Origin of the sequence: Vibrio sp. WZ-1, assembly GCF_052037695.1 — a bacterium.
Taxonomy (GTDB): domain Bacteria; phylum Pseudomonadota; class Gammaproteobacteria; order Enterobacterales; family Vibrionaceae; genus Vibrio.
Genome location: NZ_JBQEQR010000085.1, coordinates 461,371 through 516,847, shown reverse-complemented (window position 1 = coordinate 516,847; position 55,477 = coordinate 461,371). Strand labels below are relative to the sequence as shown.

General features: G+C 43.9%; 58 protein-coding genes (1 of these 58 cut by a window edge). 25 read left to right on the top strand and 33 right to left on the bottom strand.

All coding sequences use genetic code 11. The features are described 5' to 3' along the window. Positions 1-251: 251 nt before the first annotated feature. The 3 genes from ACTS60_RS23075 to ACTS60_RS23065 form a co-directional block, all read right to left on the bottom strand. Positions 252-704, bottom strand: coding sequence for an NUDIX hydrolase (locus ACTS60_RS23075; RefSeq protein ID WP_440890148.1), 453 nt, complete (start codon positions 702-704; stop codon positions 252-254). Positions 705-878: 174 nt separating this feature from the next. Beyond that, positions 879-1,148, bottom strand: coding sequence for a Txe/YoeB family addiction module toxin (locus tag ACTS60_RS23070; protein ID WP_005464459.1), 270 nt, complete (start codon positions 1,146-1,148; stop codon positions 879-881). Next, positions 1,141-1,395, bottom strand: a complete 255-nt coding sequence (locus ACTS60_RS23065) for a type II toxin-antitoxin system Phd/YefM family antitoxin (protein ID WP_005526636.1) — start codon at positions 1,393-1,395, stop codon at positions 1,141-1,143. The genes ACTS60_RS23070 and ACTS60_RS23065 overlap by 8 nt, the downstream gene beginning before the upstream one ends. A 311-nt stretch (positions 1,396-1,706) precedes the next feature. On the opposite strand from ACTS60_RS23065, the gene ACTS60_RS23060 reads away from it, so the two are divergent. Continuing rightward, a complete protein-coding gene (locus ACTS60_RS23060) occupies positions 1,707-2,669 on the top strand; it encodes an integron integrase (protein ID WP_440890147.1) in 963 nt (320 codons plus the stop codon). A gap of 61 nt (positions 2,670-2,730) precedes the next feature. On the opposite strand, the gene ACTS60_RS23055 is transcribed toward ACTS60_RS23060, so the two are convergent. The 8 genes from ACTS60_RS23055 to ACTS60_RS23020 all read right to left on the bottom strand — a co-directional run bounded on the left by ACTS60_RS23055 (position 2,731) and on the right by ACTS60_RS23020 (position 10,549). Next, positions 2,731-3,204: a DUF2947 domain-containing protein gene (locus tag ACTS60_RS23055; protein WP_440890146.1), complete on the bottom strand. Its 474-nt coding sequence runs from the start codon at positions 3,202-3,204 to the stop codon at positions 2,731-2,733. A gap of 13 nt (positions 3,205-3,217) precedes the next feature. After that, positions 3,218-3,805 (bottom strand): HD domain-containing protein, encoded by a 588-nt coding sequence (locus tag ACTS60_RS23050; protein ID WP_440890145.1) that lies wholly within the window; start codon positions 3,803-3,805, stop codon positions 3,218-3,220. Beyond that, on the bottom strand, positions 3,806-4,390 hold the full coding sequence (gene rimJ, locus ACTS60_RS23045) for a ribosomal protein S5-alanine N-acetyltransferase (protein ID WP_440890144.1): 585 nt from the start codon (positions 4,388-4,390) through the stop codon (positions 3,806-3,808). Positions 4,391-4,455: 65 nt separating this feature from the next. Further along, positions 4,456-6,000 carry a transcriptional regulator TyrR gene (gene tyrR, locus ACTS60_RS23040; RefSeq protein ID WP_440890143.1) on the bottom strand — a complete coding sequence of 515 codons (1,545 nt, stop codon included), beginning with the start codon at positions 5,998-6,000 and terminating at the stop codon, positions 4,456-4,458. A gap of 100 nt (positions 6,001-6,100) precedes the next feature. Beyond that, positions 6,101-7,141 carry a YcjF family protein gene (locus ACTS60_RS23035; protein ID WP_440890142.1) on the bottom strand — a complete coding sequence of 347 codons (1,041 nt, stop codon included), beginning with the start codon at positions 7,139-7,141 and terminating at the stop codon, positions 6,101-6,103. Next, the gene (locus ACTS60_RS23030) at positions 7,138-8,514 is read right to left on the bottom strand and encodes a YcjX family protein (protein ID WP_440890141.1); all 1,377 of its coding nucleotides are present in this window, start codon (positions 8,512-8,514) and stop codon (positions 7,138-7,140) included. The genes ACTS60_RS23035 and ACTS60_RS23030 overlap by 4 nt, the downstream gene beginning before the upstream one ends. 156 nt (positions 8,515-8,670) lie before the next feature. Further along, positions 8,671-8,856 (bottom strand): hypothetical protein, encoded by a 186-nt coding sequence (locus ACTS60_RS23025; RefSeq protein WP_010448784.1) that lies wholly within the window; start codon positions 8,854-8,856, stop codon positions 8,671-8,673. 175 nt (positions 8,857-9,031) lie between these two features. Beyond that, complete coding sequence (locus tag ACTS60_RS23020; protein ID WP_409385516.1) at positions 9,032-10,549, bottom strand: fumarate hydratase; 1,518 nt, start codon at positions 10,547-10,549, stop codon at positions 9,032-9,034. 300 nt (positions 10,550-10,849) lie between these two features. Between ACTS60_RS23020 and pabB the strand changes: the two genes are divergently transcribed. Next, positions 10,850-12,220 (top strand): aminodeoxychorismate synthase component I, encoded by a 1,371-nt coding sequence (gene pabB / locus ACTS60_RS23015; protein ID WP_440890161.1) that lies wholly within the window; start codon positions 10,850-10,852, stop codon positions 12,218-12,220. Between the two features lie 84 nt (positions 12,221-12,304). Here the strand turns inward: pabB and ACTS60_RS23010 are convergent, their stop codons facing one another. Continuing rightward, the gene (locus ACTS60_RS23010) at positions 12,305-14,008 is read right to left on the bottom strand and encodes an ATP-binding protein (protein ID WP_440890140.1); all 1,704 of its coding nucleotides are present in this window, start codon (positions 14,006-14,008) and stop codon (positions 12,305-12,307) included. 6 nt (positions 14,009-14,014) lie between these two features. After that, a complete protein-coding gene (locus ACTS60_RS23005) occupies positions 14,015-14,554 on the bottom strand; it encodes a heme NO-binding domain-containing protein (RefSeq protein WP_071236237.1) in 540 nt (179 codons plus the stop codon). Positions 14,555-14,678: 124 nt separating this feature from the next. Here ACTS60_RS23005 and ACTS60_RS23000 point away from each other — a divergent pair, with 124 nt between their 5' ends. The 5 genes from ACTS60_RS23000 (at position 14,679) to ACTS60_RS22980 (ending at position 20,845) form a co-directional block, all read left to right on the top strand. Then, a complete protein-coding gene (locus tag ACTS60_RS23000) occupies positions 14,679-15,278 on the top strand; it encodes a CoA pyrophosphatase (protein WP_440890139.1) in 600 nt (199 codons plus the stop codon). Between the two features lie 346 nt (positions 15,279-15,624). Beyond that, a complete protein-coding gene (locus tag ACTS60_RS22995) occupies positions 15,625-16,878 on the top strand; it encodes an aromatic amino acid transport family protein (protein ID WP_440890138.1) in 1,254 nt (417 codons plus the stop codon). A 97-nt stretch (positions 16,879-16,975) separates the two neighbouring features. Beyond that, entirely contained in the window at positions 16,976-18,337 is a 1,362-nt protein-coding gene (locus ACTS60_RS22990) for an L-serine ammonia-lyase (protein WP_045393485.1), read from the top strand. A gap of 218 nt (positions 18,338-18,555) precedes the next feature. Then, the gene (tpdA, locus tag ACTS60_RS22985) at positions 18,556-20,271 is read left to right on the top strand and encodes a cyclic di-GMP phosphodiesterase TpdA (RefSeq protein ID WP_440890137.1); all 1,716 of its coding nucleotides are present in this window, start codon (positions 18,556-18,558) and stop codon (positions 20,269-20,271) included. A 106-nt stretch (positions 20,272-20,377) separates the two neighbouring features. Beyond that, positions 20,378-20,845, top strand: coding sequence for a GNAT family N-acetyltransferase (locus ACTS60_RS22980; protein WP_440890136.1), 468 nt, complete (start codon positions 20,378-20,380; stop codon positions 20,843-20,845). Between the two features lie 45 nt (positions 20,846-20,890). Here the strand turns inward: ACTS60_RS22980 and ACTS60_RS22975 are convergent, their stop codons facing one another. Continuing rightward, positions 20,891-21,028, bottom strand: a complete 138-nt coding sequence (locus tag ACTS60_RS22975) for a hypothetical protein (protein ID WP_440890135.1) — start codon at positions 21,026-21,028, stop codon at positions 20,891-20,893. 229 nt (positions 21,029-21,257) lie between these two features. Here ACTS60_RS22975 and ACTS60_RS22970 point away from each other — a divergent pair, with 229 nt between their 5' ends. Continuing rightward, complete coding sequence (locus ACTS60_RS22970; protein WP_440890134.1) at positions 21,258-22,046, top strand: response regulator transcription factor; 789 nt, start codon at positions 21,258-21,260, stop codon at positions 22,044-22,046. Between the two features lie 51 nt (positions 22,047-22,097). On the opposite strand, the gene ACTS60_RS22965 is transcribed toward ACTS60_RS22970, so the two are convergent. Then, positions 22,098-22,451, bottom strand: a complete 354-nt coding sequence (locus ACTS60_RS22965) for a DMT family transporter (RefSeq protein ID WP_440890133.1) — start codon at positions 22,449-22,451, stop codon at positions 22,098-22,100. 304 nt (positions 22,452-22,755) lie between these two features. Here ACTS60_RS22965 and metA point away from each other — a divergent pair, with 304 nt between their 5' ends. Continuing rightward, on the top strand, positions 22,756-23,697 hold the full coding sequence (gene metA / locus ACTS60_RS22960) for a homoserine O-succinyltransferase MetA (RefSeq protein ID WP_440890132.1): 942 nt from the start codon (positions 22,756-22,758) through the stop codon (positions 23,695-23,697). A gap of 141 nt (positions 23,698-23,838) precedes the next feature. Then, positions 23,839-24,555 (top strand): type IV pilus biogenesis/stability protein PilW, encoded by a 717-nt coding sequence (gene pilW / locus ACTS60_RS22955; protein WP_440890131.1) that lies wholly within the window; start codon positions 23,839-23,841, stop codon positions 24,553-24,555. On the opposite strand, the gene ACTS60_RS22950 is transcribed toward pilW, so the two are convergent. Next, the gene (locus ACTS60_RS22950) at positions 24,552-24,785 is read right to left on the bottom strand and encodes a hypothetical protein (RefSeq protein ID WP_440890130.1); all 234 of its coding nucleotides are present in this window, start codon (positions 24,783-24,785) and stop codon (positions 24,552-24,554) included. The two genes, pilW and ACTS60_RS22950, sit on opposite strands and share 4 nt — an antisense overlap. Positions 24,786-25,123: 338 nt before the next feature. Here ACTS60_RS22950 and ACTS60_RS22945 point away from each other — a divergent pair, with 338 nt between their 5' ends. After that, positions 25,124-26,710, top strand: coding sequence for a S41 family peptidase (locus tag ACTS60_RS22945; RefSeq protein ID WP_440890129.1), 1,587 nt, complete (start codon positions 25,124-25,126; stop codon positions 26,708-26,710). After that, positions 26,694-27,101 carry a hypothetical protein gene (locus tag ACTS60_RS22940; RefSeq protein ID WP_440890128.1) on the top strand — a complete coding sequence of 136 codons (408 nt, stop codon included), beginning with the start codon at positions 26,694-26,696 and terminating at the stop codon, positions 27,099-27,101. The genes ACTS60_RS22945 and ACTS60_RS22940 overlap by 17 nt, the downstream gene beginning before the upstream one ends. 53 nt (positions 27,102-27,154) lie before the next feature. Here the strand turns inward: ACTS60_RS22940 and rlmF are convergent, their stop codons facing one another. The 7 genes from rlmF to ACTS60_RS22905 form a co-directional block, all read right to left on the bottom strand. Then, on the bottom strand, positions 27,155-28,279 hold the full coding sequence (rlmF, locus tag ACTS60_RS22935; protein ID WP_440890127.1) for a 23S rRNA (adenine(1618)-N(6))-methyltransferase RlmF: 1,125 nt from the start codon (positions 28,277-28,279) through the stop codon (positions 27,155-27,157). Then, on the bottom strand, positions 28,266-28,781 hold the full coding sequence (locus ACTS60_RS22930) for a M48 metallopeptidase family protein (protein ID WP_440890126.1): 516 nt from the start codon (positions 28,779-28,781) through the stop codon (positions 28,266-28,268). The genes rlmF and ACTS60_RS22930 overlap by 14 nt, the downstream gene beginning before the upstream one ends. 119 nt (positions 28,782-28,900) lie before the next feature. Beyond that, positions 28,901-29,710: a LicD family protein gene (locus ACTS60_RS22925; protein WP_440890125.1), complete on the bottom strand. Its 810-nt coding sequence runs from the start codon at positions 29,708-29,710 to the stop codon at positions 28,901-28,903. Positions 29,711-29,715: 5 nt separating this feature from the next. Then, complete coding sequence (locus ACTS60_RS22920) at positions 29,716-30,750, bottom strand: NAD-dependent epimerase/dehydratase family protein (protein WP_440890124.1); 1,035 nt, start codon at positions 30,748-30,750, stop codon at positions 29,716-29,718. A gap of 4 nt (positions 30,751-30,754) precedes the next feature. Beyond that, positions 30,755-31,471 (bottom strand): IspD/TarI family cytidylyltransferase, encoded by a 717-nt coding sequence (locus ACTS60_RS22915; RefSeq protein WP_440890123.1) that lies wholly within the window; start codon positions 31,469-31,471, stop codon positions 30,755-30,757. Between the two features lie 9 nt (positions 31,472-31,480). Further along, positions 31,481-32,620 carry a polysaccharide pyruvyl transferase family protein gene (locus ACTS60_RS22910; protein ID WP_440890122.1) on the bottom strand — a complete coding sequence of 380 codons (1,140 nt, stop codon included), beginning with the start codon at positions 32,618-32,620 and terminating at the stop codon, positions 31,481-31,483. A gap of 4 nt (positions 32,621-32,624) precedes the next feature. Beyond that, on the bottom strand, positions 32,625-34,037 hold the full coding sequence (locus ACTS60_RS22905; RefSeq protein WP_440890121.1) for a hypothetical protein: 1,413 nt from the start codon (positions 34,035-34,037) through the stop codon (positions 32,625-32,627). A gap of 380 nt (positions 34,038-34,417) precedes the next feature. Between ACTS60_RS22905 and ACTS60_RS22900 the strand changes: the two genes are divergently transcribed. The 3 genes from ACTS60_RS22900 to ACTS60_RS22890 all read left to right on the top strand — a co-directional run bounded on the left by ACTS60_RS22900 (position 34,418) and on the right by ACTS60_RS22890 (position 36,980). Beyond that, positions 34,418-34,648 carry a glutaredoxin family protein gene (locus tag ACTS60_RS22900; protein WP_440890120.1) on the top strand — a complete coding sequence of 77 codons (231 nt, stop codon included), beginning with the start codon at positions 34,418-34,420 and terminating at the stop codon, positions 34,646-34,648. A 231-nt stretch (positions 34,649-34,879) separates the two neighbouring features. Next, positions 34,880-35,986, top strand: coding sequence for an HlyD family secretion protein (locus ACTS60_RS22895; protein WP_440890119.1), 1,107 nt, complete (start codon positions 34,880-34,882; stop codon positions 35,984-35,986). Next, positions 35,976-36,980, top strand: a complete 1,005-nt coding sequence (locus tag ACTS60_RS22890; protein WP_440890118.1) for a DUF2955 domain-containing protein — start codon at positions 35,976-35,978, stop codon at positions 36,978-36,980. The genes ACTS60_RS22895 and ACTS60_RS22890 overlap by 11 nt, the downstream gene beginning before the upstream one ends. 118 nt (positions 36,981-37,098) lie before the next feature. On the opposite strand, the gene ACTS60_RS22885 is transcribed toward ACTS60_RS22890, so the two are convergent. After that, complete coding sequence (locus tag ACTS60_RS22885; protein WP_440890117.1) at positions 37,099-37,968, bottom strand: LysR family transcriptional regulator; 870 nt, start codon at positions 37,966-37,968, stop codon at positions 37,099-37,101. 112 nt (positions 37,969-38,080) lie between these two features. Here ACTS60_RS22885 and ACTS60_RS22880 point away from each other — a divergent pair, with 112 nt between their 5' ends. The 4 genes from ACTS60_RS22880 to ACTS60_RS22865 all read left to right on the top strand — a co-directional run bounded on the left by ACTS60_RS22880 (position 38,081) and on the right by ACTS60_RS22865 (position 41,199). Further along, positions 38,081-39,292, top strand: coding sequence for an MFS transporter (locus tag ACTS60_RS22880; RefSeq protein ID WP_440890116.1), 1,212 nt, complete (start codon positions 38,081-38,083; stop codon positions 39,290-39,292). 82 nt (positions 39,293-39,374) lie between these two features. Next, the gene (locus ACTS60_RS22875; RefSeq protein WP_440890115.1) at positions 39,375-39,956 is read left to right on the top strand and encodes a DUF1415 domain-containing protein; all 582 of its coding nucleotides are present in this window, start codon (positions 39,375-39,377) and stop codon (positions 39,954-39,956) included. Positions 39,957-40,066: 110 nt separating this feature from the next. Further along, positions 40,067-40,642, top strand: a complete 576-nt coding sequence (locus ACTS60_RS22870) for a nucleoside triphosphate pyrophosphohydrolase family protein (protein ID WP_440890114.1) — start codon at positions 40,067-40,069, stop codon at positions 40,640-40,642. A 233-nt stretch (positions 40,643-40,875) separates the two neighbouring features. Next, on the top strand, positions 40,876-41,199 hold the full coding sequence (locus ACTS60_RS22865; RefSeq protein ID WP_440890113.1) for a hypothetical protein: 324 nt from the start codon (positions 40,876-40,878) through the stop codon (positions 41,197-41,199). A 54-nt stretch (positions 41,200-41,253) separates the two neighbouring features. On the opposite strand, the gene btuD is transcribed toward ACTS60_RS22865, so the two are convergent. The 9 genes from btuD to ACTS60_RS22820 form a co-directional block, all read right to left on the bottom strand. Further along, positions 41,254-42,021 (bottom strand): vitamin B12 ABC transporter ATP-binding protein BtuD, encoded by a 768-nt coding sequence (gene btuD, locus ACTS60_RS22860; protein ID WP_440890112.1) that lies wholly within the window; start codon positions 42,019-42,021, stop codon positions 41,254-41,256. Then, positions 42,008-43,003 carry a vitamin B12 ABC transporter permease BtuC gene (gene btuC / locus ACTS60_RS22855; protein ID WP_440890111.1) on the bottom strand — a complete coding sequence of 332 codons (996 nt, stop codon included), beginning with the start codon at positions 43,001-43,003 and terminating at the stop codon, positions 42,008-42,010. Before btuC ends, btuD begins: the two co-directional genes overlap by 14 nt. A gap of 91 nt (positions 43,004-43,094) precedes the next feature. Continuing rightward, on the bottom strand, positions 43,095-44,123 hold the full coding sequence (locus ACTS60_RS22850; RefSeq protein ID WP_440890110.1) for a succinylglutamate desuccinylase: 1,029 nt from the start codon (positions 44,121-44,123) through the stop codon (positions 43,095-43,097). 238 nt (positions 44,124-44,361) lie between these two features. After that, the gene (locus tag ACTS60_RS22845; protein ID WP_440890109.1) at positions 44,362-46,161 is read right to left on the bottom strand and encodes a M3 family oligoendopeptidase; all 1,800 of its coding nucleotides are present in this window, start codon (positions 46,159-46,161) and stop codon (positions 44,362-44,364) included. Between the two features lie 82 nt (positions 46,162-46,243). Beyond that, positions 46,244-46,858, bottom strand: a complete 615-nt coding sequence (gene cobC / locus ACTS60_RS22840; RefSeq protein WP_440890108.1) for an alpha-ribazole phosphatase — start codon at positions 46,856-46,858, stop codon at positions 46,244-46,246. Beyond that, complete coding sequence (gene cobU / locus ACTS60_RS22835; RefSeq protein ID WP_440890107.1) at positions 46,855-47,403, bottom strand: bifunctional adenosylcobinamide kinase/adenosylcobinamide-phosphate guanylyltransferase; 549 nt, start codon at positions 47,401-47,403, stop codon at positions 46,855-46,857. Before cobU ends, cobC begins: the two co-directional genes overlap by 4 nt. After that, positions 47,400-48,185, bottom strand: a complete 786-nt coding sequence (locus ACTS60_RS22830; protein ID WP_440890160.1) for an adenosylcobinamide-GDP ribazoletransferase — start codon at positions 48,183-48,185, stop codon at positions 47,400-47,402. Before ACTS60_RS22830 ends, cobU begins: the two co-directional genes overlap by 4 nt. Positions 48,186-48,205: 20 nt before the next feature. Beyond that, entirely contained in the window at positions 48,206-49,249 is a 1,044-nt protein-coding gene (cobT, locus tag ACTS60_RS22825) for a nicotinate-nucleotide--dimethylbenzimidazole phosphoribosyltransferase (protein WP_440890106.1), read from the bottom strand. 19 nt (positions 49,250-49,268) lie between these two features. Continuing rightward, positions 49,269-49,880, bottom strand: coding sequence for a flavin reductase family protein (locus ACTS60_RS22820; RefSeq protein ID WP_440890105.1), 612 nt, complete (start codon positions 49,878-49,880; stop codon positions 49,269-49,271). Positions 49,881-50,538: 658 nt separating this feature from the next. On the opposite strand from ACTS60_RS22820, the gene ACTS60_RS22815 reads away from it, so the two are divergent. The 6 genes from ACTS60_RS22815 to purT all read left to right on the top strand — a co-directional run. Then, positions 50,539-51,234 (top strand): NAD(P)H-binding protein, encoded by a 696-nt coding sequence (locus tag ACTS60_RS22815; protein ID WP_440890159.1) that lies wholly within the window; start codon positions 50,539-50,541, stop codon positions 51,232-51,234. Between the two features lie 130 nt (positions 51,235-51,364). Further along, complete coding sequence (gene sbcB / locus ACTS60_RS22810) at positions 51,365-52,786, top strand: exodeoxyribonuclease I (protein ID WP_440890104.1); 1,422 nt, start codon at positions 51,365-51,367, stop codon at positions 52,784-52,786. A 58-nt stretch (positions 52,787-52,844) separates the two neighbouring features. Continuing rightward, positions 52,845-53,219, top strand: a complete 375-nt coding sequence (locus tag ACTS60_RS22805; protein ID WP_440890103.1) for a CidA/LrgA family protein — start codon at positions 52,845-52,847, stop codon at positions 53,217-53,219. Position 53,220: 1 nt separating this feature from the next. Beyond that, the gene (locus tag ACTS60_RS22800; protein WP_440890102.1) at positions 53,221-53,898 is read left to right on the top strand and encodes an LrgB family protein; all 678 of its coding nucleotides are present in this window, start codon (positions 53,221-53,223) and stop codon (positions 53,896-53,898) included. A gap of 264 nt (positions 53,899-54,162) precedes the next feature. Beyond that, on the top strand, positions 54,163-55,050 hold the full coding sequence (cdd, locus tag ACTS60_RS22795; RefSeq protein ID WP_440890101.1) for a cytidine deaminase: 888 nt from the start codon (positions 54,163-54,165) through the stop codon (positions 55,048-55,050). Positions 55,051-55,197: 147 nt separating this feature from the next. Continuing rightward, positions 55,198-55,477, top strand: the start of a protein-coding gene (purT, locus tag ACTS60_RS22790; RefSeq protein ID WP_440890100.1) for a formate-dependent phosphoribosylglycinamide formyltransferase. The gene runs 896 nt beyond the window's last position; only the first 280 of its 1,176 coding nucleotides appear in the window; the start codon lies at positions 55,198-55,200; its stop codon lies beyond the right edge, outside the window.

The following is a 55,477-nucleotide window of genomic DNA, read 5'->3' as shown; positions in this document are numbered from 1 at the left end:
TTAATGAATGGAGTACTGTCTGCCCTGTAGGAACAATACTCACAGCAGCCTCAGCTAACCGATATAGCTTGTCTGAAGCAGGCTCAACATCTGGATTAACTTTAGTAAATTGTGTCACAAACTCTCCTTACTCATAACGCCCTGTTAAGGTGTGAGCAACGCAACGCCGAAGCCGCTGCATTCCACCTTAAACACAAAACGCAACGCATAGCAAAAATGCCAAGCGTTGCGAATCACTCTTAAACAGATTGTTAGCCGAGTTTTATACGACATAGCTCATTAATTGGCTTGTCTACAAAATACTCCCAAACGTGCTTGAATGCTGCATGTTGTGTTGGAAAAGGCGACAATTCTAGCGCTTTTTCTAAAGTGCACCATTTAAAGTCTGTGTGTTCGTGATTAAGAACGACTTCTTGATTCGCTTGGCACTTAACGACGAAGACTGGGATGACTTCAATAACGTTCGAATAAGACTCGTAAAACTGTTCTAAGAATTGACCATTGTACAGTTCTGTCACTTCAATCTGGGTTTCTTCCTGAAACTCTCGGACGATGGTTTGCCAAGGCAATTCACCTTCTTCCATTGAACCTGCGACATGGCACCAAAAACCACCTTTCACTCGCTTCATTAGAAGCATCTTTGTTTCACCATCAATTTCCGACAATGCCACACCGGAAACAATTGAATTATTTATTGGAATCATTTTTATACCTAGAAACTACGATAGTCGGCTAACGCCCAATTAAGGTGTGAGCAACGCTACCACGAAACGAAACCATTACACCTTAAACACAAAACCCAACGATGGAATGAAAAATGCCAAGCGTTGGGAATCACTCTTAAATTGTTTGTTAGATGCCAGAACGCTGAACCTAATTTAGTAGTGGTAACGACATGAAATTATCGTTATTGCTTGATCATCGACTGCGTAAACAAGCCTATTAGTATCATCAATACGGCGAGACCAAAAACCAGATAAGTTCTCTTTTAACGGCTCTGGTTTACCGATGCCCTCAAATGGGGAGCGCTTAACATCATTGATGAGTTTATTGATGCGCTTGAGTGTTTTCTTGTCTTGAGTTTGCCAATACAGGTAGTCATCCCAAGCATCATCAGTCCACGATAATAAACGTTGACTACTACTCATCAATTAACTCTCGTGCTGTTGTTTTACCAGCACGGTACTGTGCTATCGAACGGTTTAGGTGTTCAGCGTTTTGAGGAGAGCGTAGTAAGTGAACTGTTTCCATAAGGCTATTGTAGTAATCTAAAGACATAACCACAGCATCCTCAGAGTCACGACGTGTAATGACTGTTGTGTCTGCGTCGTTAACTACACCGTCTAAAACAGCTTTAAGACCATTTCTAGCTTCAGTAAAAGATACAATTCTCATAAGAACCTCTACATGTACATTTAATGGGACAAGTATAGTCTTCATCGCTCTACTTGTACAGTAAATTGAACATGAGACATTAATAAGGCAACTAACGCTTTCTATACGGCTTTTTACCGTCTTTTAGACACACTACCGCCTTCTTTCACTCTAAAAGAATCTATGCATGCTAGCACTTATCGTCATGAAACAAATAGAAAATATGGATGAATCTGTGTGCCCCGCCACGCAATTAGATGGATGATTGAAGCCTAATTATGAGATAGAGGCTAAGTTTATATAACTGTATAAACAACCAGCTCCAATCAATAATGAAAAGTCAGTTCCTAATTAGTGTAAAAGAGCATATGACCTCTAGGCATTATGCTCAAAAAACAATCGAAAGTTATATTTTCTGGATCCAGCGCTTTGTTATCCACCACAAAGGGGCTCACCCATCTACGTTATCTGAACCAGATGTTGAGCAGTTTCTATCAAATTTAGCCGTAGAAAAGAAAGTCTCGGTCAAAACACAAGCGCTAGCACTTAATGCCATTTCTTTCTTGTACCGAGAGTATTTTCATACGCCGTTATCACTTGACATGCGCTTTCAAAAATCCTTATCCGACAGAAAGTTGCCCGTTGTCCTGACTCGTGACGAAGTACGTAGATTTGTTCAACATATAGACCCTAAGTATAAACTTCAAATACAGCTTCTATATGGCTCAGGCTTACGGATTATGGAGTGCGTACGTCTCCGAATCCAAGATATCGATTTTGATTACGGAGCGATTAGAATATGGCAAGGAAAAGGCGGAAAGAATAGAACAGTAACTCTCGCTAAAGAGCTTCATGAACCAATCAGAGCGCAAATAGCGCGAGCTAGAGATTATTACTACAAGGATAAGCATGTTGCCGGATATATTGGTGTATACATATCAGATAGCTTGCAACGTAAATACCCAAATGCAGAGATGGATTTTAATTGGCACTATCTATTTCCTTCTGCACGTCTTTCTAGCGATCCTAACAACAACTTGTTACGCCGTCACCATACGAATGAGTCAGCAATTCAAAGGGCGGTAAAAAGGGCAGCGAATGATGCTGGTATAGAGAAGCGCGTAAGCTGTCATACCTTAAGACATAGCTTTGCTACTCACCTCTTGGAGTCCGGAGCAGATATTCGAACGGTCCAAGAACAACTTGGGCATAGTGATGTAAAAACGACTCAGATTTACACACACGTAATCGAACGTGGTGCAGGAGGAGTATTGAGTCCATTATCTAATCTATAGAAAAACAAAAGCCACCGAGTTATTTAAAATAACTTTTGGTGGCTTTAGCTTTGCTAGCGCTTTAGTGTCGTTCACCCAGTTTGACATTGCCCTCTGAATCAAACCAGAGAGCTTGAGCACGACGGCGACCGATTAAGATAGGGCCATCATCGTAGAACAAAAAGTTCTTCCAATACTTTTTGAATGTTGACCATTTCGTTTCGATGACATTGTACTTCTCATAACAGAAGTATACGGTTACATCATCTTGCCAATCGATGAACGCTGCGACTTCTTCAGGCAACTCAGATTCATCCGCTTCCCAAGCTGCCATCCAATCGACTTCTTCCGACCAGTTTGACTCTTTCATCGGCCAGTCTGAAGAGCTTAAACGATCCATATCTGGACTTTGTGCACTAATATTCTCTTTCCAGAATTGCGAGGCGCGAGCTTGACTCATCGGCTTAATAAACTCGAGGTCTTCTTGTGGCACGGGCATTGACTGGTGAGTAAAAATCCATTTTCTTTGGTATTCGTCCAAAGGCAAATAAGACATTCAGTCTCCTTTCTTACGACTTCAGCCAACCTTTCTCGGTGGCTTCTTCAATCAGTTCTTTAGCTTTATCCCATAACGTGACAGAGCCAAATTCAATTCTTTGGTTAATGGTTAACGCTTGCTCGCGCGTCACCCTATTTTCTTTCCAGCTTTGACCATCGTTGTGATAGTTAAGTAGCATTGGGATAAGACGGTCTAATGCTTTAGCGTATTTCGCATCATCACTTTGTGCTGCTTCAAATTCTTTCCACAAAGTGAAAAGCTCATCGCCTTGTTCTCTTGGTAACATGCCAAACAGACGCTCTGCAGCTTTCAACTCTTTCTGTTCTTGCTCTTTCGAAGCTGCTACATCATAAACAAAGGTGTCACCCGCGTCGATCTCTACAACATCATGGATAAGCAGCATTTTCATTACTCGAGCAATATCGACTGGTGCATTTGCATGTTCTTGCAACAAAATCGCCATCAAAGAGACATGCCAGCTATGCTCACCGCTGTTTTCTAAACGCCCTCCAGCGCTTTTTACGCGGGTGCGACGAAGTACGTTCTTCAGTTGGTCTAGCTCAATGACGAGTGCTAATTGCTTTTCCAGTCTTTCCATTTATTGAGCCTCAGCTTTCCAGTTAGGGTTAGTCAACGATGTCAGTACGTGATCTTGCCATTCAGCATTGATCAACAAATAGTCCTTTGCGTACCCTTCTCTCTCAAAGCCAACATGCTGCAACACCGCTTCGCTGCGCTTGTTATGTGGCATATAACCAGCTTGGATCCGATGGAGTTTTTGCACTTCAAACATGTAATCACAGGCCATTTTAAGCGCGCGGCGCATATAACCTCTTCCTTGTGCGTCTTGCGCAAGCGAGTATCCCACATTACAAGAATAAAAAGGAAAGCGGGTTAGGTTACTGAAAGAGAGCGTACCTAGCATTTTACCAGATTCAGCATGAACTAGCAGACAGTAATACCCAAGCCCTAGCCGATGTAGTTCATTCAGCTTAATCAACTTTTGAAGCCACCCGTTAACAGTGTAAAAGGCTTCTTCGCGTTTAGGTTCAAAAGGCTTGAGATAGTCGCGATTAGCTTGAAAATACGCCGCAATCATATCAGCGTCACCAATTTCTGCTGTACGTAGAAGCAAGTCGCCGTCCAACTTGTGAACGGCGATTGAGGAACTTTTATCTTCCATTATGAGTGACAACTTCCATTTTATTTTGGGTTAATTTTGCGGATCGCTCGGATTTTTCGCATACCCTAGCTTTTACGAATACCATAATCACGCAATTTATTGGCGATAGAGGTATGAGAGACATTCAATCGCTTGGCAAGCTTACGGCTTGATGGGAATGATTGATATAAACGCTCTAAAATTTGAGACTCGTAATCACGCATGATCTCGTCCAATGAACCATCGAGGTTCAATGTAGCACTACCTCCACCCATCGCTTGTGGCTGCGGTAGATTGAAGTTCTCTGCTTTGAGGATATGCCCATCCATCTCAGTAAGAGCACGTAATACCATGTTATCCAACTGGCGCATGTTACCTGGCCATTGATAATTCGCTAGCGCGTCAACCAATTCGTCATCAAGTTCTGGTTTGTCGAGACCAAGTTGCTGAGCATGTTTAGTAACAAACAAATCCAGCAGTGGTGCGACATCGTTAGAACGCTTACGTAAAGGTGGAATGTTCAATGTCAGCACGTTGAGGCGATAATACAAATCTTCACGGAACTTACCTGCTTCAGCAAGCTCGGCCAAGTTATGTTTAGTCGAAGCGATGATGCGTACGTCAACGTGCATTTCATCTTCAGCCCCCACGCGTCGGAAGTTACCATCTTGCAAAAAGCGCAATAGCTTGATTTGCAGATGCGAACTCATTTCGCCAATTTCATCGAGGAAAACCGTACCGCCGTTTGCCTGTTCAAAGATGCCCTTATGGCCTTGCTCGTGATTAAACGAACCTGGAGCGTGGCCAAACAGTTCGGTTTCAGCCACATCATCAGGCATTGATGCACAACTTAGCACTAAGAACGGTTTGCTCGCACGACCTGAGCGAGTATGGCACGCTTTCGCCAGCATCTCTTTACCAGTGCCAGTTTCACCTTCAATCAATAAAGGTTGATCAAGAACAGAGAGCTTTTTCGCTTGGTTCATCAATGCTCTGTGGCGGTTAGACAAACCGACAAAGTGCTCAAACCCCAATTGATTGTGTAAAGGTAATGTCTCTTCAACCTGTGAGCCTTGTTGGCTCGAGCGAATCGTCATTAGCGTACTGGCTAATGTCGAATTCTGCGCTTCATCTTTAATGTAAACAGGCATTAGCTCAAGAATGTAATCTAACCCATCAATCACTAAACTTTCACGAGTACGTGCGTTCACTCCTTCAGACCAACGAGAAAAGCGCACGCTAGGTAACAAAGTACCAATCTGCGTGCCAATAACATCTTGTTTATGCTGGCCAAGTAGGGATAGTGCCGCCATGTTTGCCATATCAATCGCACCTTTCAGGTCAATCGCAAACACAGGATCAGGAAGATTATCCACCAACGATAGCAGTTCTGTATTATGACGTTCCATTGGCATAAATTGGATTTTTCTAACGTCTTTAACGCCGGAAATACGGCGAATTTCAGCCATCAACTCGCTAAATGTATCAAAATCGATATCTGGGCAGTTTAGGTAGATAATGCCACTGATATCGATTTCGATACCACGTAAATCGATGCTTTTAGACGCTAAAATATCGAGCAGTTCTCGGGTAAGACCGAGTCTATCTTCACATAAGACTTCAAGACGCACTGAAAAAATCCCAATTCACAACTGTCAGGAAAAGTTGACAGTAGTTTCTCCTATGCGTGGTATGGCGTCAAGCAATCCTCTACGCTAAAGGTGACATTGCTTACGGTTTAACCGTGATTGATGCTACTTTCGCCACCACTTCCTTACGAATAGCGCCTAATTTAACCTGATGCTCTGGGTACCAAGGCAAAGGTCGAAGAAGAGCCATGGATTTCAAACCTAGGCGAGCAGTCAAAATCCCCACTCCAAGCCCCTGCCCCGCACGTGCAGAAATTTTCCCTGCAAGATCCATAGACATTAAATCCATGCCAGCATCAATAGCCAACTCACTAGCACCTGCCGCTGCCATGTTCACAAACACCGCTCGGAGTAGTTTGATGCGGGAAGCGTAGCCAAGCTCAACGCCATACACCTTAGAAAGGTTGTCGATCATTTTGAAATTGCGCCACGCCACCAGCAGCATATCAGCAGCAGCCAATGGACTCACCGCCACTAAAGCCGCAGACTCAGTTGCGTGCTGAGAAACAATTTTGGTTGCGAGTTTGTCTTGCTGGCTAACGACCATGGAGTCGTACATCTCTAGAATTTCAGCATCGCTGTGAGCAGGGTTCACACTGTTCTGCCAACGATCAAAACCTGGATTTTCTGCCAGAACCCCACTTTGTTCTGCAACCTTTTCACAAAACGCCTTACCTTTGCCAACACTTTGGCTATCGATAAGCGCTTCACTCTCTTCTTGCACACTAAAATGGTTGCGAAGTTTGCGCAGCTTCCATAGCTCTTTACCTAACGCGCCTAAGCCAAAGGACGCAATAGTTGTGATAAAGCCTGCCCACCCCAGAGCAAGCCAATCCGCGGTTTGAACCGCGGTGACAACTGAATCGACTGCTTGCCAACCGACTAGACCTGCAAAGGCAGCAAACAGACCAGTTGTCAGCCATCTACGCCCGGTTTTAGGGCGAATAACCTGTTCGAGTTGTAACTCTTGTTCGGTTTCTTCTTGCTGCTCTTCAATAGCAACCGGTACAAAAGTTTCTGTTTCCGAAAACGTCTTCTGGGCGGTCAGTTCTGGTGAGGCGCCCTCTTCATCGCTGTGTATGACTTTTTCTGAGAAGACTTGTTTTTGTTTTAGTTCGCTCATTTCAATTTGTCTCCCAATAGGAACTCTAATGCTTTATCGAGGCGGATGTGCTTCATTGGTTCATCCGTGTCTAAAGGCATCGGTCGGAAAGAAGTAAAATCGAAGCCGCTGTTTTGCCAATAAGCGGCATTTGGCAGTTTTTTTGGCACTTCGCCCGGGAACATTGTCAACGACTCACCTTCAAGCGTTATCCCTTTTAGGGCCGGTACCGTTTTATCACCAGAAGCAATAAAGCCCGACGTAGTGGCCTGAATCGATGCAATACTCATGCAGCTCATTTCAATGTTCTCATACGAAGCGGTTTGCCATGCAGGATGCACCATCTGTTGCAGCAGTGAGACCAAGTGAGGATGCTGATCCGGCGTCACGTGGTCCGCTTTCGTCGCGGCAAACAGTACTTTGTCGATTTTTGGCGAAAACAAACGGCGCAAGAAGCTGCTACGACCATAACGGAAGCTGTGCATGATCTGCTCAAGCGCTTGGCGCATATCGTAAAATGCTTCATCTCCTGCGTTTAACGGTTGTAAGCAATCCACCAGCACAATCTGGCGATCAAACGTTGCAAAGTGATGCTTGTAGAACGCCTTGACCACCTTTTGTTGATACTCGTGGTAGCGCGCCTCAAGCATCGCTAAGTTGCTACCTTTTTTGGCTTTCGCCTCTGTATCCAATCGACATGGGAAGAACTGTAATACTGGCGCACCTTCAAGCTCACCAGGCAGAACGAAACGACCAGGTTGAACCCAATGTAAGCCGCTTTCTTTGCATGCATGCAAATAGTCGGTGTAAGTTTTTGCGACTTTCTCAAGCTGCTTTTCATTCAGATCTGCATTCAAATCTAACGCTTCAAGTTCAGTCAACCAACTAGCGGCAAGTTCACTGCGCTGCCCTTTCAAGGCCTCAAACTGAGTCTGAGACCAAGTCGCAAAGTTCATATCAAGTAAAGGTAAGTCCAATAGCCATTCGCCCGGATAGTCGATGATATCGACGTTCAGTACGGCAGTTTTACTCAACAGCTTTTTGGTGGTTTTGTTTGGCTTGTATTTTAGCGCTAAGCGGATTTCACTGACATCGCGCGTAGGCACTGGCCACTGAGGTGGCATAGCATGAATTTGGCTCATCGCATCGTCGTAGGCAAAACGTGGCACCATCATGTTAGTTTGCGGCTCACGTTTCGCACCAATTAAGCGTTTGTCACGGGCGGCATTAAGTAGCGGCAAATTATCGTGAGTGGCGGTATGCAATAATTGATTAACCAGAGAAGTAATAAAAGCCGTCTTACCGGCACGCGATAGCCCCGTTACGGCGATGCGGACGTTTGCGTCCATACCACGATTGATAAAGTCATTCACTTCTTGCGTTATTCTTTTCATACTTTTTATCTATCTCATCAATTCTTGCTACGCAGTGTAATTTTACCAACCTTAATCAAATATGAACAAAGTATTCACTGCAATATATGATCCCTAAAAACGCAAAAGCCTCTGAGAATTTCAGAGGCTTGGAGATTCTAACTGCGGTTGGAAATTCTAATCATCTTCAATCAATTTGTAGATAACAAACAAAGCGATTTCCAGCATTAACCACAATACGCAAGTGATAGTGACGTATTTTTCATCAAAGATACTGATGCCATGAAGAATCAAGTCGTAGCCAACAAAGCCGCCTACCACTACTGCAAGAATGATTTGTAGAATTTGTATAAAACGAGGCATGCTTTCTCCTAATCATAGTCTGCACAACAACGTAATTTGCTATGCCTATAAGTTTATATCTGATTATATAGACAAAAAGTGCAGGTTTCGCTGCACTTTTGTCAAATGTTTGCTAGTTAAATCAGCATTTTGTCACATTCTCTTAAGTGAGACTCGTGATGAGTGCCCACAGCAATTACGCTTCCATCTCTTGGATTTTCACTTTCCAAGTATCCGGACCAATTTGGTGAGCGTTCGCGCCATTTGAATCCACTGCGACCGTCACTGGCATGTCTTCGACTTCAAACTCGTAAATCGCTTCCATACCAAGATCCTCAAACGCAACCACGCGTGCTTTCTTGATCGCTTTCGCTACTAGGTAAGCCGCACCGCCGACTGCCATGAGGTAAACCGCTTTGTGGTTTTTGATCGATTCAACCGTTGCAGGGCCACGCTCAGCTTTACCGATCATGCCCATGATGCCGGTTTCTTCTAACATCATGTCCGTGAACTTATCCATACGGGTTGATGTGGTAGGGCCTGCAGGACCCACAACTTCGTTACCAACCGCATCAACTGGGCCAACGTAATAGATGAACTTACCTTTTAGATCGACACCTTCAGGTAGACCCTCACCCGCTTCTAGCATGCCTTGAATGCGTTTATGCGCGGCATCACGACCAGTAAGAATTTTGCCCGACAACAGAACCGTTTCACCGGTTTTCCACTCTTGAACTTCTTCTTTGGTCACGGTATCTAAGTTCACGCGACGTGTGTTCTCGCCCGCTTCCCAAGTGATATCTGGCCAATCTTCTAGCTTCGGTGGAGTTAGCTCAGCAGGACCGTTGCCATCTAGCGTGAAATGCACGTGACGAGTCGCTGCGCAGTTCGGGATTAAGCACACCGGTTTAGAAGCTGCATGCGTTGGTGCAGTTTTGATTTTCACGTCGACAACCGTTGTTAGACCACCTAGGCCTTGCGCGCCAATTCCAAGCTTGTTTACACGGTTGAAGATATCAAGACGAAGCTCTTCTTCAGCATTTTGAGGACCACGATCAATCAGTTCCTGAATGTCGATGTGCTCCATCAGAGATTCTTTTGCCAATACCGCAGCTTTTTCAGCGGTACCACCAATACCAATACCAAGCATGCCCGGTGGACACCAACCTGCACCCATTGCCGGTAGTGTTTTCTCTACCCATTCAGCAATGTCGTCAGACGGGTTTAGCATCACCATCTTGGTTTTGTTTTCAGAGCCGCCGCCTTTCGCTGCAATTTGAATTTCAACTTTATCGCCTGGCACCATATTGATGTGTACGACCGCTGGCGTGTTGTCTTTAGTATTGATTCGCTTGCCGGCAGGGTCCATTAGAACCGAGGCACGCAATGGGTTGTCCGGATTTGTGTAAGCCTGTCGAACGCCCTCATCCACCATCTGCTGAACCGTCATGTCCGTCGAATCCCATTGAACACCCATACCGATGTTCACGAAACAAGTTACGATGCCAGTATCCTGACAAATCGGTCGATGACCTTCTGCCGACATACGGGAGTTAATTAAGATCTGAGCGATAGCGTCTTTTGCCGCTTGGCTCTCCTCGCGGTGGTAGGCTTTTTCAAGGGCCTGAACAAAGTCTAGCGGGTGGTAGTAAGAAATATACTGTAGCGCATCAGCAACACTGCTGATGACATCCTGCGTGCGTATTACCGTCATTGCATGCCTCATTATTGTTATGCTTTGCTTCCATTATTGGCTTGGCTTCTATCGTGTTTGTTGAGCTTATTGCTCTTAAATGAGCTTTGTTTTTATAAACGTTTATTTTTAAACCATGTTTTATAAACAATTGTCGAATGGCTGATATCGACACACGAGTAATTGAAGTCGCCTTCTCATATAGTAAAACCACCTCCAAGCCTTTGTATAGAGGTAGTTTGGCTATACAGGCGTTTATGATACTCTTGCTGCCCATGACATGCCATGCAGTGAACGAACTCTTTGTCACAATTTAAACAAATGAACAACATGGATACGCAATTGCTTGATTTTAAGGCATTGGATTACGCCAACGACCTCGCTATTTCACTATTTTCTCGTATTGAACATCAACCATGGGCGATGCTTTTACGCTCCGCTTCTGAAACGCATATCGACAGCCGATTTGATGTATTGGTTGCCAAGCCAATTGCAACGTTAGAGACCATTGGCGGCGAAACGCGTATCAAGACCGCGGCGCAAGACTATGTCTCTAAAGATGACCCTTTCTTACTGCTTGACGAACTTCAACAACAGCTTTTGCCAAACCTAGAGCTCGACAGTAACTGGGACTTACCGTTCGTTGGTGGTGCACTAGGCTATTTCAGTTATGATTTAGGCCGTCGAATCGAATCCATACCCGAGCTAGCAACCAAAGATCTAAACACACCCGATATGGCCGTTGGTCTGTATGAATGGGCGGTGGTGGTAGACCACAAGTTAGAGACAGCGTGGTTAGTAGGGCAAGATATTGAGCAAGCATGGCAATGGCTAAATGAACAATCTCCAGCTGAAAGAGAAAATTTCTCGCTTGTTGGTGATTGGCAATCCAACATGACGCCAAACTCTTACGCAACTCGCTTTGATAGCGTTCAAGAATATCTATTAAGTGGGGATTGCTATCAGATCAACTTAGCACAGCGCTTCAATGCACCTTATCAAGGTAGTGAGTGGCATGCGTATAACAAACTAGAAACTGCAAACCAGGCACCCTTCTCTGCGTTCATCCGAATGCCAGAATCCGTGCTATTGAGCATTTCTCCGGAACGCTTTCTCGAGCTGAAAAATAACGTCATCGAGACAAAGCCAATTAAAGGAACTCGACCACGTAGTCTTGATGCCACTCAAGATCAAGCTAACGCTCATGAGCTACAAACCGCGGAGAAAGATCAGGCAGAGAACTTGATGATAGTCGATTTGCTGCGTAACGACATTGGCCGAGTTGCGGCCCCTGGTAGTGTTCACGTGCCTAAGCTGTTTGATATCGAGAGCTTCCCTGCCGTTCACCACTTAGTGAGTACCATTCGTGCGGATTTAGATACGCAGTACAACGCTGCAGACTTGCTTCGTGCTTGCTTTCCTGGAGGGTCAATTACTGGTGCACCAAAAGTCCGTGCGATGCAAATCATCGAGGAGCTTGAACCCCATCGTCGTAGTGCTTACTGCGGCAGCATCGGATACATATCACGACATGGTCGAATGGACACCAGTATTACCATTCGCACACTAGTGGCTGAAAACAACAAGCTCTATGCCTGGGCAGGCGGTGGTGTGGTTGCAGACAGTGATTGTGCTGCTGAATATCAAGAGACTCTGGATAAACTATCGAAGATCTTACCTGCACTTAAGTAACTTTAAACACTACAAAGTTCTAAGAAAAACGGCTCTGTTGTTATGACAGAGCCGTTTTTACTTGTAACAATGATTCGTGACGCGTCATTCTTCTAACCACTTACACATAATCTGTTCAATATCAGCAGCGGTGTACGGCTTAGTGAGAATGTCATTCATACCGGATTCGATACATTTTTGCCGCTCTTCTAATGTTGTACCAGCAGTAAGCGCAATGATTGGCTTAGTATAACCGCGCTGTCTTAAGAACGTTGTTGCTTCATAGCCATCCATTTCGGGCATTCTGCAATCCATAAAGATCAGTTCATAATCATTTTCATCTGCTGCTGTCAGTGCTTCCATTCCGTTATTTCGCAAATCAGGAACCACATCTAACTTTTTAAGCATCTGCGTCACAATGACTTGATTCATGCGGATATCATCAACCACGAGAACACGACGGTTTGCAAGCTGAATGCCCTTCTTAGCACTCACCTGACCTGCTGACATGAGTTCTTGTTCTTTCCCTACCGTTAGGGGAATAGAAACATTGAATGTCGTGCCCTGCTTTTCTTGACTAACAAAGCTGATTTCACCGTGCATCAAATCAACAAGATTCTTACTGATCGCTAGACCGAGACCAGAGCCTTCAAAATTTCGCTTACTTGAGCGATCGACCTGAACAAACGGATCGAATAAAGTCTCCTGTGCCTCTAGGGGGATCCCAATACCGGTGTCTTCAACCGTAAAGCAAAGACGCCCATCATTCCATTCAACCCGCAAGACGACTCCACCCAATTTGGTAAATTTGATCGCATTTCCGACCAAATTCACCAATATCTGCGTTATCCTTTCTGCATCGCCATTCAAGTAATTTGGTATACCTATCTTCTTATCGATTGAGAAATGAATGCGTTTTTCCGCCGCTTTTGCCGCAAAGACCCCCATTAACGAACTTTCCAGTTCTGGCCATGCAAAATCTTTACAGATGATTTCCATCATCCCGGCATTCATTTTGCTAAAATCAAGCAGGTCATTAATGATGACCCGCAACAGTTCACCAGATTGCATTAAGTTCGTGAGGTATTGATGCTGTTCCGATCCTAATTCAGTTCGACCTAGCAATTCGGCGCTTCCTAATACGCCATTGAGTGGTGTCCTTAGTTCATGGTTGATCATCGCGACAAACTCTTTCGTCGCACGTTCGGACTCTTCTGCTCGTTTACGAGATGCAATCTCTCGCTCCATGCTAAGGTGACGACTGATGACACCATGCACAAGATCAGACACCAAAGCCATCTGTTTACTGATAAACGCTTTATCCATATGTTCCAAAGCGATATCAAAAACAAGTTCACCAATGACCTGGTTATGCAGAGTAATCGGTAAATTGAGGAACTCTCCATTCCACACAGGGTGTGTCGGTTTCACCGTATTGGCCAATAAAGTCAAATGCCCAAATTGATGTCGTTTGAGAGATGAAAAATGCACATCGTCCAAAATCAAAAAAGCGCCCCTAACTACTGAGCTCGCAGTCAGTTGCTCTAGAAAACTAGCTACAAGCGTTTCGTCAAAAACACTCGATAAGAATGAACGTCCGAACTTAATAAGAGTCGCATCGATCTGCTCTTCAAACTCAAACTTGCGCAGATCCTTTTCTGATTTCATTTCAAGCTTCTTCAACGCAATACTGAGTCGCTGATTAGACTCATAGAGTTCGAGACTCTTTTGTTCCAATAACTGCTCAGCCGCTTTGCGTGAGGCGATCTCTCTTTTTAGCTTTCGTTCTATTGGAGAGTGGTCTGTCATGAATTGTTATACTACCTCTAGCCAAAAGCGAACTTGGCTTCCATCTGCCGATTGATTCTGGTGACGTACGTTAACAGACTGCCCAAAATAATTAGCGCACCCTCTAACCAAACCGACACATACATGAGCCATACAACGGGCACTTCGATAGTCAAAAACCATCTCTGTTTCCGTTTCACTAATAAAGTCAAATTGTGGCGGGCTGGCTTCTGGGTAGAGTTTTTTTACTTCAACATGAATAAAATCCTCAACATGGCGCACGAACTGAAAAGTTGTTTGGCATTGCTGCAAGCTTGCATGGTTAGGTATGGACGCGAGCAGGTTTTGGAATACACATTCACCAAAAACTTCCTGCAACTGCTCTGGAGGAATATTAGATATTTTGCTTAAACTGACAATCAGCTTAACTAGATCACGATGATCATAGCTACCAACTGCGGTGTAGATGCCTTCATCATTGGAAAGTTCGAGAACCTGATCTAATGTTTCGAGACCAAACTTGTCTTCAACTAACTCCATGAACTCAGTGAAAATAATCCCTTTCATCTTCTTCTACTAACCTTATAGTGAGGCTTTAAAATAAAGAATGGTGTATAACGCTATAAGTTTCAAATAAATGTGTTGGTAACAACGCCTTACTCATTAGAGTGCCGAAAACAGGGATTGAACTTTGGTCATCAACAAATCAACGCTTTTGCAAAACTTTCAACTGCAGCTTCCAACCGGATACCATAAAGAGTCTCTGGTTCGTTTAGCGCATTTAAAAAATGCGGAGTTACGCAAAGCGGCGGTATTGATCGGCTTTGTAGAAAGGGAGCAAGGCTTACAGGTTATTTTTACTAAGCGTGCGATGCATTTGCGCCACCATCCTGGGCAAATTAGTTTCCCTGGTGGTAAGTATGAACCTAAAGATGGCCAACTAGTAAACACAGCGTTAAGGGAAGTCGAAGAGGAGATCGGAATCGAACCGTCTCATATTAGGGTGTTTGGACAGCTCCCTACACTACCAACCATTAGCCAATTTAATGTCACACCATTTTTGGCTTTCGTTTCACCTGAATACACGACGCGAATCGATCCCAATGAAGTGGCCGAAGTATTTGAAGTGCCAGCTAACCACATTTTGAATCCTAGCAAGCTATTCAGCAATCAGTTCAAACTAAAAAACACCAGCCATCGCGTATTTGCCATTCCTTTTCAACAACATTTCATTTGGGGCATGACTGCACAGATCATCGAATCGATGCAAAAACACATCACTTCAAATTGATTGCTCTATCAATTAATCTCGCGACATGATGTCAATCATCATGTGCATCAATATTAATAAAAGGTTATTTTTCAAACATTCCTTCACATTAGTTTAATTTAATTTTCATAAAGCAAACGCTTGCGCAAAGATAAATTCATACAACTAATGCGCCAAATAAGTTTTTCTAATCACAATCATTAGCAATAATCACGTGTAGCACGCCATTTTCGTGATAAAAAGCAGGTTTTTGACATATCATTCAATAAGCTCGAGCAATACATGATTTAGATCTAATTTTCCTAGTGCAAAATCTTGCAAAATTGGCCCCGACTTATTTCCTGTTCCCAAAATGAGTAACTCAAAAATGAATACAACTACTTCTGCGGCTTCAACCGCACAATCGTCTAGTAAGTTTACTTACAAAGACTTCACCTGGTGTCTGTCTCTATTCGGTACAGCAGTAGGTGCAGGTGTACTATTCCTTCCAATTAAAGCAGGTGCTGGCGGTTTCTGGCCATTAGTTATCCTAGCTCTAATCGCGGCACCAATGACTTGGTTCGCACACAAATCTCTAGCTCGTTTCGTACTTTCTGCGAAAAACCCTGAAGCGGATATCACTGACACAGTAGAAGAGCACTTCGGTAAGACTGGCGCAAACCTTATTACTTTTGCATACTTCTTCGCTATCTACCCAATCGTACTTATCTACGGTGTTGGTATCACAAACACGGTTGACTCTTTCCTCGTTAACCAAATGGGTATGGAATCGATTCCTCGCTGGCTACTGTCTGGTGCACTTATTGCAGCAATGACAGCAGGCGTAGTGTTCGGTAAAGAGCTAATGCTGAAAGCAACATCAGCAATGGTTTACCCTCTAGTATTCATCCTACTAGCGCTTTCTTTCTACCTAATTCCTGATTGGAATACATCAATGATGGAAGTGTCTCCAAACTGGGGCGAAATGCCTTCAATCGTTTGGCTAGCAATTCCAATCATCGTATTCTCATTCAACCACAGCCCAATCATCTCTCAGTTCTCTAAAGAACAACGTCGTGTATACGGTGATGACGCAGTTAAGAAAACTGACGCTATCACTGGCGGTGCAGCGATGATGCTTATGGGCTTTGTAATGTTCTTCGTATTCTCTGTAGTACTTTCTCTATCTCCAGAGCAACTAGCATCTGCGCAAGAGCAAAACATCTCAGTATTGTCTTACCTGGCTAACGTTCACGAGTCTCCACTTATCTCTTACATGGGTCCTCTAGTAGCGTTCGCAGCAATCACTTCAAGCTACTTCGGTCACTTCCTAGGCGCACACGAAGGTCTAGTTGGTCTAATCAAGTCTCGCTCTGAGTCTCCTAAGAGCAAGATTGAAAAAGCATCACTAATCTTCATCGTTGTGACTACTTGGATCGTTGCTATCGTTAACCCAAGCATCCTAGGCATGATTGAAACAATGGGTGCACCGATGATCGCTGCAATCCTATTCTTGATGCCTGTATTCGCAATGCAGAAAGTTCCTGCGATGGCGAAGTACAAAACTTCAGCACCTGTACAGATTTTCACAGCAATCTGTGGTCTTGCAGCAATTAGTTCTGTAATCTACGGCGCTCTTTAATCACCGCTCTTTTATAAGACGTGATTAATCCAAGAATATAACGATAATAAAAAGCCTCCCAACTCCCCTTGGGAGGCTTTGTTCTGAGGTAATCGATATGATTAGTGTTTTTGATATCTATAAAATCGGTGTTGGTCCTTCAAGCTCACATACTGTAGGTCCAATGAAAGCGGGTAAAGAGTTTATTGATGATCTCCGTGCAATGGGAAAATTGCGCGACATCACTAAAATCACCGTTGACGTTTATGGTTCACTATCACTGACAGGGAAAGGTCACCACACGGATATCGCAATCATCATGGGTCTTGCTGGCAACTCCCCTGAGAAAGTTGATATCGACTCTATTCCGGGCTTTATCGCTCGCGTAGAAGAAACTGAACGCCTTCCTGTTGGCATGCACTGTCACACAGTATCGTTCCCAAAAGACGGTGGTATGAACTTCCATACTACTAACCTTGAGCTACATGAAAACGGCATGCAGATCCACGCTTGGATCGATGACGAAAAAGTATACTCAAAGACTTACTACTCTATCGGCGGTGGTTTCATCGTTGATGAAGAGAACTTCGGCAAAGAAGTAGAGAACCCAATCAAGGTTCCTTACGAATACACAACAGCAGAAGAGCTCGTTCACCAGTGTAAAGAAAGCGGTCTTTCTATTAGCGCACTAGTAATGAAGAACGAACACTCTCTGCACTCTGATGAAGAGACTCGTACATACTTCGCAAACATCTGGCGCACAATGCGCGAGTGTATGGATCGCGGTATGAACGAAGAAGGTATTCTGCCTGGTCCACTACGTGTACCTCGTCGTGCAGCAGCACTTCGTCAGCAACTGCTTACTTCTGAAAAAACAACCAACGATCCAATGTCGGTTGTTGACTGGGTAAACATGTTCGCTTTCGCAGTAAACGAAGAGAACGCTGCAGGTGGTCGTGTTGTGACAGCACCAACAAACGGTGCATGTGGCATCATCCCTGCGGTATTGGCTTACTACGACAAGTTCATCCAAACTGTGACTGAAAAAGATTACATCCGTTACTTTGCAGCTTCTGGTGCAATCGGTGGTCTTTACAAGCGCAACGCGTCTATCTCTGGTGCAGAGGTTGGCTGTCAAGGTGAAGTTGGCGTAGCTTGTTCTATGGCGGCAGCAGGTCTTGCTGAGCTTATGGGTGGTAGCCCTGAGCAAGTATGTATGGCGGCAGAAATCGCAATGGAGCATAACCTAGGTCTAACGTGTGACCCAGTTGCAGGTCAGGTACAGGTTCCTTGTATCGAGCGTAACGGTATCGCAGCAGTAAAAGCGATCAACTCGACTCGTATGGCTCTACGTCGCTCTTCAGCTCCAACTGTTTCTCTAGATAAGGTTATCGAAACCATGCTGGAGACAGGTAAGGACATGAACGCGAAATACCGTGAGACGTCTCAAGGTGGCCTAGCAGTTAAAGTTATCTGCTAACCCCTCTTCTCTCTGAATTGAAAAGCCCGAGCATTGCTCGGGCTTTTTTTTCATTCCCACATCCATCTAGGAAAAATTCCCTCTAGATTGAGCTTTATAAAAAAATCTAAAATAGCCACTATATCCAGAAGTTTAGGATATGCACGTAGAAAATCACATACGTCCAATCTCAATATTGATAACGTATTCAAAACACAACACTTGGAGCGCTTTAACACATGATTAGGTTTGAACTAGGAAACCAAATCTGCGTTTGCTTGTCCGAAAAACAGCTTTCACTTGAACTCAACAATTCCACCCACTCTTCTATTCCTATCAGTAGAATTGAATATTTACTTTTGAGCACCATCGCGGCTTTTGGGAATTTAAATGCGCCGATCAGTCAGAGGAATATCGAAAAGAAGTTATTAACGCAGTATCAGCTGGTACTGCCTGAAAATGGATTTAAAAACTCAATCGCCTCTCTTAGAAAGAAGTTCAGACACCTCACGCAGAACCATGTTTCCATGCAGCAATCACTCATCGAAAATATTCACCGTAAGGGGTATTTTGTTCCCTTTCACAGTCGACACGCACAAAAAGACGGATTGCGTCAGCAAGAGAGCATCGATAAACACACTGTTCATAGTATCCGGACTTTTTTAAAGATTTGCTTAAGAAACCGAATGCTTTACCTGAACATTTTGTTCTTTTTTGTTTTTACAGGCTTGTTGTATCTTGTGATTTGTTTTTACGCGATAAGCAACATTGTGAAGCAGAACTATTTCGACAGTGCGTCATCGTTAGCTCAAGACATTGCGTTTAAAAGCTGCTTTGAAAATGAAGACCACTTGAAAGGTCTTTTTGATAATGTGCGGCTGGTTGAATCAGCGTTGTTGATTGACCAACATAATATTCGATGCCTTATCACTCCTGAGGCAGTTGTTCCGGTAGATAAAAACGACATAAGCAAATGGCTAAATAATGAGAGTTACACCACTCATACATTCGAGCTTGCTGGTGCAACGACAATGGTGCGAGTCAAAAACATTAACATTTCAAATAACATAGAAAATCACATGTCACGCATGTTCTTGTCAGGGATGAAGGTCTGTACAAATACGGGACCAGCTTTGGAAATCGGTGATACAAAAGGTCAGTCATTTCTATATAACGTCAATGGAAGTGGCTACAAAGAAGTCTATTATGTTAATGGCCCTACTAGCAGTATTCTGGCACTGAGCTTACTTTTGATTGTGTTGGCCAATCACAAGCGATTACGTTCACTTCTGACTTATATGTGGGCCATTCGCCGTTTCAAATTAAAACTAGAACCTATTTATAACACTGCCAACAAAGTGAATATTCACTACGAGGTTCTTTCTCGATTTCAAGTGAATAACACCCAACGATTCATAGAAAGCCTAATTCGTAATGGTTTTTTGATCAGTCATACTATGTTGGTAATTGAACTCATCTACGGATCATCAAGATCGCTCATAGCGCCACTTAGCATCAATGTATGCCCATCTTTACTTGAAGGACGCAACTTTCTTAAGCTCTATCGTCAGCTAAGTAAACTTGATTGTTCACTCTTGACTATAGAGATTACAGAAAATGCTTCGATGTACTACACGAAAGAGATTTACTCGAATGTAAAGAAGCTGAAAGACTTAGGGTGTAAAATCAGCATTGACGATTTCGGTACTGGTAACAACAATGTTGAGCTAATTGGTCATATCACACCAAACTATCTAAAGATTGATAGATTGTTTGTCATGAACCTAAAGCAAGATGAGAAAAAAACAGAAACTCTTCGCCAGCTTATCGCCATGGGCCACACCTATCATTGTACTGTTATCGTTGAGGGTGTAGAAAGTGCCGATTGCGCTCATCAACTCACCACACTTGGTGCCCATATCCATCAAGGTTACTATTACCCACTCTTACGTTGACGGAGCTTTTTTATTCAAACCCTTATTAGTGTAATTGCGCTTTTATCGCATCCCTCACTATAATAACGATATGCTGTGTACCACCTCAGAATAGATCCAAACAGATATGATCGCGATTAAACCGGCAAAGTTGAAAGATTTTGCGAGCTTGATGCAATTGGAAGTGCATGACGATCAAAAAGGATTTTTTAAACCGTTTGAACAGGCCTACCAAAACCGTAGTAAGTCGGAGGTGTTTTACACCATATTCCAAGACAGTTTGGCGGTTGGTTATTTGGTCATAGACAAGGCATTTGCTCAATATGCACCGTTTGCTAAACGACATGAGCTTAAGTTGAGCTATATGGTGATTGGTAAGCAATTTCAACAGAAAGGCGTTGGGAAAGCTACGCTTCAAAAGTTGATGGTTTATGGTTACGCCATTGATGCTGAGAGTAATTCTATGTGCGCGACCGTTTCTTGTTCAAATAAAGTGGGAATTGCCCTTTTTGAGTCGGCGGGCTTTGAAAACACCCAAAAAACCATCTACGAGTCAGATGGGAAAGCGGTCATCATGAGACACCCACTTAATTAAGGTTATAAAGGGCAGCGTCATAAGACTCAACTGCCCTATTCCATTTTACACTGAAAAAGTTTCAGCTTGCCATCCGTAACCAAGATACTCTTTCGCTAAACTCTGAGCCACAAACATGGATACTACAACTTCTGTCCATTGGTCGCTCACCCCGATGCGGTAGCGAAGTTTCATCATTTTCATAAAATTTACGTCTTGTTATTTACGCACAGACAACCAAATTCTCAGACAACATCACCTTAAACAACCACACTCATTGTTGGTCACGGCGCGTTCTGAAGTTAACTCGGCATGTGACTAGTTATTCCATAAGTTTCGAAATAACGCGGTACACATTCTGCAAAATGATATGATTAGAATGTAGAGTAAAAATACTGCATTTATAAAAAATCAGTGAGGCTAATTATTATTTATGGAAAGCGATATACAAACAGCGATAATCGTTGATAGCTTTGAGGCACTAGCGACAAAGCAAACTATGGTGCTTGCCAATGCTCCAGCCCAAAACTGTGAAGAGACACTTACTAAGTGCATCCTTGAAGCAATGGATTGGTTCAACATTGACCGAACAACGATGTTTCCGAACTCCATGTTATTCTTTAGCCATGGCAAAACTATAAGCGTTGCTCGTCCCCCACACCAAATATTGACCGTAAAACAAGTCTCTCCGTCAGATGGTGAAAAGTACCTTCGTTTAATTGGTAACTCATCGAAGACCCAGCTATTTTCAGCAAAAGAAATGGAGTCAAGTGACGTTACAGTGCTGAAAATGATCGCAGCACAAGGTGCTAGCTACCACTACACCATCCCGCTGATTCAGTTCGGGCAACGTTGGGGGGGGATGTCTTTCACGCTCTTCAACAACCAAAGAGCTGCATTAAATGAGAAAGAGATCAACGAGTATACTTACCTGTCGCATATGTGGCTTTCGTTCTGGCAACATTCCAAGTTACATCGAACCTTATATAAGTCCGATGTAACGACACATAATGAAAATACCAAGATGCTACGCCTGAGCCAAAGGCAGTATGATGTGTTAGCACTCCTCGCTACTGGGAAATCAGCGAAGGAATGCGCCAAAGAGTTGAATTTAAGCCCGAGAACCATCGAGTCACACAAATATCGGCTGTTGGATTTACTAGAACTGGACTCACATTCAGAGCTCGTCCAGTTTGCGTTGAGAAACGGCGTTGAATACTAAAGCGGCATAAAGATACAACCATAAAGGTAGGCAGCGGCCTGCCTTTTGTCGCTAATGACCTGCAGATTTGGACACCAAATTAACGATCAGTACTCCTGTAATGATAAAGCCAATACCTATTAGAGCGGCAAGATCAAGCTTCTGTCCATATAAAACGTACCCCACCCCCGCAACCAATACAATCCCTGCTCCGCTCCATATCGCATATACAATACCAACCGGCATTGTCTTTACGGTTACCGATAAAAGGAAAAAGGCAATAGCATAACCAACCAGTACAATCGAACTTGGAAGCCATTTAGTGAACTGTTCGGTTTTAGGGATATAGGATGTGGCAATAACTTCACAAACAATGGCGATACTTAGCGCAACTAAAGGCGGCAGAGAAACTAATAACTTGAACATAGTTACCACACAACAAAAATAACAGAAGCGCGGCATTATAGAGGTTATTTATCTCTAATCTAGCCTAGTTTTAGAAAAGCAATTTTACGTACAAGCAATAATCACAAGCACCTCTATCCGAGAGACTTCACGATGAAGGATTCACAGCTTTGTCACTGATTCGAGGTCACCATCACTTATGTTAATAAGCACCAAAATCGCAGGCACCAATCAAAATATATCAATCTCACATTCTGTATCGACATATGGTCTGAATTAAGTTAAGTTTAGATGTATAGACGTCTAGAAGCTTAGGGAGAAAGCTGTGCCAATTCGAATTCCAGATCAATTACCCGCGTCCGATATTCTCAGAACAGAGAACATCTTTGTGATGAACGAGACACGCGCTGCCAGTCAGGAAATCCGCCCTCTGCGTGTTCTTATACTGAACTTGATGCCAAAAAAGATTGAAACAGAAACTCAGTTTCTGCGATTACTTTCAAATAGTCCACTACAAGTAGATGTCGAGTTATTACGTATTGACGATAGACCTAGCAAAAACACACCAACAGAACACCTAGATACCTTTTATCGCCAATTCGAAATGGTTAAGAGTCGAAACTTCGATGGCTTGATCATCACAGGTGCCCCATTAGGTTTAGTGCAATTTGAAGATGTGATTTACTGGGATCACCTAAAAACCATCATGAATTGGGCAAAAGACCACGTAACATCAACGCTATTTGTATGTTGGGCAGCCCAAGCAGGGTTAAAGTTGCTTTATGATTTACCTAAGAAAACTCGTAAAGAGAAGCTTTCCGGGGTTTATCATCACGACATTCATCAGCCTTACCATCCAATATTACGTGGATTTGATGATACGTTTCTTGCGCCTCATTCTCGATATGCCGATTTCTCTCCAGAATACCTTAGCGAACATACCGACCTAGATATACTCGCGACATCGGATGTTGCAGGCGTTTACCTTGCAGCAACAAAAGATAAGCGAAATGTGTTTGTAACTGGCCACCCTGAATACGACTCACATACATTACATAATGAGTATATCCGCGATTTAGGGGAAGGAATGGAGCCCGCAATACCGGTAAATTACTACCCTAATAACAATCCAGATAACCCACCTAGAGCAAGCTGGCGCAGTCATGGACACCTATTGTTCTCAAATTGGTTGAACTACTGCGTATACCAACAAACACCATATGATTTAGACCATTTCAGCGAGTCTGCTTTTACCAAGGATGATTGATCTTACTAATGAGAATGGCCGGTGAAGTCCGGCTATTTTGACTGTTATTTGCAAACCTTGTCGCATTGTAATTTGACGCTATTAGTCATTTCAACGTGAGCTCATATCATGCCTTTACTCAAAGGCAATTAGGGAATGATGATGAGCTTAAAGATTTCACTTTCAATTTGTGCGATGGTGATGTTGCACGGCTGTGTAACCGTCAATGAAGGAGAACCCACTCCCAAAGTAGATCCAATTGCCATGGCTGAGTCTCGCATTGCGCTTGGCTTAGGGTACCTTGAAAATGGCAACATGATACGCGCACATGACAACTTGCAACAAGCTCTCTCTCATGCACCTCAATATTACCGAACTCAACTCTCTATGGCGCACTATTACGAAACCGTCGGTGAAATCGATAAAGCCGAGAGTATGTATAAGCGCTCACTACGCCAACATACTAAAAATGGTAATGTTCTGAACAATTATGGGACGTTTTTGTGTAAAAAAGGGGAATATGAACAAGCCGATAAAATGTTCACTCGTGCGATTGAACAGCCATACTACTACCTCATTCCCGCAAGCTATGAAAACGCGGCGTTCTGTGCACTAAAATCTCAACACCCAGAAAGAGCAAAATATTATTTTGAAAGAGCCATTGATCATGACCCTCATAGGCCAAAATCCATTCTGCAACTGGCTAAGCTAGAAATAGACGATGGAGAATACACAGACGCTCGCATTCGACTAATGCGCTTTCATCAGACATACGGGGTAAAGAAACCTTCATTGCAGCTCTTGGTTGAATTAGAGCGCGCTGCTGGTAACGAGGCACTGAAAGAGAAGTACCAGCAAAAGCTAGATAGCTTGTCTTAGCGTTCCTTATTAGAATTTCTTTTTGGGTAGCGGCGGCGTAGTCGTTCACGCTGCTGCTTAGTAAGCTTCCGCAACCGTCTTACTTTGGTTTTTTTTTGAATGCTTAGATACTCTAAATAGACAATACGTATAAAAGCAACGAGCCCAATGACAAGTAGTATCGAGAACACCGTCATAAAAGGCTGACATAACCAATCTGGTTGGCATGGGACAAAAAACTCGAACTCCATAACGCCCTCCCTTCTCAGTATTAGTGACACAAGTCATAGGCTGATCAGATCATTGACCTCTCAATCATATAGGCAAAATTCTGCTTTTAACTTGCTCCAGAGCAGATATTTTGAGCAAATTCCTCAAAAATCTCCTCATGGCTCTTAATAAAAAAATTAAGCGAATCCTAATATTTAAAGATCAACACCGTATCCGAAACTTTTATGCAACCCATATCACACATTCATAATATAAACTTGCTCGAAAACAGGTTAAATTTATACATTCTTCAATCTTAGAAAAGACTGTTAAACATATAAAATAATTATAACGCCATCATTTATAAGGAAATATACTCATGCAGTTTAAGTATTGTTTGATAACGGCAGTAACCCTTGCATTACTTCAAGGTTGTGGCGGTGGAGGTGGTGATTCATCTTCTAGCACCAATACCGTAAACAACGCAACTTGGGAAGCCGGTAATTTTAGCCAGTCATCTAGCGAGTTTGCCAACAAATGTGAAACTCCACGAACCGGTTTAGACCCGTATGCAGGAAACACATCATACCCAGATCAAGCCGGATCATCTTTACAAGAAAAGATGTTTTTACGTGCATTTACGCATGAGACCTACCTTTGGTATGACGAAGTACCAGACAACAATCCAAATAACTACCGCTCAGTAATTGATTATTTCCATACCTTAGTAACATCAGAGGTAACACAAACTGGTAAGCCTAAAGATCGTTTCCATTTCACCGTACCTTACGAAGAAGATATGAAATCATCACAATCTGGCCTTGTGGCTGGTTTTGGCTTTAACTGGGCTTTCATAAGAGGTACTCAACCAAGAGATGTGAGAATCTCCTACACTGAGGATGCATCGCCAGCTTCGCTAAATGGTATCGCTCGTGGTGATAAGTTAATTGCAATTAACTCTGTTGATGTCGTCAATACCGGTAGCCAAGCTGACATAGACTTTATTAATGCGACGTTATTCAATCCTAACTTGAACCAAGACTATACTTTCACATTTGAGAGTGTTAGTGGACAAACTAAAACTGTCACATTAACAGCCACTGATGTCGTGACATCGCCTGTGCGCAACGCAAAAATCATTAACCATAATGGTAAAAAAGTCGGTTACCTTCAGTACAACTCATTTGAGCCAAGTGCACAGACTCCGCTGATCAATGCGTTTAATAAACTATCAAAAGCGCAAGTTGATGAGGTCGTCGTTGACCTTCGTTACAACGGTGGAGGTTTGGTACTGCAGTCATCTCAAGTGGGTTACATGCTAAGTGGCGCAGGACAAAATCGTGTGTTTGGTGAGCTTATTCATAATGATAAAGTCATGAAGAACACACAGGCAAGAGCAAACACTTACAAGTTCACCAATGTCGCTATTGACTGGGCGGCAGGTCGTTACTCCAATGAGCCTCTGCCAACACTGTCAGCAACTAAAGTCTATGTATTAACCTCAGGCGGGACCGCCTCTTCAAGTGAGTTACTGATTAACGCACTACGCGGGATCGATGTAGACGTTATTCAGATCGGTTCAACCACAACGGGCAAACCATACGGGTTCGCACCCGAGCAAAATTGTGGCACAAATTACTACACGATCCAGTTTAAATCTGCCAATGAAAAAGGCTTTGGAGATTTCGCAGATGGATTCACCCCAACACCTAAAAACATGACTAACGCGACACTTGGTTTAGACAACAAAATAGAAGGTTGCTTGGTTGGGGATGACCTATCTAAGCCACTTGGTGATTCCTCAGAAGGCATGCTTGCGGCAGCGTTAAATTACATGGATACAGGAGTGTGCCCACAAGTTTCCCCAGTGAGCTATAACTCAATGCCATTCGATCCATCTTCACCAGCAATCATTGACTTACGTTCTCCATTGAAGACAGAGGCGATTCATGTTGATATCCAATAACTCCTCGAATAGAGGACTGACGCTTGCATTATTGCTAGGTTCGTCGTTGGCAATGACCGGATGCCAAGCAATAGCTGACTCTCCTGTCGAAGCACTAAGTGTCAACACGACCTCTCAGGGCGTTATCGAAGTACAAAACGCAATTGCTGAAATTCAAAATACACCAGCACCTAGAGTTGCCGGAAATGTATTTGAAACGTCACCTCACTTGCTAATCGAAAAAGGGAGAGTGAAAGGTAAAGACAATATGCTACTTGACGGTAGCTACACGGATTTACCGGACCAATACACTTTGCAAATTAGAGGCGATCGCTGCGGTTTGTACCATGAGAAGCTAGACGCTTTTGTTCCCTTGCCGTCTATTGATTGTATTCCGTATACAACGCCTTAAACAAAAGCCCGCTGATACTCTCAGCGGGCTTTGAACTTTTCTAGCAGTTTGAATTACTTTAATGCAATCCACGCTTTTCTTTGCTGCTTATCCATATAGGACCAAGCCACAAAACGACTGATTTTTTGGCCTTGACTCATTTCGACTACTCTAATCGCTTTAACACCCAGTTTCTCTAATTGCTTTCGCATCGGTCGAACGTTATCTTTCTTTGAGATTAACGTTGTAAACCAAAGAACTTGTGCACTAAAGGCTTGGCTTTCATTCGCCATTTTACGAATGAATGCCGCTTCTCCACCTTCGCACCAAAGCTCGGCATTTTGCCCACCAAAATTCAGAGCAGGTTTGCTCGTCTTCACTTGGTTGGGTTGCACTTTTACGCCTTTCTTACGCTGGTTGGCTTTTAAGTTGTCAATTTTTCTCTGGCTACCCATCGCCGCTTCTTCCGCTGAGCGGTGGAATGGTGGGTTGCACGTCGTCACATCGTAGCGCTCATGCGGTTGGATGATGCCACGATAAATATTTGATTCACTACTTTGTTGCACTAACTCAACTTTGCCGTTTAATGAGGCGTTACGCTCTACGATTGCTTGTGCCGATTCAATCGATTTTGGATCAACGTCACTCCCAATATAGTGCCAATCATATTGAGTCACCCCAACAATCGGGTAAATGCAGTTTGCACCAACCCCCACATCAAGGGCTCGCACATTTTGGTGCGCGTATTTTCCCTTTACCTCGTCATCGAGCAACTCCGCAATGCGATGAACATAGTCGGCACGCCCAGGGATGGGAGGACATAAGTAAGTGTCAGGAATGTCCCAAAACTCAATATCGTAGTACGCGGCAAGTAACGCTTTGTTAAGCATTTTGACCGCTTTAGGGTCGGAGAAGTTGATTGAGTCTTCCCCTTTCGGATTCTTAATCACAAATGGTTTAAGCTGAGGCTCTGCAGTGACCAGCTTATTAAAATCGTAACGACCACGATGTGCGTTACGTTCATGTAATCCACTCTTGGCAATTTTAATAAATTCGACATCGCTCTTAGTCGCTGGGGTGGCTACTTTCGTCGTCTTGTTTTTCACTCGCTTTGTTTTTGCCTTGGTCGTATCTTTACCCAGTTTTGGGGTTACTGTTTTCGGCTGAGCTTGTTTCGCATTGTGATTATTGTTCTTCATTCGAGTCCGCTTTTAAATCGAGGTACATCATAAACAGACGAGCATCAAGTTCGAGTTGGTGATACTCAGGTTCCATATAGCAACATAGTTGATAAAACGCTTTGTCATGATTTTTCTCACGAGTGTGAGCCAACTCATGCACCACCAGCATACGCAATAGTGCTTCTGGCGCATCTTTAAACACGTTTGCAATACGTATTTCATTCTTCGATTTCAGTTTGCCACCATGGTTGCGGCTAATCACACTGTGCAACCCAAGCGCGTTGTTCACCACGTGAATTTTCTTATCGTAAATGACTTTACTGATTGGTGCCGCTTTCTTCATATAACGGTTTTTGATCGCTATTGCGTACTCATAAAGCGCTTTTTCACTTTTGATTTGGTGTCTATCAGGGTAGCGTTTTTCAAACCATGGTACGAGTTTGCCACTATCTACTAGAGTGCTTACTTGCTCGGTGATGTGTTGTGGGTAACCTTGAATGTATCGAAGTGACGGGTGCATACGTATTAAGTCTGCTTTGACAATAGAAAGGGAGCAATTCTATCTTTTCTCAAACGGTAATGCACTTGAAGAAGAGGATCAATAGCCTAGCAAATTGCACATCACTAGGCTATTTATCACTACATGGGTAGTAAGTGCTCTTGTATAAAGCCAACATTATCGTGATTCTCACGATCTTGTTTCTTTGGTATCTGCATATAATCGCCGTAGATCATCGACAAGTAATCATCATAGCGTGCAATACTTTGGTAATGACGATCTTCAAACTCCACTTGGGTGTAGTCGTGGTAGAGAGAAGCTTCGCATAGCTCCTTAGACAAATAACTGCTCCCAATACTTACCGCAAACCCTTTTTCACTAACTAAACGATTAGAACACAAACTTTGAATAGACAGCAAAAACCATGGTGTCGGAACTAATTTAATCAAACGTTGAAATAGACGAAATACCGCGTTAACGACTGGATTCGCTCTCTCTTTTCTCGAGCGTTGCACTCGAGGAAAAAGATTAAATACCTTCATAAGCGAGAACCTGAGTTTCGCTTGCGCTTCATTTTGGCCCAGACTGTCGATTGGGAAAATATCAATATTTATCCCCACGCCTTTAATTCGACCATTAGAGATCTCTGAGCCGTTAAGCGACAGCTTACTAAACAAGAATGGATAAGGATTCGGCTCTGATTGCAAGTTAAAAAAGGTGAAGTCTGGATAGTCTGCCGTGAAGTTTTCAAGTAAATACTCATAATCATCTCGTGGCATCATGATGTCTATATCATCATCCCAAGGGATGTAACCTTTATGTCGAATCGCTCCAAGTAGAGAGCCTCCGGCTAACGAGTAGTTGAGTTGGTGCTGCTGGCAAAAGTCATGAACCTTATCCAGTATCGACATCTGGACACTGCGTAGCTGATCAAAAGTTAGTTGTTTCAATTGAATTACCTATAGTATGAAATCGTCTTCTGCAAACCATCGCTCAGCGCAATATTTGGCCGCCATTGCAATGCTTCTAGCTTACTAGTGGATAACTTCGTTCTCTGATATTGGCAATACGCATTGTCACTGGCAATCTCATGAACGACGCTGTGCTGATTTCTACTAAGCTTAGTCAGCAGTTTTGATAGTTGAAGAATCGATACCTCATCGTTCTCATTAGCGATATTGTAAGCCGTGTTCCTTTCTCCCTTTAACATCACCAACAACAAAGCAGACACCGCATCGGTGACATAACAAAATGAACGCAACGCACTGCCATCACTTTTTAATACGATAGGCTTATCATTAACCACATCCCCAAGTAAATCTGACATGACCCTGCCATCATTTAGGAACATACCCGGCCCATAAGAGTGAGCAATACGCACCGAATTAAACGTTAGTCCATGCTGTACGGCATAACTCTGTAGCATTGTCTCGGCAAGGCGCTTACTCTCTGGGTAGCACGAACGCGCATCGAGTGGATCAAAGTGCCCAAAATCCGTCTCTTCAATGTATTCAACGCCAGAGACCTCTCCATAGACTTCACGGGTGGAAAGAAACAGGAAATTGCTTACGTTCATCTCTTTGACAAGCTCCAATAGGTTTGAAGTGCCTTGAACATTTGCTTTGATGATACCTACAGGGTCGTTTTTTATATGATATGGACTTGCACTACTCGCCGCATGGATCACAAAGTCTATGTGGCTTTGATAGTTTAGAGGCTCACAAACGTCCTGATAGAAGCAAGTAAACTCATTTGCGGTTTCGCCAAAGGTATCTATCACTCGCTGCTTATTTCGGGCCAAGATTAAGATATTGATATTTAAATTGTCGACTTTATTTAAGTAAACCAAAAAACGGACAACACAGGCTGCCAGCATGCCCGTCGCCCCGGTAATTAATACCGTTTTATCTCTGAGTGCTTCCCAATCAGGTAACACTGTATAAATGCGCTTGTTATCATCAGCTAAGATACTTTGCCTTTGTTCAATCATAACGTTAACCAAACACCTGTAAGTTTTCTTGAGTATCAATGATCGCTTTAAATATGAAGAAATCGATGGGTGAAGTTATCTTGATGTTTTCAGATATACCGGATACCAAGCGTACATCGTGCCCATATTTGGTCATTAGTGAACAGGAGTCGATCGCATCAACATAGCCCTCATCCCTAGCCTGCCTATGTACGTGAAGAATATCTTTTAAATAGAAACTTTGCGGTGCTTTTGCTAAACGTGATAAAGAGCGGTCATGGACGTTCTGAACAACATCATCATTATCGACTAAGACAAAGGTTTCTACCGGTGGGCAAGTAGTTATTGCACTTCCATGGTTTCTAACTGCCTCGATATTACGATTAATAATGTCATCATTAATTAATGGCCTCACCCCATCGTGTATTAATACGACAGAATTATGGTCAAATTCTTCTTCTATTTTACACAACCCATTAAATATTGATTCTTGACCACTCTCACCGCCAGGTATAATAAATTTTACTTTTTGTATATCAAATTTAAAAAGTAGTTTTCGCAAATAATCAATCCATGGTTCTACGCAAACCACAACAATAGCATCAATGTTTGGGTTCTCTTCAAACTTTTCCAATGTATAAACAATAACTGGCTTATTATACAGCTCTAAGAACTGTTTTGGCTTGGTACTATTTTGCATTCTGGTTCCTACACCACCAGCAAAAATCAATGCAACATTCATAATTTGCTCCTAAATCATAGATATCATTTTGTTAATGCTAGCGTTCACTGTCTGTCTATATTGTTCATAATGTTTAGGTTCGTAACCTTCATCAACAGACTGCATCAAGCGGTTAACTATCGCCTTTGCATCGAACTGCTTGTAGGTAAAAAATCGATCAGGATAACCAATACAATCACCGAACATCTTAACTTTGTTGTTCCACACTAACCCTGCCACAGGCACTTTAAGTGAGTATGAAATAATGCAAGCGTGTAACCTGGCGGCAACCGTACACTTGAACGTAGAGATCAGTTCAACCAGTTCTTGAGGTGTTTGAGGCTCGAGAATGTCCAGAGACTTGCCCATATAATTTTCTAAGTCGACAAGAATATCGACATCACCTTTTAACCCATTTGTGAACAGTTGATACGCTTGCCCTCTCGATTCCAACTCAGAAAGTAAAGACGCATAGAATGCAATGACTTGATCTCTACTAAGATCAATACCATTGTCCTTAAATATTTTTGAGCGAACCAAACCAACGCCAACCAAATCACTCGAGTTTTTCTTTACTCCATACACTTCAGAGCTAAACACCGCTGAATCGGCAACTTGGGCCGTTTCAATATGTTCTTTCTCAATATAGCCATCATTCAAAACATTCAAATCATCTCGGGTGGTGATCATTTTGACCGATGAACTATTCAAACTTCTTTTTAGTAAACGGCACTTATAATCAGCTTGATCATAACCTTCGACACCTACCGCATTAAAAAATATTGAGCATGGCTTTGCTTTCACAGTATCAACAAGGGCTGAAATATGAGCCCAGCAATCTTGATACTTATATTTAATCATGCCGCCACCAGCGAAAACAATGGCTGAAGCATCATCAAACTTGTTCTTATAATCGCGCTTGTAGCAGCCAACTTTATAATTAAACGATGAATGAGGCGATAATTTACCAAGGACTTTGTTTATCGATTTTCTCTTTATTTTTTTAGCACTATTAAACTCATTGGAGTAATTCAGGTTAAATCGTTCAACGACAAGTTGTTCTTCAAGAGAGTTTTTCCTAATTAGATACTCAGCACTATCTGCAATTACTTGGTCACCGAGGTTGGTATCATGCGTATACCCAACCATAACCAACTTCTTTGGTGTCATATCCTTATACCTTTAATCGAATTAATTTTTTTTCTTCTGTGCTTAGCACAAGCCAATATGTCAGCCCTGCAATCATGCCAAACGAAATGAACCCGGATGAGACAAAGCGAAGATAACTAGGCTCATGGCTACTAGTGAAAGCGAATAACACCAAACCGGTGGGAGCCAATACTTGCAACGCTTTAGCCAGTACGAAAATCGCATATTGGTGAACGGACAGCCCTGCTTTCTTACGCAGAAAGCCTAATCTCATCACACAAGAAACCACTTCCATGATGATAGAAACGATAATCACAGAATAAGCGGGGTAACCTAGCGTCAATACCGCATAAGCGAAGGGGATCGTCAGCAGTAACACCGAACCAATGGTCGATTGATACGCTTTAACATCGCCAATAGCTTGAATAGCCGTTTGAAGGCCAATGGTCGTCAGATTGACCAAAGATAGAATTAAAAACAGCTTCACAAAAGGCACTGCTTGTTGCGGATACTCTCCTAACCATAGTGACAATATAAAGTCAGTTTCGAAGTAGATAGGAAGAGCGATCACTGAATAAAGCAACAAGCTAAAACGACTTGCTTGCATTGAAAGGTTGAGCATCTCTGAACGTTGACCATTGCTTTCAGCCTTGACGATTTTTGGGTTGATCGCCTTCATTATGTTGATGCTAAATTCTTTCAGTTTCCCATTAACTTGCATCGCAATGGCATACACAGCATTAATAGTTACCCCAAAGAAGTTATTGAGGACGATAGCTAGCCCTTGCACTCTCGCGACTCCACACACTGCGCCAAATGAGTTCCAACTGGTAAATCCGACCATTTCTCTCAGCAAGGCCCTATCTAACTCAGTGCTTAATAATCGACACTCTAGATAACGAGCCTTACAGAACAGAGCTTTAACAAAAAGCATTAAAAATGAGGTAGAAACAAACAATACCCCTAACGCCGTCAGTGGGTTGTCAACGAATCCAATGATAAAAGCCGAAGCTAGTTTTAAAACTGACTCAACCACACTGAGAAACGCATCTACCCCTAGGTCTTCATAGGCGTTAATTTGCGCGTTAAATGGTACTGTGAGAACAGAGGCGAATACTCCAATAACCATCACTTGATACAAGCTGTTTGAAGAAGCAAGCAGCTCTATTGGTACATTGATAAGTGAATTGAATACGAAGTCTTGCGCTATCCACAAAACGGAAGCGATTAATAAGGCAACAAATAAGTGAAGAAGCTTGGTTGTCGAAAATACTCTTTCTCTCTCCGACAAGACCTTAGTGCAATAATAGGAAAGGTAACGCTGGCTCGACGTAGTCATCGCGCCGTTTAGGAACATCATCAAGGCCAATACACCTGCGACCAGGTTGAAGACACCGTACCCCTCAACACCTAGCTCCTGTAGGAGTATGCGAACCATATACAGGTTGACTATAGTTGTGATCAGCATTTTCACTATCTGAAAAAGCGTATTTTTCGCGACCCGCTTCCCTGACATGTTTCCCAAACCCTAAATAATCATCCGTGTACTAAGTAACCCCTTTCAAGAGGTTCATAAATTCGCCATATCAGTGAAATAAATGGCAAACGGATACTAAATAATGCATGAAATGAGTTCTATTGTTTGAGTGACCAAAGTGCTGCTTTGGTACTTTTTCCCCACTGCCTGTTGAATCACGGTATGAAAGATTGATGAGCTACTGAAGTCAGTCATCATTCTTTTCTTCACTAAGACAACAACTGGCGAGATAGAAACGGTTATAGTAGACTTCGCCTCCCACGATAATGAAGAGAAACCCAATGAAACGTGTCGTTCTTTACATCAAAGACAAATGCCCTCACTGCAAAGATGCTCAACGTTATCTCGACTCAAAAAACATTAATTACCGTTTGTGCAATGCAAAAATGCAACGCGGTCGTAAAGAGCTCGACGCGCTAGGAGCGCGATCAGTTCCCGTTCTGAAGATCGGTGACCGTGTAATGATTGGATGGAATCCAAAAAACTTCGAAAAGATGTACAGCAGTAACTAATTCAAATTTATAAGAGCCTCTCACATAGAGAGGCTCTTTTGTTTCTCCCCTATGTTTCTACAACCCTGCTCTCTCCGGTAAAAATTCTCGTTGTCGCATAATGGCAATTTCTAGTATTTACTAGAGTGTATTTTATCTCTCAACTAAACAGCTTTGAGTTTGATGACGGCCTAAACCTCAAGCCTATAAAGAACTCAGCCACTGCCTGTCCCATTATTTGTGAGCTCGAATATGTCAGATACAGCAAAAGAAAACCCAACCGTCCAAGAACCGAAGAAAGTAAATAAGATAAAACGAACCACCAATGCGCTGCTCGCGTTAACCGCTGTATCGATTGGTACCGCAATCATCTCTGACCGAATCATTCCGACCACCGATAATGTGCGTGTAGAAGGCAATGTAGTTTCACTCATCCCCCAAGTTTCAGGACAAGTTGAGAGTATCAGTATCAAACCCAATTCTGAGGTAAAGAAAGGTGATGTGCTCCTGCAGATCAACACACTCGATTACCAAATCGCAGTCAAGCAGGCAGAGGCGAAACTTAAGATCGCCGGTCAAAATGTCGGTTCGCAAATGGCAGGAGTTCTGTCTGCGCAAGCGCAAGTAACAGTGGCACTTATCGCACAAGAAAATGCTAAGCGTCAGGGTCAGCGCGTACTGGCGATGGCAGAAAAAGGCGTAGTGTCAAAATCAGATGCAGATACCACTCGTGCAACGATTAATAAAGCCAATGCTGATGTAGAAAATGCAAGAGCAAACCTTGAGAAAGCCAAACTTCAAGTCGGCGCTACTGGAGAAGAAAACGCGCAAATTCAATCCGCCTTACTGGCACTTCAGCAGGCACAGTTGAACTTATCTCGTACCACGATGCGTGCCCCTTCTGATGGCGCGGTTACCAATTTCAATTTGTCACAAGGTGCTTACGCATCAGCAGGCTCACCACTAATGACGTTTGTAGAAAACGATGGGTTATGGCTAGAGGCATTCTTTCGTGAGAACAGCTTAGGTAACATCCATGCCGGTGACAAAGTCGAAATCGCACTTGATTACGCGCCAGGTAAAACCTTCAGTGGCTCTGTTTCTTCCGTAGACTTAGGTGTTGCTTGGGAAGCAAACAGCCAACCTGGTACTTTGGCTACGGTTAAGAACCAAAACGGGTGGCTACGAGAAACACAGCGCATGCCTGTAACCATTAAGCTAGATGATAACCAAGCGGTCGATCTAATGCGTATTGGTGGTCAGGCTGACGTTGTGGTTTATACCGGAAACAACACACTGTTTAACTTCCTTGGCAAAGTTTGGATTAACCTAGTGAGTGTTTTCTCTTATGTGCGCTAACATCACTCAAACGCAAGAAAGACGCATCCTACGCTACATTGTCACTGTGGGGTGTGCCGCTTTTATTGCCCTATGGTTCAACTGGCCATTGGCATTCTGTACTCCACTGCTGACGGCTAAGTTCATAGTCGATAAGCCGCAATTCCATGTTCTGCATGTAAAACAACTTGGCTATGCGCTAATTTCAACCGCAGTCATCGGATTTTTGGTCTCAACGGGATTACCAGAATATAAGATCGCCTTCCTGACAGTGTTCTCACTCGGCATGTTGTGGGGCTATTACCTATTCACCGATCCAAAATGGGTAATGTTCGCAACATTTTTGATGATCGCTCTGATTCTTATCCCATCAGTAACCATCATTAGCCAGCAAGCCGCGTTAGATGTGGGCGTCGGTTTCGCATTTTCTGGCATTGTTGCAGTGGCACTTTACGGCATCTCACACGTTTATTTTCCTGAAGAAGAGGAAAATGCATTTGAGGGCTTTCCCCCTTCTCCATTGAGTAAAGAAGCACGCTGGAACGCTGCTGTACGAGCGTGGATGATGTCATTTCCTTTAGTGTGTTTTTATTTCTATTTTCAGTTATCACAAATACTACTGACCGTCGCTTTTGTTATGTTGTTATCCCTGATGGCAACTAGTGACAAAGCAGGTAAAACTTCGCTGTTTTTTGTGGTAAGCAACATGCTCGGCGGTCTTCTGGCTTTTGCCGCTTTTGTAACGATATTACTCGCACCAAATCTGTATATTTACATGCTTGTCACTATGGTGGTCATCGCATTGCTTGGTACCAAGATTTATACAGAGCCAACGAAAGCCCCCATATACGCCACGGCATTTACCGGCTTTATGGTGCTGATGGGAACCTCCATGAGCAACGGTGCTTTAGACGATAAGTTCTACGTGCGGATATTGCAGCTGCTGTTCGTCGTTGCCTACATGGTATTCATGACGTACTTTTTCGAATCTCGTGGAAAGCTAAAAGCGCACTAGCCAAAGAGTCTTATTACAAGTGCAGAACAGTAAAAAGCTTACCAAAAAACTCCGATAGTAGATTCTGGATCACGTTCTTTCCCCACTGGGTGACAACAACGCAAGTCATTGTTTTCCATCAAACATACCGCTTAATAAAGTCGATAAAAGTTCGGTCGGCGATGGACAAATAACCTTGCTTTCGCCAAGCGAGTGCAAGGTCGAGCTTAACGCTCGGTTCAAATGGGATACCCACCACGCCCTGCTCATGTTGTGTCACTAGTTCAAGAAGCGCAGTAATAGCAAATTCTTGTTTAACGATACTCAGAATGAGCGGCAGCAAGTTGGTTTCGAATGAGGACTTCATTGTAAAGCCATGCTCTTCGCTGACGTGGTCCAAGAATTCTCGGTGGAAGTAGCCATGCTGGAACATCACCAAGTCATGCTCGAAAAACTTATCAAAGGTGATGAACTCACGCTGAGCTAAATCATGTTCTGGAGCAACAACCGCAACCATTTGGCTTGTAAACAAATGGTCAGTCTCCAAATCATCTGGCACAGCATCGCAGCTGATTACACCAATATCGAGCTGACCATTAAGTAACATTCGACGGATAGACTGAGTACCCGCCTCCACCAGCGTCAGCTTTAAATCTGGATACTGGCTCTTAAACGCCATGACAATTCGGGGAAAGAAGTAGCTGCCCATCATTGAAGGCGTGCCAAGGCGAACTTCCCCTTTGGCTAAACCCTTGAGTTCATCAATCGCTAACTGCGCATCGTGTAACTGCTGAATCACTCGCTTAGCGTGAACCAACAGGATTTCCCCTTCTTTGGTTAAGCTGATTTTCTTTTCTTCTCGGCGAAACAGCGTCACGCCAAGAGACTGTTCGAACTTCTTAATTGAAATACTTAACGCTGGCTGAGCAATGTGCAAAGCCTTAGCTGCATGAGTAATGTTGCCGTGTTCCGCAACTGCCAAAAAATGTTTGAGTTGTTTCGATTCCATTAGATCAAAAATATATACCAACCATATTTTTAATATATTTTTTCAATCCACAACTAACTGATAGATTGATCACAGTTTCTTTATATTTGCTCGCTCGCATTAGGCAGGACTCATGGTCAGTTTCGGCACTCCAGAATACAAACGCATTACGCTATCTCTGGCGCTCGGCTCGTTTTTAGTTTTCTCGAACCTATATCTCCTTCAGCCTATGCTGCCAAGCTTTGCGGCGCATTTTCAGATCACGGAAACGCAGGTTAACTGGCTATTCGCCGCCACCACACTGGCTCTCTCCTTTAGCTTGGTCCCGATGGCTGTGCTCTCTGAATCGATTGGGCGCAAACCTGTAATGATGTTTGGTCTGTTTTCGATCCCTGCAATTTCTGCATTAATGCTGCTTGGCGATTCGTTTTTGTTCTTAGTGGTTTGTCGCGCTTTGATCGGTATTGCGCTTGCCGCGTTTGCTGCGGTTGCCGTTGCTTATATCGCGGAAGAGTTAGATAAACACGCATTTTCAATGGCGATTGGTACTTATATCGCAGCCAATTCATTGGGAGGGATCGCAGGACGTATCAGCGGAGGTTTGCTGGCAGACAACTTCAGCATCGATGTCGCCATCGAAGTTATGATGCTATTCACCCTTATCGGTGTGGTCAGCGTGCATTACTTGCTACCAAAACAGAAAAACTTTACCCCTTCTTCGAGCAGTTTAAGGCACCACAATAAAGCTATTATCGGACACTTCAAAAATCAACGAGTGTGGTTCGCCATGCTGATTGGTGGTTTGAACTTTGCGTTGTTCGTTAATCTTTATTCGGTAATGGGATTCCGCTTGGTCAGTGCGCCACATAATGTGCCTGTCGGGTTAGCTTCTCTCATATTTGTTTGCTACCTGGGTGGTACGTTTTCTTCCCGTTGTGCAGGACATTGGAGTAAACGCTTTTCACCGATACTTGGCATGTTTTTGGGCTCTATCGTCAGCATGGCAGGCATGTGGATTGCAGTAATTGAAAGCATACCTGCAATGTTGACAGGTTTGTTATTGATCAGCTTCGGCGCGTTCTTCACTCACACACTTGCTTACGGCTGGGTTGGACAAAACGCGACACAAGCAAAAGCGACGGCGACCGCATTGTATCTCGTGCATTACTACATTGGCGGCAGTTTAGGTGGATTCCTATTGCTCTATTGCTGGCAAAACGGCGGTTGGTCGAGTGTACTCATCGGCGGCAGTGCACTGTACATCGCGATGTTCGCTGCTATCGCATTCTTAAAACACATCGCAGAGCGAATTGACGCTGGCGATAACGTAGATATAACGGCTTAGTAAAGCGTTAAGCCCTATTGGTTTTATGTTGTGGCGTGGGTCTGTTATGCTTGCACCACATTCATAAAAACAAGACAGTCGTATGCCAACGCGCTCAACACAAGAAACACCAAACACCGATATCAATGCGATCACAGAGCAAGTCGATCAATGGCTCAATGATGTCGTGATCGGGTTAAATCTTTGCCCGTTCGCCGCTAAACCACAGCGCAATAAACAAATCAAAATCTTCGTTAGTGAAGCCTCGCAAGAAGAAGCTCTACTTGAAGACATTTTGCTGCAACTGATCGAACTCAGTAATACCGAACCGGAAAAACTGGAGACAACCTTGGTTGTGGTTCCCAACATGCTGGAGGATTTCTGGGACTACAACTTCTTCATTGATTGGGTTGAAGGCTTGATCAAGCAGCAAGATTGGGAAGGCATTTTCCAAGTTGCGACTTTCCATCCTGATTACTGCTTTGGCGGTTCTGAACCAGAAGATGATGAAAACCTAACGAACCGCTCTCCATTCCCTATCTTTCACTTGATCCGTGAAGAGAGTATGGAAAAGGTACTCAAACACTACCCTGACCCAGAGTCGATTCCAGATACCAATATCGCACGTGTCTCAGCGCTTTCAGAACAAGAACGGAAGAAGCTATTCCCTTACCTGTTCCGTTAACAAGCCCAATCCCCAAGAGGCAGATTTCTAACCAGTTAGAATGGGATTGCTTGGGGATTAAAGTTCGGTTTGATATGATTGCGACTTCAATCGATTCAATGGACATTAGAATGCAACTGTCAAAGCTAACCCAAGAGATTTTTGATCACCTATACCGTGACATCACCGAGTTCCGTAGCACTTTCGACCTACCAGTGGCGGATGTTGCAAGCCTAGACGCGCAAGCAGACACGCTACACACTTCTCTGGCGATCGAAGAGCTTACTGAACTAGCGGAAGCGGATTGCAAAACAGAGCAAGCAGACGCAATCATTGACAGCGTATACGTTCTAATGGGTCGTCTCGTACACCTTGGCAACAGCAAAGTTGAAGATAACCTAGCGATCAGCTACCTGATTGATCTACTGCTTAACGTAGCAGTGAACCGTGGTATCGACTTTATTCCTTGTTGGGACGAAGTGCACTCAAGCAACATGAGCAAAGTGTGCCGCAACGAGCAAGAGTACGCGGAAACAGAAGCGTTCTACGCTGAACAGGGCATCAAGCTGATGGCAGTCCAAAAAGGCGAATACATCATTGCGAAGTGTGCAGAAGATTTTGTCTCTGAAGGCAAAACAGTACGTAAAGGCAAGGTTCTAAAATCGGTTTACTACCGCCCTGCAGACCTTAAGCCACTAACGCAATAAGCTTACGCTTACGCAGTAGATAAAATTCAGCGCCCACAATACTCGATATTGTGGGCGCTTTTTATTCTGAGCGTTTTTTAATAACAGTCGGGAATTCACCCAAATTGAATCTGCGCGTTGCATCCCCAACTGCATTGTTATGCTCAAACTAAACACGCGTTCAGTTTTTATTGATATTTCTAAGGCCTATCTCTCTGATAACCTAATCTCAGTTACCATATCGTGGATTACCTATGATTCATATATCTCAAGTGTTGCCGTTAGTCGAAAAACAGCTCAAAGAATTGCAGCCTAAAGAAGCGGTAGAGTTTAAGACTTACAAAAGAGATCGCGGTTTTCTGATTTACTGTCTAGCAGATAGCCAGTTCCAAGTTGTTGAAATGGGGTATCACAACCAAACGTTGACGGGAGATTTGGTCAGTACGCGTAAACACGTTAAAAGAGCCCTCAGACGAGAGTTCCCGAGAAGTAATAAGGCTTGGGTGGAGTATTTTCAGAGTGTCGATAACCCATTAGATATCAAGAAGTCCCATCCACATCAGATGCCTCTATTTTAGTCTCGCAACGAATAAACAGCTTGCCATCTGGATGTACTGTATCTCCTTGGGATACTAATCAAAAATCAAATACGGCCTGTCTTCTACTACGACTTTTCGAACTTGAGTTTGGAAAACCTCTGCCAAGCCCTCTTCCGTTAGTACTTCATCGGCATGACCTAAAGAATGCAATACGCCGTTATTGAGCAGCAGTACCTTGTCAGCATGCCTTAGCGTTCGATTTAAGTCGTGGTTTGCGACCAACACCCCGATACCTTGCGCAGCGACTGCATTAATAAGCTGATATAGCAGACCTTCTTGGGCAATATCGAGCGGCGCTGCGGGTTCGTCCAGAATCAATAGCTGAGAATAAGGATTAATTGTACGCCAAACTTGCAAACACACCCCAGCCAAACGGACACGTTGCCATTCACCGCCGGATAATGTCTGAATACTTCGATGAAGCTTGTCTTGCAGTTGCACCAGCTCAATAACGATATTAACGGCATCTCGTACTTGCGCATCACTGATATTCGCACCCGTTGGCAATGAAAGCGCTAAGTATTGAAAAACATCAACATTGAATGCGGGTCTTGATTGCTGACACAAATACCCGCGGAGATGCGCTTGTTCTGAAAGTGGCATTGTGAGCAGGTCGCTATTGTCGATAAGCACTTCGCCACTTACACCTTCACGTTGCGTTAAAGTGCCGGATATCGCACCAAGTAATGTACTTTTTCCTGAGCCGTTTGGGCCCACAACATGGACAACCTCACCCGGCTTGCATTCAAAGGACAGTGGTAGCAGTCGACTTCCTACTGCAATGTGCTTAACGTGAATCATGACTTTTCACCAGCATCCAAATGAAGATAGGCGCGCCGATAGAAGTGGTCATCACTCCGAGCGGTAGCTCCGCAGAATCGAGCAACAAACGGGCACCGATATCAGCAAACACCAATAACGCTGCGCCAGATATTGCCGACAGAGGCAATAGGTAACGGTTCTCTGTACCAAACGCCAATCGAAGCAAATGCGGCACGACTAAGCCCACAAAGCTAATGATCCCACCTAACGCAACGGAACCACCGACAAGAATGGAAATTGCCAAAATGAGTTTCCAGCGCATCTGATGAACGTCAATGCCCAGTTGAGTGGCATGGATTTCTCCTAGCATCAACTTATCAAGCGGTTTGCCCTTGCAGCAGAGCCAAATCAGCACAGGTAGCATGACCAAAGTGACGGTGTGCTGATACCAACTTGCACCACCAATACTGCCCATTAGCCAGTACATGAGCTGACGTAGGCTTAAGTCATCGCTAAAGTAGAATGCCCACGTCACAATGGCGCTAGACAGAATACCCAGTGCAACACCGACTAGCAAAAGCCTTGCTGTAGTGAGATGCATCGCCCGTGCTATGCCAACCAATATGACAGTAAACAGCATCGAACCAGCAATGGCAGCTAACATAAAGATCATTGGGGAAGGCAAAACTGGCAAGGCAAACATGGCGAGCACCATTGCCAAACTCGCACCGCCAGATATCCCTAGCACACCCGGCTCGGCTAATACGTTACCAAGCAAGACTTGCAGTGTCGCTCCGGAGACCGCCAACGCTGCGCCAATAATGGCGGCTGAAACCAAACGAGGCAGACGCAGGTCCAACAATAGTTTTTGTTCAAATGCAGAAAGAGTTTGAAAAGGAGAAAGGAAAACCTCTCCAACCATCAAATGAATGGCAGAAAGTAGTAGTAGAATCACTGACATGATCACTAGATTGCGTTGCCAGCGTCGCTCCTTGTTCAGAAGAAGTTGTTGAAAATCCATAATAGTCGATACATAAAAACGAGGCTTAACCTTACAGTTAAGCCTCGGTAAATTGCAAATAGGTTCTCGTTCTAGTGAACGTTATATCGCATTAATCGTAAACCAACTCGCCATCTTCGTAGCGCGTTTTCACTTCACACACCATCAATGCTGCGCGTTGACCTATCGCAACATGGCGATTTGGGAAAACAACGGCTTCGTTATCGTTCTTCGCCATTAACGGTTTGTCACCATCATGACCAAACACTTCGCCGTGAACGAATGAGGTGAAGTTCTCGACGTTGTCATCGAACATGAAATCAAAATCTTCGTGCAAACGTACAATCGTACGGCTAACACGGTACTTGATACATGGCTTAGATAAGTGCTCCGCTTTCGCCTCTGCAATGAGGTTACGCAGTGACAAATCGAACGCTGTCAGTTTGTCTAAGTCGTTTTCACCAATGCGAGCCACACGACCCAGTTCCATCGTCAAAGCTTGAGCGCCGTAGTTCTCTGCACTGAACCAGCTGAATGTACTGGTTGGCGAGTTAGACAATAGAACCGCTTCAATATGTGCACTGTCGAGAAAATCAATCAAAGCTTTGCTACGAACAGGATGACGCGTTTTCGGACTCACAGCAAAGGTGTAGTGCTTTGAATCACGGATCGCACAGTGCAAATCTAAATGCCAACGTGTTTCCGCTGCGGTATCTTGATAAAAATCTCTGACTAACAATTTGAGAGTGTCAGCAATCGCAAGCTCTTTGGTCGGCTCATGCTCTTTCTCATCAAACAGTCGGTTAAGGTTTTCTTCCAAAAATCGCGTATGTGCCAGCGTCGCATCTGGATGAGCGATAATAAATAGACAGCGAGCTTCGACTTTCTGGAAGCCAGACTCGATGTCTTTGATAATGGAATCCACCAGCTCCATCGGTGCAGTTTCATCCCCATGAACACCACATGAGATGATGATGTTTTTCGTTTCCTGCGTGTATTCATCAGGAATGACTTCTAGCACACCACGCTGATAGAGTTTAAGTTTTACACCGTTAGACAGTACCTGTTCCGCTAGCGCAACATCAGTTTGTACATCTAACGTGTCAGTTAAAAACGATTGGCGAAAGAGAGACTTCGTCATGCGTTACTCCTTAATAGCACGGCGGGTATGTTAATAAATTGTACAAAGGATTTTTGTCGTTGCGATCCCACTTATGAGTAGAAGCAACCAAATTTATCGAAAATCCTATACCTTGTCGCGCCATGCACTCAAATCAAGCATTGAGGCGTATATTTTTTAAACAATTACAAAGTGTTAGGGCTGTGGACTTTACCACAGCCCAATTTAAGATCATTGTAATTTGATCAAGTTTTCGTGATTATTCACTGCGTTGGGCAAGTAAACGTTCAAATTCGTCTACTTTGTCACGAACCAGTTCAACGCTTTGTTGCCAGAACTCTGGTTGCGTTAAATCCATCGACAAGTGTTTAGCCACCACATCTTCCGCCATCATATTGCCGGTATCACGCAACAAGGAGACGTAATCACCGTAGAAGTTTTCACCTTTCGACTCACGCTGTGCGTAGATACCTTTGCTGAATAAGAAGCCAAACAGGTAAGGATAGTTATAGAAACTCACTCCTGAGATCGAAAAGTGCAGTTTGCTCGCCCAGAAATAAGGGTCCGCTTCACTCATCACATCGCCATACCAGTCTTTCCACGTATCAGACATCAGTTCACAGAACTCTTCTGCGGTAAGTTCACCATCTTGACGGCGCTCATAGAAGGCTTTTTCAAACTCGTAACGTACCGGAATATTAATCATCAACGCTAAGGCAGAAGACAGCTCTTCCCATAACATTTCAAGTTTTTCATCAACGCTTTCTGCTTTGGAAATCAGATGGTCACGAACGATGTTTTCCGCAAAAATCGAGGCCGTTTCGGCCAACGTCATTGGGTAGTATGTCTGACAAAGCGGCAAATCACGAATCACCCAGTTATGGAAGGCATGGCCAAGCTCATGTGCCAACGTCATCAAATCAGAGCGGCTACCACTCCAGGTCATGAATACTAAAGGCGTACGGGTTGCAGGTAATTTAGTGCAGTAAGCGCCCAGACGTTTATTTGCGTTAGGAGCAGCATCAATCCAGCCATTTTGCACCATCATTCGCACAAACTCAGACATATCTGGATTAACGGTTTCAAACGCTTCACAGATGACATCAATCGCTTCATCAAAGCCGTAAACTTTTGCCTCACCACTCAATACTGGCATCGCTGCTAGATGGTTCCAAGGCTTCATTTCATCGAAACCATGTACCTTTGCCATCAACAGCCCGGCTTTTTGACCGATGTCTCGACTTTCTTTTGCCACAGTCATCATCGCATCTAATGTTTCAGCTTTGATTCGACTGCCATGTAAGCTTGGATCTAGGAAATGAACATCACGCTTAGTTGAGCGTTTTTTATTTTCAGTTAAACGCCAGCCAGCAAGTGCGTTAAGAATTGCAGCGAATGACTCTTGATGGGTTGCCATTGCTTTTTGTACGCCTCGCCACGCACCTTCTTGGCGTTCAAATTCTGAACCATATAGAATACTCGCAGCTTGAGAAAATCCAAGCTCTTCACTCTCGCCATCAGCATGCTCCAACTGGACTTTCAATGAGCCCGTGAGGTTGTTGTAAAGCTTACCCCAAGCGGATTTACCATCAACACTCATTGCCGACAATAATTTTTCTTCTTCCGTACTTAAACGCGTATCGGCCAGTTTACGTGAGTTTGAAATAGAGAATGCCTGGCCATTAATATCTGGGTTTTCATGGTCCAATACGCTGGAAATAAACGCTTCATCAGCATGAGTTAACTTTAATTCAAATGCACTGAAGGCTTGAGAAAACTCAGAAAAAATACGCGTCATTCGCCCAAGCAGAGCTTTTGCTTCAGCATTCGTTGCATCAACAGATGCATAACAGTTTGCAAAGTTAGCGATGGTGCCAGCTAGGCGGCTAGCCGCTTCACTCGTTAAGATTGCATTCTGCATGACTTCTACGGAGTTACAATCAGCAGACTGTTTATTAAGTAGATCAATACATTGCTCAACAAGTGCAATGTCATCTTGAATACGAGGGTCAGCGAGGTCGTTATAAACGATGGATAAATCCCAGCTAGGAGCGGTCATTTATGGTTCCTTTTGATGTAATCGAGCCGAAGCGTGTTTCTCTTCAAGTAGTGAGAGAACCAAGCAGAAGCTACTTCCGTGACTAATTTTCAAATAGTGGTACGCCTATCGATCGTACTGAGGCGTAAATCTGATCATCGATGGTAAGTGTTATATGTGTTACTGACGCATTTCCTATCGCTAATGTCGAATACCATAGCGGATTGCGCCAATCTACACCCAAAACATGGGCAAGAATCATTCTTATTACGCCACCATGCGTGACAATTAGCAAGTTGTCATTGATATCATTAATGATTTGAGACCAAGCACAAGTTACGCGATTGGCAAATGCCTCCAATCTTTCTCCATTAGGCAACGTATGCTGGGCTGGTGCTTGCCAAAACGCATCAAGCTTATTCCAGTGCTCAGAAAGCATGTCAAATGGGATGCCGTCGAAATCACCAAAATCCAACTCTTGAAGTTGTGGCTCCACATGCAAAGGCAAAAGTTGCTGCTCTGCAAGTATCTGAGCAAGATCGTGACAACGTGACAAAGGAGAGCTGATGATCCCTTCTACTTCTCGCCCCGTTTGTTGCCAGGCTTGAGCAATTTTGCGTTGCTCTGCTTCATCCACTTTTAAATCGGCTTGTCCGTGTAAACCTGGGGCTGCGTGCACTTTCCCGTGTCGCAGTAAATAGATATTCAGCGTTTTCATCTCTTCCCTTCCTGTGGTTTGAGCTCAAGCGGCAAGCCCGCGGCGACAAACGTGACTTGCTCACATACGATCGCCAATTTTTGATTCATACGTCCCGCATTATCAACAAAGTAGCGACTGACGGCACCAAGCGGCACAATACCCATCCCAACTTCGTTAGAGACAAAAATCAACGTCGCTTCAGATTGCGCTGTCGCATTCACCAACAACTCAATTTGCTCCTCTAACTGCTCATTACTACAGTCATCACCGAGTTCAAAGATCCAGTTGTTGAGCCAAAGCGTAAGACAGTCAACTAACACGACATCTTGAGACGAAAACTCATAAATGAGCTCAGGCAAGTTAAGCGGACACTCATGTTCAATCCACCCAGCCCCTCGCTGCAGTTTATGGTGAGTAATGCGCTGCCTCATCTCGTCATCAAAAGGCAATGCCGTCGCCACATAGTGAAGCGGCCCGTTTTTATTTTGTGCCCACTGTTGCGCCCTGCTCTCTGCTAAGCTCGACTTTCCTGAGCGCGCACCACCTAGAATAAGTTGCTTCATAATGAATGACTAAATGCGATAAGAGTGAGATAAACAAGCAACTCTACAAGCTGCTGCGCAGCACCGAGGCAGTCACCAGTAAATCCGCCAATACGTGTGGTCAGCCAGCGTTTAAAGCCCACACGAAACAGTGCCAATACCAATACGATTGCAGCAGCCTGAGTCACACCCAGTAACAACGCAACAACCCCACCAGTTAAGAGCAGTATTGCGACTTCTAAGCTCGATTGCTTATTCGCTAACGGTTTACTTTTCGAGGTGTCAGCATCACTAACGTAAGGCATGTCATATATGAGAGTGGCAGCTAGCGCTCGGCTCACGGTGTATGCTACGACGATCATCAGCCAAAATTGAGGTTCAGTGGCTAACTCGCTCCAAAATACAAACTTCGCCAGCAGCGCCATCATTAGCGTTGCCGCACCGTACGTCCCGATACGGCTGTCCTTCATGATGGTTAAGCGGCGCTCTAACGTCATACCACCGCCAATACCATCCGCCATATCCGTTAAACCGTCCTCATGGAATGCGCCAGTAAGAAGTAAGCTGAACGCCATGGTTAACACGATGGCAACTGAGTTTGGGAACAACAGACTCGTCAGTGAAAATACAGCCGCGCACAATAGCCCGAGCAACACACCGACCAAAGCAAAGTATCGCCCAGCTTGGTTCATACGCTCGTCGCTGTACGGCAAACTAGCAGGTACGGGCAAACGGCTAAAAAAGCTAACAGCGAGCAGGAATAGTTCGCATTGATAACGAAAAGTACGAGTTGCTTCTGGCATGATATTCTCGGGAGCAGACACTAAACGGTTACTCCTGCACTCTCAAAACTTGCCATCTTGTTATAAAACTGCGCGGCCGCTTTGATCAGTGGCAATGCAAGTGCAGCACCAGTGCCCTCACCTAATCTCAATCCAAGATCTAATAATGGTTCTGCTTTGAGGCACTCAAGCACAAACTTGTGACCATTCTCTTCTGAGTTATGTGCAAATAACATGTAGTCACGTGTTTCTTCATCTAACAAGGTGGCGATATAAGCGGCAACAGACACAATAAAGCCATCAACCAATACTGGCGTTTTTTGACGTTTTGCTTCTAGGAATGCCCCTACCATCTGCACGATTTCAAACCCACCGACTTGTGCTAAAACACTCTTAGTATCGAGTTCATAGCAACGACCGACGCCTTGTGCGACAAGTTTGATCTTACGGCTAAACTGCTCATGAGTAATTCCGGTCCCCAAGCCAACACAGTGATCTACCTCTAATGGGCTTAGTGCAGTTAATAGCGCAGACGCTGAACTTGTGTTGCCAATTCCCATCTCGCCAAACATAAGGAAATTAGAACCATTGGAAATACTTCGCTCCGCCACTTTAGCGCCATACTCCAAGCCCAATGCGACTTGCTCTAGTGACATCGCAGGTTGTTTTGAAAGATTAGCCGTACCTCTACCCAGTCGCTTCTCAATTAGGTTTGGATGATCTTTAAACCCTGGAACTAATGTGTCTATTGGCGACAGCATGCCGCAGTCAATAACTTTAAATTCAATCTGATTAATGTCGCAGAAACAGTTGATAGCGGCTCCCCCTGCTAGAAAGTTAGCGACCATTTGCTGTGTAACGGCACTTGGAGCGATGCTAACCCCTTCTTCAGCTATCCCGTGATCTCCTACAAATACCAACATTGTTGGCTTACATATTTCAATGCTTTCAACCGGTTTAGGCTTATCTTGACTTTGAATTAACGCCAGTTCTAACGCTACTTTTTCGAGCAGGCCAAGTGAACCTAGCGGTTTTGTTTTGTTATCAATGCGCGCTTGAATTTCTGAGGCAAAAGAGCGATCCATGATGGTAGTTCCTTGTTATTTATTCTGGACGAGCGACTGAGAAAGTCTTTTCTAAAGTGGCATAATCACTACCACCAAGACGTGCTAATGGATCTACAGCTAGGGCGTCGACGTTTAAACGATCTCCTTCCATGTATATGACCTGTTCATTAATATAAATCAGTTCAATCTCAGCGAAGATTAAGCTTTGTGGCGTATCACCCATTTCTATGACTTCATGTAACTTACAACCAAATGCAATTGGTGCGCCTTTTAATCGCGGTAGCGCACAGCCCGAGAATTCCGTTGTCTCCAGACTGGTCAAATTCAACTCCGACTGACCATGCGGTAGGGTTGCGGAAGATTGCGTCACTTCTTGAGCAAAGTCACTTGATGCAATGTGAATCACAAGCCTCCCAGTTTCCAATACATTTCTTGTCGTGTCTTTCACTTGGCCATCTGGCTTCTTTCCGACTGAAATCATTAGCAAAGGGGGACGGCTTGAAACCGCTGTAAAATAGGAAAAAGGCGCTAAATTAAAATTCTGCTCACCAGAGTCAGTAAGAACCCAAGCTACTGGGCGAGGAATAATGGTTTGAGTCATTAAATGATACACCTGTGTTGGCGCAAGTGTACTGAGATCGATATTCATACGACGTCCTTGGTCTTTGAAAATCTTAAAAGAGCCAACGGCTCAATTTTCAGAAAGATTAAGTGTACCCCTCTTACGTGCAATTTCACCTGATTTTCTCTTTTTGACAGTAACTTTTACCAATCCGACTTTCATATTGATAAAATTGCAATTTAAATAATCTCATCCCCCGCATTAATTGAGATCAAAACTGCTAACACGGAGAGAAGTCGTTGCTATTTTAAATGTATTGTTCAAATCACCTACATATCAAAGATGCACGCAAACTTCTTAACCATCTGTTTTAAAAAGAAAGTTGTATAGAAACCAGAAATTTCCGACTCTAGCTATCAACGCCAACACGTAAATTGATATCGCGCTAAAAAGATTGGCATGCCTGATGCAGATTCAAAAGTGTCCTAACAATTCAAGCGAGACACCATGTTTGCCAATCAGAGTCGTCGCCCAAAAAAAAGGGGTAAGCCTAAGTCGGGAAACCCACCTAGACGAACAATCCCCCTATCATTCTCCTAACGAGAAAGACCCGTTTGCCCTGCGGGTCTTTTTATTTGCCTCGTCGACATCGTTACGCTTCAAACATTAGCTCAGCACATGAAACCTTGTTGAATAAATAAGCTACAATAGCCCTAAGCACTTGTTCTCCAAGAGGAAGGATATGATAAGCAATGACTCAAAAAACTGCGTCATAATCGCTGGCGCGACTGGGCTTGTTGGGAAAGAAGTGATGGCTAACCTGCTATCACAACCCAGCATAGAAACCGTGTACTCTCTTTCTCGAAGAACGCTTTCTGATGTTATAGATACTGAAAACAAGATCATTCCTATTATTGATGCCGAGCTTTCCATTCACAATTGGGATGAGCAACAGCCAACTCCTAGTATCGGTTTCATCTGTCTGGGTACAACCCTCAAGCAAGCGGGTAGTAAGCAAGCACTACGTAAAGTGGACGTAGAGTTGGTTTGCAAAGTTGCCCAACAAATGAAAATGATTGGAGTGAAGCGAATCGCTGTAGTATCTAGCTTAGGTGCGAAAGCGTCAGCCCGCTCCCATTATCTAGCTTGTAAAGGCCAGATGGAGAAAAACATAGAGAAAATGGGGTTTGAAGAAGTAGTCTTTGCTCGACCGGGCCCTCTCGTTGGCCAGCGAGAGAATCCGCGTAATGACGAGAGGCTTATTCAAACACTTTCCAAAGTGATACGGCCACTTATGTGGGGCAAGTTAGCCAACTTTGTCCCAATACAAGCTGGAGACGTCGCGAAAGCAATGATTTATCAACTTTTCAGCTATCAAGAAGAGCCCATCATCTGTTTACACAGAAGGGAGATGCTGGACTTGATTAAGCACTTTGACTGAGTACATGAAAATCAAGTGAACGGTTCAGCATCAGCTTTTTCATTTTCACAACGTGACGTTGCATCTTTCGTTGCGAGTCAAGGCGTTGAATGGTCTAATACTCCCATCGGTTCCGTAAACGGTAAGCAGAATGCACCAAGATAATCAGCCCACTTTTTTCTTCTTTGACTACGAGACTTGGGGAACGAGTCCAGCCAAAGATCGTCCGAGCCAATTCGCTGGTGTTCGTACAGATGAAAACTTCAATATCATCGGCGAACCATTGGTCATGTATTGTCGACCACCCGCTGATTATTTACCTTCTCCTGAAGCGGCTTTAATTACCGGAATCACTCCACAAAAAGCAATGCAAGAAGGTTTATCGGAGCCAGAATTTATTGCCAAAATTCACGCAGAACTATCAAAACCAAAGACGACGAGCCTTGGTTACAACAGCATTCGATTCGATGATGAAGTGACACGCTACACCTGTTACCGTAACTTCATTGACCCGTATGCGTGGAGCTGGCAAAACGGCAACTCACGCTGGGACTTACTTGATGTGATGCGTGCATGTCATGCCCTTCGACCAGAAGGCGTGGAATGGCCAGAAAATGATGAAGGCTTTACTAGCTTTAAGTTGGAGCACTTATCGGTAGCCAACGGCATTGAACATAGCAATGCCCACGATGCGATGGCCGATGTCATTGCGACTATCGAAATGGCGAAGAAAGTCAAAGCGGCGCAGCCGAAGCTGTTTGATTACTTCTTCTCTATGCGCAACAAGCGCAAACTGAACGAGTTGGTCGATATCGTCAACATGACGCCTTTAATGCACGTTTCTGGCATGCTAGGGCGTGAGTGTCAGTATACAAGTTGGATTGTGCCTGTTGCTTGGCACCCGACCAACAATAATGCTGTTATTACGATTGATTTGGCGAAGGATCCTCAGCCGATACTAGAGCTTTCAGCAGAAGAGTTGAAAGAACGTTTATACACTAAGCGTGACGAGCTAGGCGAGCTACTACCTGTGCCAGTTAAGCTCGTGCACCTGAACAAGTGCCCTATCCTTGCTCCTGCCAAGACCCTGACTGCGGAAAATGCGGAAGTTATTGGTATCGATCGTCAGAAATGTTTAAGCAATTTAGCCTTGTTACGCCAGCACCCAGAAATCCGTGAGAAGCTAATTAGTCTATTCTCTATTGAACGCGAATTCGAAAAGAGCGACGACGTGGATACACAGCTTTATGACGGTTTTTTCTCTCCTGCAGACCGCGCGGCGATGGACATCATTCGTGAAACGGATCCGAATAATCTGGCTGCTTTGGATATTGAGTTTGATGACAAACGTATCAAGCCGTTGTTATTCCGTTACCATGCTCGCCACTATGCAGGCACCTTGGATGAACAAGAACAAAGACGCTGGGCACAACACTGCCGTGAAGTTTTTGAAAGCCAGATTGAAGAGTATATGCTTAATTTAGAAAACTTAGTTCACGAACATGAAAGTGACGAAAAGAAGATAGCAATACTAAAATCCGTCTATCGTTATGTAGAGAGCCTAGCCTCCTAATTTCTTACTTTGTTCAAGCGCACCTTCGGGTGTGTTTGTTGTTTTATATGCTGTCAAAATGATTAAAGATCGATTATTACAGCTGATCCATTTGCTCATTTCCCTCGCACTCATTATGGGAGCACTTGGCATCGGCAACACTATTCAAAAGTTTACTGGTATATCAGTACCAGGAAGTGTCCTGGGCATGCTTGTACTTTTCTTCTCAATGACCCTTGGCTTGGTCAAAGTCGAATGGGTTAGGCCTGGCGCGACACTTTTCATTCGCTACATGATTCTACTGTTCGTCCCTATTAGTGTTGGGCTGATGCAGCACTTCGACATGTTAATCGCGAATGCGCTTCCTATTATCGCCAGTGCCGTTGGTGGTTCGCTGATCGTATTAGTGAGCTTAGCGTGGTTCTTAGACTACTTATTAAAGGAGAAGCATTGATATGTGGTTACTCGTCACTATTGTGGTTTTCCTCGCTGCGCGCCAAATAGCCATTAAGGTCAACAATCCAATTGCGAACCCGCTTTTGATTAGTATTGTGGTATTAATACCTTTACTAACCTTTTTAAAAGTACCATTTGAAACGTACTATGCGGATAATGAATACATCAGCTTCTTGCTCCAACCAGCTGTTGTTGCGCTAGCGTACCCGCTGTATGAGCAACTGCCACAGATCAAGACAAACTGGCGCATTATCGCACTGGCATGTACTTTAGGCAGTGTAATGTCAATGCTAACCGCGACACTTATCGCGGTCGCGTTTAAAGCTGATATCAGTTTGATTGCAAGCTTGGTAGGTAAATCAGTAACAACACCGATTGCAATGGAGATCTCTAGCCATCTAGGTGGTGAGGCTGCCGTTGCAGCAATACTGGTGTTGATTGTCGGCCTGTTTGGGGCAATCCTCGCCTATCCAATCTTCAACATTATTGGAATTAAACACCCAATCGCACGTGGCTTAACGATGGGTACGGTATCACATGCTTTAGGTACAGCAACCTGTGCTGAGAAGCAACCTGGCGATGCTGCCTTCTCATCCCTTGCATTGGTGCTTTGTGGCATCATCACTTCTATTCTTGCGCCAAGTTTCTTTGCTCTGGCTGTTTGGTTATACCAATAAATCGCTTCATGACCTGCTCGGTTTACCGAGATCAACACTGAGTAGGTCATCATCCCTTCTAGAAAACTCGCACTATGAATATACGTTGATATAGTTATTAGTGGGACAGAGATAACGTTAAATCATGATGAAATCGAATACATGTGTGACCTCACCCTAATTATGTAACGCAAAATGCCATTACATTCATTAACGTGATCTAAAGCACGGAACATTTTCATCCTTCACATAGAATAACTGTCCATGCACTAACAAGGATTCAACATGAAAAGTCGCATTGAACAGGCGCTAGCAAGCGCTCCTGAAGCACTTTCAAAACATCTTGCTCCTATCGTCCAAGCAGACGATTTTGATGCTACTATTTCTGAGCAACAGTTTGATGAGCTGCTAAACGCTACCAATCTTTCTGATAAAGAGCTTCGTGTTGCTCTACTTCCTTTTGCCGCAGCGTTCTCTTACGCTCCAATTTCTGAATTTTATGTTGGCGCGATCGTTCGTGGCCTATCAGGTCGCCTTTACTTCGGTGCGAACATGGAATTCTTCGGCGTTCAGCTAGGGCAAACCGTTCACGCAGAGCAATGTGCAATCAGCCATGCATGGATGAAAGGCGAACGTGGTGTAAAAGACATCACCATCAACTACAGCCCATGCGGACACTGTCGACAGTTCATGAATGAACTAAGCACCGCGAAAGAGCTGAAGATCCAATTACCAGAACGCGAAGAAAAGTCACTACACCACTACCTTCCTGAAGCATTTGGCCCTGCAGATTTAGGTATCGAGTCAGGCTTGATGGCGGAAGTAAAACACGAGTTTGCTTACGATGAAGACGATGCTCTGATCCAAGCTGCTGTTAACGCAATGAACATCAGCCACGCCCCTTACACGAACAACCTCAGTGGTATTGCTCTTGAAATGAACAATGGTCGTGTATTCCAAGGCGCTTATGCAGAAAACGCAGCGTTCAACCCTAGCCTACCTCCACTTCAGGTTGCACTGATTCAAATCCTGATGGCTGGAGAGCAGTTTGAAGACATCAAAGCCGCTGCACTAGTCGAGAACTCGCAAGGCAAGATCAGCCACCTAGCAGATACACAATCCACGCTTGAGGCTCTGAACCCAGATATACCTGTGAGTTTTGTTAACGTTTAATCACTCGCAAGTTGATACTAGAAGGCTCTACGTTATGTAGAGCTTTTTTATTATCAAAAACCACACGCAAACGTTTGCTTCATACTGAAAATTAAGTATGATCCCCTGCAATTTCTGTCTCACCACTTTATTTTGTAAGGGAACACTATGTTCGGTACTGCAACTAGCAATCATGCTACCCGTGTATTACTTTTGGGCTCTGGCGAGCTTGGCAAAGAAGTAGCGATTGAATGCCAACGTCTTGGCTTAGAAGTGATCGCCTGTGACCGTTATGCCGATGCACCCGCTATGCAAGTGGCTCATCGTAGCTACATCGTTGACATGCTTGATGGTCAAGCGTTGGAAGAGATCATCAACAAAGAACGACCTGCTTATGTGGTTCCTGAGATTGAAGCTATCGCAACAGATAAGTTGGTCGAGTTAGAAG

Excerpts from the sequence above, each read along its gene's own strand:
- ACTS60_RS23075 (WP_440890148.1), bottom strand. The coding sequence starts at position 704 with ATGATTCCAATAAATAATTCAATTGTTTCCGGTGTGGCATTGTCGGAA.
- ACTS60_RS23070 (WP_005464459.1), bottom strand. The coding sequence starts at position 1,148 with ATGAGTAGTAGTCAACGTTTATTATCGTGGACTGATGATGCTTGGGAT.
- ACTS60_RS23065 (WP_005526636.1), bottom strand. The coding sequence starts at position 1,395 with ATGAGAATTGTATCTTTTACTGAAGCTAGAAATGGTCTTAAAGCTGTT.
- ACTS60_RS23060 (WP_440890147.1), top strand. The coding sequence starts at position 1,707 with ATGAAAAGTCAGTTCCTAATTAGTGTAAAAGAGCATATGACCTCTAGG.
- ACTS60_RS23055 (WP_440890146.1), bottom strand. The coding sequence starts at position 3,204 with ATGTCTTATTTGCCTTTGGACGAATACCAAAGAAAATGGATTTTTACT.
- ACTS60_RS23050 (WP_440890145.1), bottom strand. The coding sequence starts at position 3,805 with ATGGAAAGACTGGAAAAGCAATTAGCACTCGTCATTGAGCTAGACCAA.
- rimJ (WP_440890144.1), bottom strand. The coding sequence starts at position 4,390 with ATGGAAGATAAAAGTTCCTCAATCGCCGTTCACAAGTTGGACGGCGAC.
- ACTS60_RS23035 (WP_440890142.1), bottom strand. The coding sequence starts at position 7,141 with ATGAGCGAACTAAAACAAAAACAAGTCTTCTCAGAAAAAGTCATACAC.
- ACTS60_RS23030 (WP_440890141.1), bottom strand. The coding sequence starts at position 8,514 with ATGAAAAGAATAACGCAAGAAGTGAATGACTTTATCAATCGTGGTATG.
- ACTS60_RS23025 (WP_010448784.1), bottom strand. The coding sequence starts at position 8,856 with ATGCCTCGTTTTATACAAATTCTACAAATCATTCTTGCAGTAGTGGTA.
- ACTS60_RS23020 (WP_409385516.1), bottom strand. The coding sequence starts at position 10,549 with ATGACGGTAATACGCACGCAGGATGTCATCAGCAGTGTTGCTGATGCG.
- pabB (WP_440890161.1), top strand. The coding sequence starts at position 10,850 with ATGAACAACATGGATACGCAATTGCTTGATTTTAAGGCATTGGATTAC.
- ACTS60_RS23010 (WP_440890140.1), bottom strand. The coding sequence starts at position 14,008 with ATGACAGACCACTCTCCAATAGAACGAAAGCTAAAAAGAGAGATCGCC.
- ACTS60_RS23005 (WP_071236237.1), bottom strand. The coding sequence starts at position 14,554 with ATGAAAGGGATTATTTTCACTGAGTTCATGGAGTTAGTTGAAGACAAG.
- ACTS60_RS22995 (WP_440890138.1), top strand. The coding sequence starts at position 15,625 with ATGAATACAACTACTTCTGCGGCTTCAACCGCACAATCGTCTAGTAAG.
- ACTS60_RS22990 (WP_045393485.1), top strand. The coding sequence starts at position 16,976 with ATGATTAGTGTTTTTGATATCTATAAAATCGGTGTTGGTCCTTCAAGC.
- tpdA (WP_440890137.1), top strand. The coding sequence starts at position 18,556 with ATGATTAGGTTTGAACTAGGAAACCAAATCTGCGTTTGCTTGTCCGAA.
- ACTS60_RS22980 (WP_440890136.1), top strand. The coding sequence starts at position 20,378 with ATGATCGCGATTAAACCGGCAAAGTTGAAAGATTTTGCGAGCTTGATG.
- ACTS60_RS22975 (WP_440890135.1), bottom strand. The coding sequence starts at position 21,028 with ATGAAAATGATGAAACTTCGCTACCGCATCGGGGTGAGCGACCAATGG.
- ACTS60_RS22970 (WP_440890134.1), top strand. The coding sequence starts at position 21,258 with ATGGAAAGCGATATACAAACAGCGATAATCGTTGATAGCTTTGAGGCA.
- ACTS60_RS22965 (WP_440890133.1), bottom strand. The coding sequence starts at position 22,451 with ATGTTCAAGTTATTAGTTTCTCTGCCGCCTTTAGTTGCGCTAAGTATC.
- pilW (WP_440890131.1), top strand. The coding sequence starts at position 23,839 with ATGAGCTTAAAGATTTCACTTTCAATTTGTGCGATGGTGATGTTGCAC.
- ACTS60_RS22950 (WP_440890130.1), bottom strand. The coding sequence starts at position 24,785 with ATGGAGTTCGAGTTTTTTGTCCCATGCCAACCAGATTGGTTATGTCAG.
- ACTS60_RS22945 (WP_440890129.1), top strand. The coding sequence starts at position 25,124 with ATGCAGTTTAAGTATTGTTTGATAACGGCAGTAACCCTTGCATTACTT.
- ACTS60_RS22940 (WP_440890128.1), top strand. The coding sequence starts at position 26,694 with ATGTTGATATCCAATAACTCCTCGAATAGAGGACTGACGCTTGCATTA.
- rlmF (WP_440890127.1), bottom strand. The coding sequence starts at position 28,279 with ATGAAGAACAATAATCACAATGCGAAACAAGCTCAGCCGAAAACAGTA.
- ACTS60_RS22930 (WP_440890126.1), bottom strand. The coding sequence starts at position 28,781 with ATGCACCCGTCACTTCGATACATTCAAGGTTACCCACAACACATCACC.
- ACTS60_RS22920 (WP_440890124.1), bottom strand. The coding sequence starts at position 30,750 with ATGATTGAACAAAGGCAAAGTATCTTAGCTGATGATAACAAGCGCATT.
- ACTS60_RS22915 (WP_440890123.1), bottom strand. The coding sequence starts at position 31,471 with ATGAATGTTGCATTGATTTTTGCTGGTGGTGTAGGAACCAGAATGCAA.
- ACTS60_RS22910 (WP_440890122.1), bottom strand. The coding sequence starts at position 32,620 with ATGACACCAAAGAAGTTGGTTATGGTTGGGTATACGCATGATACCAAC.
- ACTS60_RS22905 (WP_440890121.1), bottom strand. The coding sequence starts at position 34,037 with ATGGTTCGCATACTCCTACAGGAGCTAGGTGTTGAGGGGTACGGTGTC.
- ACTS60_RS22900 (WP_440890120.1), top strand. The coding sequence starts at position 34,418 with ATGAAACGTGTCGTTCTTTACATCAAAGACAAATGCCCTCACTGCAAA.
- ACTS60_RS22895 (WP_440890119.1), top strand. The coding sequence starts at position 34,880 with ATGTCAGATACAGCAAAAGAAAACCCAACCGTCCAAGAACCGAAGAAA.
- ACTS60_RS22890 (WP_440890118.1), top strand. The coding sequence starts at position 35,976 with ATGTGCGCTAACATCACTCAAACGCAAGAAAGACGCATCCTACGCTAC.
- ACTS60_RS22885 (WP_440890117.1), bottom strand. The coding sequence starts at position 37,968 with ATGGAATCGAAACAACTCAAACATTTTTTGGCAGTTGCGGAACACGGC.
- ACTS60_RS22880 (WP_440890116.1), top strand. The coding sequence starts at position 38,081 with ATGGTCAGTTTCGGCACTCCAGAATACAAACGCATTACGCTATCTCTG.
- ACTS60_RS22875 (WP_440890115.1), top strand. The coding sequence starts at position 39,375 with ATGCCAACGCGCTCAACACAAGAAACACCAAACACCGATATCAATGCG.
- ACTS60_RS22870 (WP_440890114.1), top strand. The coding sequence starts at position 40,067 with ATGCAACTGTCAAAGCTAACCCAAGAGATTTTTGATCACCTATACCGT.
- ACTS60_RS22865 (WP_440890113.1), top strand. The coding sequence starts at position 40,876 with ATGATTCATATATCTCAAGTGTTGCCGTTAGTCGAAAAACAGCTCAAA.
- btuD (WP_440890112.1), bottom strand. The coding sequence starts at position 42,021 with ATGATTCACGTTAAGCACATTGCAGTAGGAAGTCGACTGCTACCACTG.
- btuC (WP_440890111.1), bottom strand. The coding sequence starts at position 43,003 with ATGGATTTTCAACAACTTCTTCTGAACAAGGAGCGACGCTGGCAACGC.
- ACTS60_RS22850 (WP_440890110.1), bottom strand. The coding sequence starts at position 44,123 with ATGACGAAGTCTCTCTTTCGCCAATCGTTTTTAACTGACACGTTAGAT.
- ACTS60_RS22845 (WP_440890109.1), bottom strand. The coding sequence starts at position 46,161 with ATGACCGCTCCTAGCTGGGATTTATCCATCGTTTATAACGACCTCGCT.
- cobC (WP_440890108.1), bottom strand. The coding sequence starts at position 46,858 with ATGAAAACGCTGAATATCTATTTACTGCGACACGGGAAAGTGCACGCA.
- cobU (WP_440890107.1), bottom strand. The coding sequence starts at position 47,403 with ATGAAGCAACTTATTCTAGGTGGTGCGCGCTCAGGAAAGTCGAGCTTA.
- ACTS60_RS22830 (WP_440890160.1), bottom strand. The coding sequence starts at position 48,185 with ATGCCAGAAGCAACTCGTACTTTTCGTTATCAATGCGAACTATTCCTG.
- cobT (WP_440890106.1), bottom strand. The coding sequence starts at position 49,249 with ATGGATCGCTCTTTTGCCTCAGAAATTCAAGCGCGCATTGATAACAAA.
- ACTS60_RS22820 (WP_440890105.1), bottom strand. The coding sequence starts at position 49,880 with ATGAATATCGATCTCAGTACACTTGCGCCAACACAGGTGTATCATTTA.
- sbcB (WP_440890104.1), top strand. The coding sequence starts at position 51,365 with ATGCACCAAGATAATCAGCCCACTTTTTTCTTCTTTGACTACGAGACT.
- ACTS60_RS22805 (WP_440890103.1), top strand. The coding sequence starts at position 52,845 with ATGATTAAAGATCGATTATTACAGCTGATCCATTTGCTCATTTCCCTC.
- ACTS60_RS22800 (WP_440890102.1), top strand. The coding sequence starts at position 53,221 with ATGTGGTTACTCGTCACTATTGTGGTTTTCCTCGCTGCGCGCCAAATA.
- cdd (WP_440890101.1), top strand. The coding sequence starts at position 54,163 with ATGAAAAGTCGCATTGAACAGGCGCTAGCAAGCGCTCCTGAAGCACTT.